Raw genomic sequence first — 57,671 nt, 5'->3', positions numbered from 1 at the left:
TGGCGGGCGCGGTGCTGATGGTGCTGCACCTGTGGTGGTACCGGGGCATCACCTTCGTGAGCTTCGACCGCGTCGGCGCCACCGTGCAGGGGCTGCCGGTGCGGCTGCTGGACACGGTGTTGATGGTGTCCATCGGCATCATGGTGGGCGTGTGCGCGCGGGCCCTGGGCGCCCTGCCCGTCTTCGCGTTCTCCACGCTGTCGGCCATCGCCGCGCTGGTGCTGGACCTGCGGCTGCCGTGGACCTTCTTCACCGCCACCGTGCTGGGCGGCATCGCGGGCGCGGGCGGCTACCTGTTCGCGTACGTCTACGACTTCCCGGTGGGCGGCTCGCAGACCGTCCTGTCCGGGGTGCTGGTGCTGCTGATGATGCTCGTGCGGCTGGTGCGCCTGCCCTTCCAGCGCAAGGCGTGAGCGGCCCCCCCGCCGTCGTCCCGGTTCAGCGGACGGCGGCGGACACCTTCTTGAACTCGGGCGTGCCCGCGCGGCCCAGCATGTCGAACAGGGCCGACTCCACGGTGAGGACGCGCGCCCCCGCGTCGCGGCACAGCTCCAGGCCCACGCGGCGGTCCTCCTCCGTGCGCGACAGCACCGCGTCCGCCAGGAGGCACGGCTCCCGGCCGCCTTCCGCCAGGTCGCGCGCCGTCTGGAAGACGCAGATGTGCGTCTCCATGCCGGTGATCAACACCTGCTTGCGGTCCCCGAGCACGGCGAGCACGTCCGGCGTGGCGGCGGAGAACTCCAGCTTCTCCAGCGGCTTGAACTCCCCCAGCCGCAGCTTCAGGAGCGAGTGCGTGCGGCCCAGCCCCTGCGGGTACTGCTCCGTGACGATGACCGGCAGACCCAGCGCCCGGGCGCCCTCCACCGCGGCGCCGGTGCGCGCGAGCATGCGGTCCAGGGCGTCGCGGTCCATCGCGGCGCACAGGCGCTCCTGGACGTCGACGACGAGCAACGCGGCCTGCTCGGGCTTCAGGCGGAACGAAGGCATGGGGCGGCTCCTTGGAGAGGCCCCCTAGTGACGTGAAGGGCGCGCGTCCGTCAAGCGCGGTGGCGTACGCCCTCAGCCTCCGTGAACGGTCCAGGGCCCTCTCCCACCCCGAGGGACGGGCCCGGTGTCCACCGGCGCATCGGGCACTCTCCGGAGCGCGGCGCGTCCCCTGCACCCGCCGGACGTGAAGCCCCGCGCGCGCTGCAGGCCTGGCAGGTGCGGATCCGCGTCCCGCCACAGGTCCAGCACGGCCTCGAAGTCGCGCGCCGCCTCGGACATGCACGAGCAGGCCACATGGGCCTCCGCGACCAGCAGCATGCTGTGGCCACACCCGGGCCGCTCCCCGGCCCGCTCCAGCGCCAGCTCCAGGGCCTTCTCCTCGCGGCCAAAGCGCAGGCGGATCCGGGCCAACGTTTCACGGGGCGGGCGGCAGAAGAGCGCGGGCCCCACGGGGCGCAGGCGGCGCTCCAGGCGCAGGGCCCGCGTGAGCGCGGCCTCCGCGCGGCCGGAGTCACCCCGGCGCGCATCCAGCGTGCCTCGAAGCTCCTGCGCGGCGACCTCCACCGTGCGCGCCACGTCGCGGGGACACAGGGCGCGGCCCTCGGAGCGGGGCGCCTCCGACAGCGCGGGCACCAGCGCATCCAGCATCAGGCACGCACGCTCCACGTCACCCAGCCGCCCCGTCTCCAGGGCGCAGGCCGCGCGCGCGTACAGGCGCACGGCGTCGCGCAGCCCCTTCTCCGCGACGGTGGCGTTGTCGCCCAGCTCCAGGGGGACCTCCGCCGCCGCGCGGCAGAAGCCAAAGCGCAGGTGCGCGGCCACCAACGTGGTCGCGGCGAAGAGCACCGCCTGGGGCCGGGAGCCCGCGGCGTCCACCCGCTGGCGCAGCTTGCGGGCCCAGACCTGCGCGCCGCGGTACTGCCCCACCTCCGCGCAGCCCTCGCTCAACAGGCGCAGGGCGGGATCCGCGCTCGGCGCGACATCCAAGGGCAGCGACTCACGGGCGACGTAGGCGTCATCCGCCGCGACCGCCGCCTCCAGGCAGCGGTTCGCCTCCAACCCTCGCCCCAGGCGCAGGAGCAGGCGCCCCGAGGCGAGCAGCGCGGGGCTCCCCGCGGGCACGAGCGACGGGAGCAGCTCCGCGCTCTCACGCGCCATCTCCGGCCGGGAGCTGGGCAGCCAGGCCTGGACCCAGGCCATGTGCACCCCGGCGTGGCGCGGGTGCGCGCGCAGCAGGTCCCGCAGGATGAGCTGCGCGTAGGGTTGTCCCTGGCCAGGGCGCCCGTCGGATTCGTAGCCGTCCAGGAGGAAGCCCGCGAGCAACAGGCGGGGCTCGGGCTCCTGGGGGAAGCGGTCGGTGAGGCACTCCATCTCGCGCACGAAGGCCGGTCTGCCATTGGCGGGCCCCTTGTCCGCGAGGAGGCTCGCGGCGACCACCAGCCGCTGCTCCAGGTCGGTGGCGCCCTCCGCCAGGGTGAGCGCCTTGCGGCTGGCCTCCGCGCGGTCCGGCGTGAAGCGCGCGCCCACGCCCCGGGCGAGCGTGAGCCCCCACCACGCCATGGCGAGAGAAGGATCCTGGCGCGCGGCCTCCGCGAAGGCGCGGCGGGCCTCCAGCGCCCAGCCCAGGTGCAGCAGGCGCAGGCCCTGATTGAAGTACGCCTGCGCCAGGGGGACTCGCGTCGTCACTGGCAGCTGGGCGTCTCCCAACCCTTCGCGCAGCGGCGGCGGGGGGAGGGCCTCATCCGGGAGGTCCTCCCACGCGACGTGGGAATGCACGGACGGCGCATCGGCTCGGAACAGGCGTGCCAGCATGATGTCCTCCTCACGCTCCGGTCATCGGAGCGGCGTGGTGTTGCACTCCGGCGTCGGTCGCGCGTACGCGCGCGGCCATCCGCTTCCAGGCGTTCGACAACTCCTCCGCGGGAATGGGTGAGGCCTTGCGACGCGCCGCCAGGCACTCGCGCCGCCAGGCCAGGCCCACGTCGCGGGCCACCCACGCCTCGTACTCCGCGAGCCAGTCCGCCAGCAGCGCGAGCCCCGCCCGCGCCGCCCGGCGCTCCGCCCCGGAGGCCGCGTCCCGCCGAGGGCCCACGTCCTCCGCGCGGAACGCCGTGCCGCATGCCCCCTCCACCCACCGGGGCACGAAGCCATCGCGCGGCACGAAGAAGGCGGCGCCGCACGTGTCACACAGCGCGCCGAAACCCCACAGCGTGAGGCGCCCGCCGTCCGCGAGCCGTCCCTGGTAGGCGCTCTGCCCCTCCACGCCCGGAGGCCGGGGTTCGCGGACCAGGCCGTGACGGAGCAGCACGTTGCCGTCCGGACAGCGCACGTCCTGGCCCAGACACCACATGGCCACGTCGAACAGACGGTCGCCGTCGCGGCGAACGTCGCAGGGGAGCAGGGAACCATCACCGCCAGGGAAGACCTTGGACATGGGGCGCCTCACGGAAGGCCTCGCTAGGAAGCGGTCTTCTTCGCGGTGGGGCCCACGCGCGCGGCCACGTCGCCGAAGAGCGCCCGGGCATCCACGGCCGCGGCGCCGCTCTTCGCGAGCAGCGCGTTGACGGCGCGCACCAGCTTGGCGCGCACGCGAGGGGACAGCGGCTTGTCCTCGCGCGCGGCGGCGAGCTGCTGCGCGCTCAGCCCCCGGCCGCTGCGCGGCTTGCCCAACCCCAGCTCCGCGTACGACTTCTGCTGCTGCTCCTTGTCTCGGCGGCGCGTGGAGCGCTTGCGCTCGAGGACGCGGTCCTCCGACGTCTGGGCTTCGAGCTGCGCCGAGCGACGCAGCAAGAGCGCCGGGGAGATCTTCTGGTGTTCGAGGAACTGCTGGAAGGTACCCATGGGGGGCTCCGTGTGGAGAGAAGCGGAAGGGGTCGGGCTACTCATGGGCGTGGTCGTGAGCGCCCGACTCCTCGATGACGAGCGACACCGAGGAGAGGGTCGAGGGGCCGAAGGTGAGCGTGTGCGTGCCCACCTTGAGGGGCACGACGTGACGGCCTTGGATGTCCGAGCAGAGCGCGGAGCTGTTCGTGCTCTCCTCGAACTCCACCGGCGCGCCGCTGCCGTTGGTGACCTTCACCGGCACCGGGGCGCTGGTGAAGAGGACGTAGTCGGTGGCCTCGGCGACGGCGAAGGACACCGCGCCGCCCTTGCCTCCCGCGACGTCCACGAGCGCGATGTCGTAGCGCGTGTGGTTGTTGCTCACGGACGGGCCCTGGCCCGAGGCCGCCGCGGTGACGTTGACCGCCGGGCCCTTCTGGAGGTGCTCGCAGCCCTCCTCGTCGACGGAGCCTTCGTCTTCGGCGTCGGAACCACAACCCACGGCGAGGAGCGCGGTGGACAGCAACAGGGCGGACAGCAGCTTCTTCTTCATGATGGGAACTCCATGGACAAGGGATGGACTGCGGGAACTCCAGCCTCCGTGGGCGCACGGCGCACACCTCCCCGACAGGGAGGGTCCGCGAGGAACCGGACGGGACTGGAAGGCGGAGCCGCGAGGCGAAGCGCGCGAGGGTGCGTGGCCCGAGGCCTCCGCGTGCGCCCTCTCCGTCAGTGGACGGGAACGCGCACGCCGAAGCCACCGGAGGCCACGACACATCCCGCCCCGCGGAGACACGCCGGGCGGAGACGACGGGCTTCGACGGCGGAGATCAGGCGCGCGGCGGTGATGACTTGGGCGCGAGTCTCAGCAGCGCGACGGGGGCCGCGTGGAAGCGGAACACCGCCAGCGCGGGGCTGGAGCGCGTGGAGACGGCGGCCACGACGGGCGCCGACCCGGCCGGAGGCGGGGCCTCGCGGCGGAAGAAGGCGTGGTGGCAGTGAGCCTCCGCGCCATGGGGCGAAGCCTTCGCCACCGGCGCCCGCGCCACGCGCGCGTCGTCGAAGGAGACCTCCTCCTCCGGCGGGCCTTCGGACGCCGAGGCCTCGCTCACGTGCATCACGTCCCCGTGCTCCAGGCACGTCGTGTGCTGCACGAGCGCGAAGTGGAGCACGCTGCCCACGTACACCAGCACGCACACGAGCACCCACGGCAGCGCCAGCAGGCGCGACGGGGAGCGACTCGCATGGGTCGGGCGTTGAAGGCGGCTCACGTCCACTCAATCTCGAAAAAGCAACTGAGTTGTTTTAAGCGACCTCCCCGTCCGGGCGCAAGCGAGGACCCGGCACCGGGCGATGGGGCCCGCCGAAGCCCGGAGTCGCGGGCGCCGCGCCCGTCCGCCTGGACGCTCCTCGGACGGGACGCGGCGGGGGACCGCCTGGGGAAGCGCCCGGCGAAGCGCGGGTTGTGGACCCACGAGCCCCAGGGGTCGTAGGTTCCGCGCGTGCACGAGCTCATGGATGTCCTGCGCAGGCAGGCACACTATTTTGGACCGGAGCTGGCGAAGACCGCCTACCAGCGCGGCCTCGCGGTGACGAAGCCGGATGGCAGCACCCAGCCCATCCCCATCACCGCCACGCCCGTCATCCTGGACGCGGCGGAGATCCAACGCCGCGCCCTCCTGTCCGCGAAGCTGGCCTCCGCCACGCTGAAGATGGCCCGCGCGGTGCTGGGCGGACCCGACGCCCACACGCTCCTGGGCAGCCTGTCGCCGCTGGAGCGCGCGCTGGCCGAGCGCACGTGGGAGGCGAGCCGCAAGCTCGTCACGACGCGCGTGGACTACTTCGTGTCCGGCGGCCAGCCGTGGGCGCTGGAGGTCAACGCCACCATCCCGGCCATGCAGGGCTATTCGGACATCGCGGCGCGCACCTTCATCGAGGTCGTGGCGCGGCACCTTCGCTACCCGGAGAAGGGGCTCGCGGCGCTGCTCACGCTCAACGGCAACAACGCGCTGGCGCTCTACCGCGCGCTCCTGGACGGCTACGCGGCCGAGCGCGACGGGAAGATGCCGGACACGGTGGCGCTGCTGTGCCGCAAGAACGACGCGCAGGTGACGGAGCTGCGCTGGCTGTGCGAACGCTTCCGCGAGTTCGGCGCGGACGCGGACATCGTGCACCCGGAGGACGTGTCCGGGGAGGACGCCTTCACGGCGAACGGCAAGAAGTACGACCTCGTCTACCGCCACCTGTTCGTGCGCCGTCTGGAGCAGTCCCCCGCTCCGTGGATGGAGGACTTCCTGGGCACGGTCCCCGGGAAGAAGGCCGTGTTCCTCAACCCGCCCGCCTCGCAGGTGGAGGTGAAGACGACGTTCGCGCTGCTGTCGCAGGCGGTGACGGACGCCGCGCTCGCCGAGCGCGCGGGCCTCACGCCGGAGGAGCTGGAGGCGGTGCGCGCGGCGGTGCCGTGGACGCGCCCCTTCCGCCACGGACCCGGCGTGGGTCCCGACGGCGCGCGCGTGGACGACATCGTGGCGCGCGTGGCCCAGGAGCCCGCGCGCTTCGTGCTCAAGCGCGCCTGGGACTACGGCGGCAAGGCGGTGTTCCTGGGCCGCTCGGTGGGCACGGTGCCCTACGAGGAGCGCGTCAAGGGCGCCTACGGTGAATCCAAGACGTGGGCCCAGCTGTGCGAGCACGCCGCCACGGACCCCCAGGGTGGCGGCTTCGTCGTCCAGGAGGTGGTGGACACGCAGCCGGAGGATCACCTGCTGTGCGGGCAGAACAGCGTGCTCCCCACGTCGTTCTTCGTGGACTACTCGGCCTATGCGTCCGTGGGGCTGGCGAAGCAGCCCGCGTGGGGCGGGGTGTGCCGTGGGTCCATGTCGGAGATCGTCAACATCGTGGGCGGCGGAGGCGTGCTGCCCCTCATCACGACGGAAGTCGCCTCGAAGCTTTTGCTGGCCTGGAAGGCGCTTTAAAGCGTCCTCCAGGGGTCCTCGTTAGACAGAGGCCGGGGCTCGGTGGGCCCGGTCCGAAAGGAAACGAAACACATGGCGTGGGAATCTTCGGGTGGGTGGCAGAGCGGCCGGGAGGCCGAGGTGGACTCGGTCCTGGTGCAGGAGTCGCAGCGCGCGTTCATGTCGCGCGTGCACGGCTGGATGTTCGCCGGCCTGGCGCTGACGGGCGTGATGGCGCTGCTGACGGTGACCAACCAGGCGCTGCTCCAGATCGCGTTGGAGTACCGGATGGGCCTCATCCTGGCGGAGCTGGGCCTGGTGATGGCGCTGTCGTTCCTGGCGCCCCGGCTGTCCGGCCCGGTGGCCGCGATGATGTTCCTGGGCTACTCGGCGATGAACGGCGTGACGCTGTCGGTGCTCTTCCTCATCTACACGGCGGGCTCGCTCGCCCAGGTGTTCTTCATCACGTCCGCGGTGTACGGCGCGATGGCCGTCTACGGCACCGTCACCAAGAAGGACCTGAGCGGCTGGGGCACGTTCCTCTTCATGGGCCTCATCGGCATCCTCGTCGCGGGCCTGGTGAACCTGTTCATCCGCAGCGACGCCGTGTCGTTCGTGACCGCCTGCGCGGGCGTGCTCGTGTTCGCCGGCCTCACCGCCTACGACACGCAGAAGCTGCGCGAGTACCACGCGGGCACCGGCTACCAGAGCACGGCGGCGGTGAGCATCGTGGGCGCGCTCACCCTCTACCTGGACTTCATCAACCTGTTCCTGTCGCTCGTGCGCCTGCTGGGCAAGCGCCGCTAAGTCACGGGCTCCAGGCTTCCCGGGGCGGGGCGCGAGGTGGCTCGAGAGCCGCCTTCAGCGCTCCGCCTTCTTGTTGAAGGGCATCAACAGCCGCTCCACGGGGCGGCCCTGCACCAGGTGCTCCTCGACGATGGTGGGCACGTCCTCCACCTTCACGCCGCCGTACCAGGTGCCCTCCGGATAGACGACCACGGAGACGCCGAACGCGCAGGTGTCCACGCAGCCCGCCGCGTTGGCGCGCATCGTGCGCTTGAGCCCGCGCTTGTCGAGCTCCTCCTTGAAGGCCGCCCGGACCTCCTCTCCCCCCTTGGAGGCGCAGCACCCCTTCGGGTTCCCCTCCGGGCGACGGTTGGTGCAGACGAAGACATGGCGTTCAAAGGGAGGCGGCATGGTTCGCCTCCTAACGCGCCCGACCGTCGAAATCGATGCCCCCGTTCAGCGCCCGAGCCGTCAGGCCCCCTCCGCCCGGGCCCCCAGCCGCGCGAGCCAGGGAGTCCCCCTCCGCCCGGTGCACGGACTGACAGCAAACATCCGCGAGTGATCACGAGCGCTTGGCGTCCCCCTCTGGCGGTCCCCGTGGCGATGCAGGGTCATGACCCTACATCGCCAGCCACGGCAGCCGTTGCCACCTGGGAACCGGGTTCCTAGATCAGCCTTGGGTCAGGATCACACCCACTGCGCAGGAGAGCAGCGCCTCAGGGTCTTTCCAGTCCGAAGGCACACAAAATGAAGTGTGTACGTTGAAACCGGACACTAGATATAGGGGAGCCGGGGGATATTGACGGCCCCCCCCGGCGATCATATGGATCCGCCCGCCCGGCGGGTGGGCAGTCAGGCCCGGGCCCGGATTCCAGGGATGCGTCCACTGGTTTCCGCCCGCCCCGAACCATCCCAGCGCCGCCTTTCCTGTGTCCACGCGTGAGCAACGGATCCCCTGGGATCTCGCGGCGTTGGCGTTTCCGCAAACTTTGCATCAGCACTCTCAGTGAATCTGGAGGTGGGCGTCATGGAGAAGGAACTGGGTGGCAAGCCGGTGGTGGGAGGCAAGGAGTCGCGGCGCGGGGGACGGGCGAAGGGGAAGGCCGCGACGACCACGACGGGGCTGAGCCTGGAGCGCTTCTTCACGACGCCGGGAGTGGATCCGGCGGACGAGCTGGCGTGGGAGTCCCGCGGCGCGAGCATCAAGGGCGAGGACGGCAAGGTCGTCTTCGACCAGAAGGACATCGAAGTCCCCAAGTCCTGGTCGATGCTGGCGACGAACGTCGTGGCGTCGAAGTACTTCCGGGGCACGCCTGGGACGCCGGACCGTGAGACGAGCGTGCGCAAGCTGGTGGCGCGCGTGGTGGACACCCTCGCCCGCTGGGGCGAGGACGGGCACTACTTCGCGTCGGAGGCGGACCGCGACACGTTCCACGCGGAGCTGACGCACCTGTTGCTGCGGCAGAAGGCGGCCTTCAATTCGCCCGTCTGGTTCAACGTGGGCGTGGAAGCGCACCCGCAGTGCTCGGCGTGCTTCATCAACAGCGTGGACGACAACATGGAGTCCATCCTGGGGCTGGCGCGCACGGAGGGGATGCTCTTCAAGTACGGCAGCGGCACGGGCTCCAACCTCTCCTCCATCCGCGGGAGCAAGGAGCTGCTGGCGGGCGGCGGCACCGCGTCCGGCCCGGTGTCGTTCATGCGCGGCTTCGACGCGTTCGCGGGCGTCATCAAGAGCGGCGGCAAGACGCGGCGCGCGGCGAAGATGGTCATCCTCAACGCCGAGCACCCGGACATCCTCGAGTTCATCCGCTGCAAGTCGAACGAGGAGAAGAAGGCCTGGGCGCTCATCGAGGCCGGCTACGACCCCTCCTTCAACGGCGAGGCGTACGGGTCCGTGTTCTTCCAGAACTCGAACAACTCCGTGCGCGTCACCGACGACTTCATGAACGCGGTGGTGAATGACGGTCCGTGGCAGACGCGCGCGGTGCGCGACGGCCAGGTGGTGGAGACGTTCAAGGCGCGGGAGCTGTTCCGCGAGATCGCGGAGGCGGCGCACCTGTGCGGCGACCCCGGCCTCCAGTACGACACCACGGTGAACGCGTGGCACACGTGCTCCGGCACGGCGCGCATCAACGCGTCCAACCCCTGCTCCGAGTACATGTTCCTGGATGACTCGGCCTGCAACCTGGCGTCGCTGAACCTGATGCACTTCCGCACGCTGGAGGGCGGCTTCGACGTGGCCGCGTTCAAGCACGCGGTGTCGGTGGTGCTGCTGGCGCAGGAGATCATCGTCGGCTTCAGCCGCTATCCCACCGAGCGCATCGCGAAGAACAGCCACGACTACCGGCCGCTGGGCCTGGGGTACGCGAACCTGGGCGCACTGCTGATGGCGTCGGGCCTGCCGTACGACTCGCCCGCGGGCCGCAACTACGCGGCGGCCATCACGTCGCTGATGTGCGGCGAGGCGTACGCGACGAGCGCGCGCATCGCCCAGAAGCAGGGCGCGTTCGCGGGCTACGGCAACAACGCGGAGCCGATGCTGGGGGTCATCCGCAAGCACCGCAAGGCGGCGTACCAGCTGTCCCAGGACGGCGTGAGCGCGGAGCTGTACGCGGCGCAGAAGGCGTCGTGGGACGACGCGCTGGCGCACGGCACGGAGCACGGCTACCGCAACAGTCAGGTGACGGTGCTGGCCCCCACGGGCACCATCGGCTTCATGATGGACTGCGACACCACCGGCATCGAGCCGGACATCGCGCTCATCAAGTACAAGAAGCTGGTGGGCGGCGGCATGCTGAAGATCGTCAACCAGACGGTGCCGCTGGCCCTGGAGAAGCTGGGCTATGCGCAGACGCAGGCGCAGGACATCGTCGCGTACCTGGACAGGCAGGACACCATCGAGGGCGCGCCGCACCTGAAGCCGGAGCACCTGCCGGTGTTCGACTGCGCCTTCAAGCCGTCCAAGGGACAGCGCAGCATCCACTGGATGGGCCACATCGAGATGATGGCCGCGACGCAGCCGTTCCTCTCTGGCGCCATCTCCAAGACGGTCAACATGCCCAACGACGCCTCGGTGGAGGACATCGAGAAGGCGTACGTGGAGGCGTGGAAGAGCGGCCTGAAGGCCATCGCGGTCTACCGCGACGGGTGCAAGCGCACGCAGCCGCTCAACACGTCGCAGGACAAGGCCCCGGAGGCCCGCCGCGTGGCCGCCGAGCCCGCGCCCGCGGTGATGCCGGAGCCCAAGGCGCGCCGTCGCCGGCTGCCGGACGAGCGGCAGTCCATCACGCACAAGTTCTCCATCGGGGGCCACGAGGGCTACCTGACGGTGGGCATGTACGAGGACGGCGCGCCGGGCGAGCTGTTCGTGGTGATGGCGAAGGAGGGCTCGGTGGTCAGCGGGCTGATGGACAGCTTCGCCACCAGCGTGTCGCTGGCGCTCCAGTACGGCGTGCCGATGCAGGTGCTGGCCGACAAGTTCTGCCACACCCGCTACGAGCCGAGCGGCTTCACGGGCAACCCGGCCATCCCCATCGCCAAGTCCATCACGGACTACATCTTCCGGTGGCTGTCGTTGAAGTTCCTGCCCACCTCGCCGCGCGGCGACGAGGCGGAGGTGACGCCGGTGGAGGAGTCCCCTCCGGAGCCGGTGACGCAAGCGGCGGTGCCGACGCAGGGGACGCTGCAGTTGTCCGCGATGAACTCGCGCAGCACGTACCTGAACCAGGCGGACGCCCCGCCCTGCCACACCTGCGGCGCCATCACCGTGCGCAGTGGCGCCTGCTACAAGTGCGCGAACTGCGGCACGACGAGCGGCTGCAGCTAGGCCGCGGCGGCGCGTTCAGGACGTAAGGAAGGGCTCCGGGGCGCAGGCTCCGGAGCCCTTCGTGCTTCAGGGGAAGCGGTGGAGGCGCGTGCAGATCTCCACCGCGCGCTCCGCGATGCGGCCCAGCTCCTCCAGCAGGGAGACCTCCAGGGGCGCGGGGCCGTGCTCGGCGACGAAGAAGGCCACGGGCTGGCCTCGCGCGTGGAGCGGGAAGACGAGCAGGTGTGACTCGGCTTCGCACAGCGCGGAGAAGATGGCCTCGTCCTGGGGACCCTGAGGGGCGCTGAAGACGCTGGGGCTGGGGCCCGTCAGCGCGGAGGCCAGGAGGGACGGCGCGTCCAGGTCCACCTTGAGCGCCGTGACTTCCGGACGGTCGCTGCCCGGCCCCCAGGCGCGGCCCACGCGCGCGAGCCCGAAGCTGTCGCCCAGCAGGAAGGCCCGGCGGAAGCGGCCCGCGCTGTAGGCCAGCAGCACCTTGCCCACCATGCCCTGGGAGTCCGCGGTGTCCAGCGCGGAGAGGACCTGCTCCGTCGTGACGACGGGGCCGTCCTGCGGAGTGTCCGAGGAGGCGCTGGCGGCGGCGAGCAGGGCCTGCGCGGGGTCGATCCGCGCGACGGCCTGCGGCTGCCACGGGTGCTGCATGAACTCCCACGCGGAGGCCAGGGCCACGCCGTCCTCCGAGGAGGCTGGCGCGGAGGCGGGAACCTCCAGGTCCACGACGCGGTCCACCCAGGTGGTGTCCGCGCTGTGGCCCACGCCGCCCTCCCCTTCCCCGCCGCCCTGCCAGCCCACGAACTCCCACGTGGAGGCGAGCTGCATGGGCTCCTCGGAGGGCGCGGGCAGGTCTTCGAGGGAGATGGGCGTGCGGTCACGGACCGGGGTCGACGGCGCGACCACGAGGCGCGGCTTCGGCGGGACCGGCGGCGCCTCGGCGTGCGGCTGCGCGTCCGTGACGCTGGCGGCGCCCATGGCTTCGGGAGCCGTGGGGAGCGTCGGGTCCGTGGACGGAGCAGCCTTCGCGGCGGGCTCTGGCGCGGCGCCGGAAGCGGGCTCGGAGTCCGAGATCAGCGCGACCTCGAACTCGGGGGGGATTTCGGTTCGCGGCGGTTCGGAAGCCGTCGAGGCCGGTGGTGCATCCGTGGGCTCGGCGGCGGTCTTCGGCGCGGCGGCGACCTGCCAGGCTTCGGAGGCTCCCGTGTCCGTGGACGGCGGAGGCGTGAGCTCTTCGGAGGCCCGGGGCGACTCTCCCACGAGGCTGAATTCGAGCGAGTCGGCTTCGGGGTCCTGCGCGGCGGTGGCGGCAATGACAGACACCGCCGGAACATCCGTGGGGGTCGGTGGATCCGACCGCTCCTGTTCGGAGGAGGACGGGAGAGCCGGGACGACAGGCTTCGCGGCTTCGACGAGCGCAGGCGCTTGCGGAGGTACTTCGAGCGCACTCGCCTTCACTGGCTCATCGTCCCGAGCGACGGCGGCCAACGGTGGTTCGTGACGAGGCGCTTCGGTGACAGGCGTGGCTGTCAGCGGCTCCTGCGGCTCGGCGGATGCCTCCGGCGAGGTGGGCTCGGGAGCAGCATCCCAGACAGGCTCGGCCTCCGGGATCGATGCCGTGGCGCGTAGTTCGTCCGGCAGCACATCCGCGTCGCCGAGGATGTCCGCCACTTCAGAAGCAGGTGACGACGGGGGTTCAGCCGACAGCACATCCAGGTCGCCGAGGATGTCCGCCACTTCGGAGGCAGGTGACGACGGGGGTTCGGCCGACAACACATCCACGGCGACGAGGATGTCCGCCACTTCGGAGGCAGGCGACGACGGGGGTTCGGCCGACAGCACGTCCACGTCATCGAAAAGGTCCGATGCCACGGAGGCCGAGGGCTTGGGCGAATCCGCGGACATCGTGCCCGCATCACCGAGGCTGTCCGGCGCATCAGGCGCAAGGGCCTGATGCGGCTCGGCTGAAAGCACATCCATGTCTTCGAGGACGTCCGACACTTCGGAGGTGGATGCCTTGACCGGATCCGCGGACATCGCATCCACGGCTTCGAGGATGTCGTCGTCGGCGAGATCATCCCCGGTCAGGACCTCGGCCATCTCGGAGGCCTTCGCGGGTGTGACAGGCGGTGCTTCGGGTGTGGCCTCGAATGACTCGGGGCTCAGGATGTCATCGCCCTCGTCGAGAAGCTCGGCGTCCATCACCAGCTCGGACAACGACGGACCCTGCGCCGGGCGTGCAACCCCTTGCGTGGAGGCGACCGATTCGGGGGGGGATCCCGACTCCGCCACGAGACTTGGAGCGATGGGCGCGACCTGACTGGGATTGGATGCAATCGAAACCGCAGGCGTCGTCGTCGAGGGCGTTCGACCCGGAGCGGGGACAGCACCTTGCGCTGCAATCGCCCCCGTGGGCGCGCTGGCGGTTGGCGGGCTCGCCACGGGAGAACTGTTGGCCGGAACAGACGACCCATCCACGGAAGGCGCATCCGTGAACGCGTCCGCCCACTCCCCTCCCAGTTCCGACATGGGTGCGGCGGCTGGGACTTCAGGGGGCGGCTTCGTGCTCGGCCTGCTCTGGGGCGTGGAGGTCGAAGCTCCGGCCGCGACGACGTGAGTCGCAGCGAGCGCGTCGCTGGAGGCCACGGCGGGGACGCCCGAGGAGCCTCCCGTCAGGGCATTCGTCACTCCAGAAGGGCGTCGAGCCGCGACAGGAGGGGTCCCGCCCGGAGGAGGAGCCGTGACGGGGTTTGCCGTGCCCGGAGAAGCAGCTCCAATCGCTGCCTGGGCCACGGACACCGGCGCACCCGCTGAAGGGGGGCTCGCCACGGCATGAGGTGCACCCGGGACCATCCCCGCTGGCATGTTCCCCGGGCTCGCGACGGGGCCTGCCACTCCAGGACGCGACTGAGCGACGGACATCGGGACACCGGCGGGAGGAACGGCGACTCCCGGCCCGGCCACGCCAACAGCCACCGACGGCACGGCCCCAGACGGAGGCCCCTGGCGAGCCGGTGCGCCTGGAGGCGGCGCTCCACCCACCGTGGCGGGCCTTCCCGGCGTGGCATTCGGCGGAGCAGAGCCCGGGGCTCCTGGGGGGCCCACCGGACGCGCGCCGACAGGAGCACCGGCGGCTGGAACGCCCGTCATGGACGGAGGACGCGAGCCCGGAGGAACAGGCCCCGCACCGGTCGGTCCGGCCACCCCAGGTGGCTGTGCGCCCGGAGGAACAGGCCCCGCGCCGGCCGGTGCGGCCACCCCGGGAGGCGGTGTGCCAGGAACGGGCCGAGGCGCCATCCCCGGAGCCATGCCCGGCGGAGGACCCGCACGGACCATCCCCGGTGGCATCGGAGCACCCGGCGGAGGGCCCATCGGACGAGCCGCCGCGGGCCCGGGTCCACCCGGTGCGACAGGCCGCATTCCAGGAGGCGGTGCCTTCGCCACCGCGGGAATCCCCGTCGCCGAAGGCCGAACACCCGGAGGCACCACGGGCCCCGGCCCACCCCGCCCAATCATCCCGGGCGGCTGCGCTCCCGGTGCCCCCGGGGGAGGCATCGCGCGAGGGGGAACCGCAGGGCCAGGAGGAGGTCCCCCCGAAGGCGCACCCGCGACAGCACCTGGAGGCACCGCGCCCACTGGCGAAGGCGCAGCCCCGGAAGGCATCGCGCCGGGAGGCGTGAGCCCACCCGTTGGCGACGGCGCACCTGGAACAACTCCCGGAGGCATCATGCCCGTGGGCGCGACGCCACCCGCGACAGCTCCGGGCGTCACCGCCCCCACTGGCGAAGGAGCACCCGGCGCAGGCCCCGGAGGCACCGCTCCCTGCCGAGCCACCATTCCTGGAGGCTGTGTCGCCATGGGCGCACGAGGCGGCCCCGCGGGAGGAATCCCCGTCGGCCGCGCCACCTCCACGGGAGGCGCGGCCCGCACCACCTCCCCCATCACGATGTCCGGCAGCTCCTCGCCCACGATGGTCGCGTCGGCCAGGTCCGCCTCGGCCTCCTGATCATCCGAGTCATCACTGAGGAACTGTCCCGGCGCGAGCCCCCCGAACATCCCCGCGACCTCCGGCTCCGAGCGCACGGGCGCGGGAGGCGGCGGCACGGGCGGAGGCGGCACGACCACCGGAGCCACCGCGGCCAGGGGGGCCACCGTCGCCACCGACACGGACCGGCGCGCGGGCACGGGGATGGGCGCCTTCAACGGCCGCGTCGGCCGGTCGACGTCGTAGCGCTTCGACAGGTAATGGAACAGCCGCAGCTCCGGCACGACGTACGGCACGATGCGCATGCCGGTGATGAACCCGAGCGCATCCGTCGTCTGGAGGTCCAGCGGGTTCGCCATCGCGACCTTCAGCCGCCGGCCCTCCACCGCGAGCGGGAACGCCTGATGCTTCTCCGCCTGGTCCGCCGTCAGCAGCTTCAGCGTCGCGTCGGTGACGGCGTCGAAGTCCGCCTCCATCGCCACGGGCAGCCGGGTCAGCTCCCCCAGCACCATGCCCACCGTCTCGATGTCCAGGAACCCCAGCTCCACGAGCCGCGAGCCCAGCCGGCCCCCGTGGACGAGCTGCGCGCTCATGCCCTGGTCGAGCTGCGCCTGCGTCAGGAGGCCCTTGCGGACCAGCGTCAATCCCAGCTTGTCGGCCATGTCGCGAGTGAGTCTAGACGGCTTCGCGACGCCAACAGAGGGTGCGCATGAATACGACCTGCGCACCGGTCAGGCCCGCCCCCACCCCGGACTCCCAACCCGGCCCGGGAGCCGCCCGACTCAGTACGCGTTCTTCGACAGGAAGCCCCCCAGCGCGGTGCGCAGGAGGATCTTCAGGTCCATCAGCAGCGACCAGTTCTCGATGTAGTACAGGTCGTACTCGATGCGCTTCTGGATGGACGTCTGGCCGCGCAGGCCGTTGATCTGCGCCCAGCCGGTGATGCCCGCCTTCACCTTGTGGCGCAGGTGGTAGCGCGGAATCTGCCGCTTGAACTCCTCGATGAAGACGGGGCGCTCCGGCCGCGGGCCCACGAGGCTCATGTCGCCCCGGAGCACGTTGAAGAACTGCGGCAGCTCATCCAGCGAGTACTTGCGCAGGAACGTCCCCACCGGGGTGCGCCGCGCGTCCACGGCGCTCGCCATGGTGGCGCCCTGCGACTCGGCGTCCACGCGCATGGTCCGGAACTTGAGGATGGGGAAGGTCCGCCCATCCATGCCCATGCGCTCCTGGCGATAGAGGATGGGGCCCTTGCTGGTCAGCCGCACCAGCAGCGCCGTCACGAGCATCAGCGGCGCGCTCACCCCGATGGCCACCAGCGAGAACAGCACGTCGAACACGCGCTTGGCCACGCGGCTCCAACCGTCCATGGGGTCGCCCTGGAGGCTGATGATGGGCAGACCGCCGAACTCCTCAAGGCCCCCGTACAGGGTGATGTACTGGTACAGGTCCGGCACCACCTTGACGTCCACCGTGCGCAGCGCCAGCTGCTCCATCAGCGGCTTCACCCGCGCCTGATCCTCCAGCGGCACGGCGATGATGACCTGATCGACCGGGTGCGCATCCAGGTACGCCTCGACCCCGGCCACGTGCCCCACGACGCGCACGCCGCCCACCCACTGGCCGACCTTCTCCTCCTTCAGCGCCAGCACGCCCGTCACGCGGAAGCCCAGCTCGCGGTGGCTCTCCACCGTCTCGATGGTGCGCAGGCCCAGGTCCTCCTCGCCGATGACGAGGATGGACTTGAGGTTGTAGCCGCGCCGGCGCACCTCGCTGAGGACGTGCCGGAAGGCCAGTCGCGACAGCGCGATGAGCGTGAACGCGTAGATGACGAAGATGGCCAGCGTGAGGCGCGAATAGCGCTCGCGGATGAAGTACGTCACCGCCACCAGGACGAGCGTCGCGGTGATGGTGGCCTTGAACAGCTCGAACAGCTCCCCCATGTGCGAGCGCGAGCGGTTGGTCGCGTACAGCCGCGCCCGCTGGAACGTCATCGGGAAGATGATCAGCACCATCACCAGGGACACGAACGTCTCGCCCATGGGCGGGACGCCTTCCGTGATGGGCACCAGGCCGCTGAAGCGGGTGAAGTACGCGAGCACGAACGCCACCGCGAGCATCCCCGCGTCGGCGGCGACCTTGATGGACGTGTAGAAGCGTTGCAGGCGACCAAACACCGCGATGACTCCTGACCGGGGGACGAAGACCGTCCGTCGGATGCAAGACACGCACCCTGAGCCCCCGGCCCTCCTACCCGGCCGGGTCCCACCCCCGGCGCGGCGTCCTAGCACGGGTTTTTCCGTGAAACCAAGGGGTTGGCCCAGAGGGCGGCGGATACCCGGAGTGCGGGAAAGCGGGCAGGCCTCGGGAAAGTGGGGAGGGGACGGACAGCGGTGTCACACCCCTGGGGAGGACGGGGGCAGGCGCAGGAGGGCGTCGACCTCGGCCTGGATGGCCTGCTGGAAGCGGGCGCGGCCGAAGCGCTCGGCCTGGGCGCGGGCGTCCTCGGGGCGGAAGGTCCGCTCCCAGGCGTCGAACTGGCGCACGGCGGCGGCGAGGGACGCAGGGGTCTGTTCGGCGAAGAAGAGGCCCGTCTTCGCGGTGACGGTCTCCAGGGCGCCCCCCTTCCCGAAGGCGATGACGGGGCGGCCCGTGGCCTGGGACTCCAGGGGGGTGATGCCGAAGTCCTCCTCGGGGGTGAAGAGGAGCGCGCGGGCGTCGCGGTAGAGCGCGGGGAGCGCGGCGTCCGGGACGTTGCCGAGGAAGCGGATGTGGGGCGGCAGCGGTCCGGAGGTGAGGCGCGCGGCCTCCTGGCCCGTGCCCACGACCCACAGGGGGGCCTCCAGGGTGCGGAAGGCCTCCAGCGCGACGTCCAGGCGCTTGTACGGAGCGAAGGCGCCCAGCCACAGGAAGTAGCCGCCCTTCCCTCCTCCTTCGAGCGGCAGTTGGGTGAAGCGGTCCAGCTCCACGGGGGGCGGGACGACGGAGGCCTCGCGGCCCCAGAAGCGGCGGATCTTCCCTGCGATGTGCTGGCTGTTGGCGACGATGCGGTGCACGCCGTCGGTGGAGGCGCGATCCCAGCGCTGGAGGTAGGGGCGCACGGCGAGGGCGGCGGCGCGCACGGGACGGCTCGCGCGGCCAGGGCCGAAGTACTCGTCGAACAGGTCCCACATGTACCGCATGGGCGCGTGGACGTAGCTCAGATGGGGGACCCCGGGCGGGGCGTGGATGCCCTTGGCGACGCAGTGGCTGGAGGACAGGACGAGGTCGTAATCGCCGGTGATGCGCAGGGCTTCGATGGCGCGGGGGAACAGCGGCAGGAAGTGCCGGTAGCGCGCGTGGATGCCGGGGATGTGCTGGAGGAACGACGTGGTGATGCGCCGGTTCTCGATGCGGGGGGGCTGGCTGCCCGGCTGGTGGATGAGGGTGTAGAGGTCCGCGTCGGGGTACAGTTCGCAGAGGGCGTCGAGGACGCGTTCTCCACCGCGGTGGGTGACAAGCCAGTCGTGGACGAGGGCGACCTTCACGGGGAGCGCCTTGTAGCACTGGCGGAGCAGCGGTGCCGGAGGAAGGCCGCGTGTGCTAGGCCAGGGAGCGTGCCCTCTGTCCTCCTCGACCTGAGAATGGTGCGCGGTCAGCTCCACGGCATCGCGAGGTACGCGCTGGAGCTGGCGCGCCGTCTGCCCGCGCTGGCCCCGGACCTGGAGTTCTCCGCCCTCGTGCCCGCGAAGGGGTTGCCGGACGACCTGGGCGACCTGACGCCGAGGATTCCGCTGCACCGCTCCCGGGCGGGCTACCTGTCCCCGACGGAGCAACCGCTGCTGGCGTATGAGCTGGCGAAGCTGAAGCCGGACCTGTTCCACGCGACGTCGTTCTCGTTGCCGCTGTTCTGGCCGGGGCGGTTGGTGGCGACGCTGCACGACGCGAACCATCTGGCGCTGGCGGACCAATACACGCCGGTGCAGGCAATCTATTACAAGGCCGTTGTGGGACCGCGGGCGCGATTGGCGTCGGCGCTGATCACGGTGTCTGACTTCTCCCGGGAGGAGCTGGGGAAGTATCTGAAGATGTCGCCGTACCGGTTCCAGGTGATTCACAACGGCGTGGACCCACGCTTCGAACCGCCGACCGCGAGCGAGGCCAAGGCGTTCCGCGAGCGCCATGAGTTGCCGGAGCGGTACGTCGCGGTCGTGGGCAACGCGAAGCCGTTCAAGAACCTGGCGATGCTGGGGAAGTTCGCGGCGGACCTTCCGGTGCCGCTGGTGCTGCTCGCGGGCAAGGGCGCGGTGGCGCATGACCTGGGCCTGCACGAGAACGTCCTCGACCTGGAGCAGCTGTCCGAGGCGGAGATGCCGCTGTTTTACGGAGCGGCGGCGGCGCTGCTGCTGCCGTCGAAGTACGAAGGGTTTGGATTGCCGGCCCTGGAGGCGATGGCCTCGGGTTGCCCGGTGATCGCGGCGGACACGACCGCCATTCCGGAGGTCGTGGGCAATGCCGCGATGCGACTGCCTCCCGATGATTGGGCCGCGTGGCGCGAAGCCACGCTGCGAATCCTGAGGGACGACAACCTGCGTCGCGAGTTGACGGAGCTGGGCCGTGAGCGGACGGGACGCTTCACGTGGGACGCATGCGCGCTCCGGACGCTGGGCGTCTACCGCCGCGTGCTCACGCCCCCCTGAATCCCCTCAACACAGCGGCTCCGAGATCTCGATCAGGTTCAGATCCGGATCGCGGACGTAGACCGAGCGGAGCTTCTGGGTCGCGCCCGTGCGCTCCACCGGCCCTTCGACGATGGGCCAGCCCCGTGCGTTCAGATGCGCGATGACCTGCTCGAGCGGCACCGTGGCGATGAAGCACAGGTCCAGCGCACCGGGCACGGGCAGATGCGCATGCGGCGGGAACTCATGCCCGCGCACATGCACGTTGAGCTTCTGGTTTCCGAAGCAGAACGCGATGCGGCCCGCCCCGAAGGTTTCAAGGCGCAGCTGAAGCACTTCCGTATAGAACCGCCGGGTGGCTTCGACGTCGACACACGTCAGGACGAGGTGATCCAGGTGATCGATGAGAGACATGTCCGCTTCCTCCCGCTCCGGGAGCCCCTTGAGCGGCAGATGCCGCCCCCTCCATTCTCGCCGCTCCCGGGAGTTCTCCGGAGCAGCGAGCCGCGGTCGATGTCCAGTCGTGTGACCTCACGGGGTCGCGGCCCGTGGCCCCAGGTCCTCGCCTGTGTCCTGGTGCTCATCACTTCACAGGCCAGCGCGCAGGCTTCCGCCCCCACCCAGCCCGTGCCCCCGACGGCCGCGTCGCTCACGGTGAGCGGAGGCGTGTCCCTGGGGACCTACGAGGCGGGGCTCCTGTACTACGCGACGACGTCTTCCCAGGGCGCGCGCACCCTGGATCTCCGGCTGGTGACAGGCGCATCCGCGGGAAGCCTCAACGCCCTGCTGACAGTGATGTCGGCCTGTGGCGTGAATGCTCCCAGCCCTGCCCAATCCCTGTTCTGGGACATCTGGATCCCCATTGGATTCAACGACCTCTTCATTCCAGCCTCGACGACGGCGCTGGGTGTCTTCTCCCGGGATCAGCTCGAACGCCGCGCCGCCCATATTGAACAGGCCTGGAATCGCGGCCTCGACTCCACGTGCGACGTGGTGCTCGGAGTCTCGACGACGCGCACGGCGCCCCGGGTGCTCCAGGTCGCGAACGGACGGCTCGACCTGCCGCGCCTCGAAGAGAAGTTCGCCATCCGCATCCAGGGCCGAGGACCCGGACAGCCGCCGCGCGCGACCAACTACACCACGCCCGAGAGTCGCCGCCTGGAGCTGATGCTTGAAACAGACGCGCACGGGGAGATCCCCTTCGCGAACCTGCGCCGACTCCTGCTCGCGTCCATGTCCTTCCCCATCGCGTTCGCGCCCCAGATGCTGCGCACCTGCGCGTCGAACGCCTCCGCCACTCCGGGGGTGTGCCTGCCAACGGAGGCGCGGAGCGATCTCTTCATCGACGGCGGCGTCTTCGACAACACCCCGCTTCGCCTCGCGGTGGGGCTTGCTCGCGATGGCCTGCGCGAAGCACCGAATGGACGGCTGGAGTGGCGCCCGGTCCCCAGGCCAGACGTGCACACGACGCCCGGGGGCATCACGTTCGCGTTCATCGATCCAGACGCCACCGAGTATCCGGTCGCGCCCCCGGCCCCAACCGGGACGGCTCCCGAGTCCTTGCCAGCGATCCTCGCGGAGGTCCTGGCCGCCTTCGTGGATACAGCGCGGTCCAAGGAGCTGGCCCTGCTCCTCGAGGAGGAGCCGGAGATCGCCCGGCGGCTCACCCTTCCCCGCCGGCACTTCCCCGCCGCCGGTGCGCCCCTCTTCGCGTTCCTCGGCTTCTTCGAGACCGGCTTCCGTGTCTTTGATTTCTACCTCGGCATGTATGACGCCCGCCGGATGTTGGATGACGCGTTCCGGGAGGAATGGAAGCCCTCCGAAAGGCTGCTCGCGAACGCCGCGAAAGGTCTTGGGGGATGGCAGCCCTTCACATGCATGAGCGCCGTCTATGACTCCTCACCCAACGCGGCCCAGGCGTGTCAGGGCGAAGGGCTCGAGGACTTCCGGGCGCTGTTGCAGATGTCGTTGGATCAGCTCTACGACGCGTGCAGCAAGTCCGCGGGGACAACGCCCCCTGCCTCCTGGCGAAACGCGCACTGCGACCGCGCCATCGCGGGGCAGCCACCGCCCAGGGTCCCCGGCCTCCATCCCTCCGAATGGCCCGACTGGAAGCGGAGCGACAAGGAGACAGAGCTGGCGTATTCCATGCGGCTGCTGGGGGCCTATGGCTTCCAGTTTCGCGATCTGGGCGTGCCGAGGGGCCGAGGCGATCTCGCCGTCCTGCGGATCCGCCATGCGCTCGGGAGCGCCGCAAGCCGGCTGGCGGCGGTGCAGCCCGGGGCCGACAAGCCCACGGTGCGCTTCGCGGGCAAGCTCGCGGTGGACAGCATCAGCTACGAATCCCAGCGCCTGGTGTTCCACGCCACGCTGGGCCCCACCGAGAGCGAAGCAGGGCTGAGCGTCGCGGCCTCCGAGCTCCCGCTCCCCTCCGGACTCCGGTTCGCGAGCGCGCTTGGGTTCCGGGGACTCGAGGATGTCCTCTCCGCGGGAAGCAGCAGCGCCCCGTTCGGTGTCGCCCTCGTGGGAGGGCTCGAGTTCCAGCCACGCTCGAGGCAGTCCGTTCTCTCCCAGAGCCGGTTCGCGATTCGCGCGGGGTGGCTGTTCAGCGCCAATGACAGCTACGGGACGGAGCCATGCCTGGACCGAGGCGCCAGCCATGTGACCGCGTGCTCACGGCCAGTCGTCCAGGCGCTCGTGGGGATCACGCTCGTGGAGCGCCTCCGGGCGCAGCTCGTGGGCGAGTGGTACCCGGGAACCCGCACCCGCAAGACGCTCTGGTCCGTGGCGCCGGGCATTGGCTTGGAGCTGGGGCTCTAACGCCGAGGGCCATCCATCATCATTCAGGAGCCGGACAACGGCCGCACCACGCCCTCGCGCTCACACAGCCCGAGTCCCCACACGAGCATGAAGGACAGATGCACGCTGGAGTGGAACGGCAGGTAGTGCACCAACCCCAGGACGTGGAAGCCCACGAAGGACAACAACGCGCCGGTGGCCGGAATGGAACCCGCCCGGTGCCTCCGCACCAGCGCCCTCGCCAGCAGCACGTGCATCGCCGCCAGCAGCGCCAGCCCCAGGAGCCCGGTCTCCGCCCACGCCGTCAGCCAGAGGTTGTGTGAGTCCGTGGCCAGCAGGTCCGTGATGCCCGTCTCCGCCTGCGTCGCCAGCGCCGCGGGCTTGTGGTTCCCGAAGCCCACGCCCACCCAGGGGTGCTCACGCACCAGGCGCCAGCCCACGGACATCGCCAACGACCGCTCCCCCCCGCCGAACAGGTTGTCCACCGCCTTGCCAAAGCGCTCCCGCCACGCGGGCGTCAGCAACACGAGGACGACCAGCGCCACCGCCACCCCGAGCCCCGCCTTCCTCGCCGTCCCCCGCAACAACAGCAACAACGCCAGCACGCACACGCCCAACGCCGCGCCCAGCGCCGCCCTCGCGAACGAACCGTAGATGGACAGCAGCAACGCCAGCACCACCGCCCCCGCCAACACCCGCTGCCGCGTCACCTTCGACCGGCCGAGCACCGCCAGCGCGGGCCCCAGCACCGCGATGGCCCCATGCGCGAAGCGCAGCCGGTGGAAGAAGAACCCTCCCGCCGCGTACCTCGGCTGCTCCTCCGTGCCGAAGTTCTCGTGCAGACGCGACAGGTTCAGCTTCAGGAACCGGGGCGGCTCCCACGGCCACATCACCCGGTGCTGGAAGAAGCCCAGCGCCGCCGCCAGCAGCCATCCTCCCGCGACGAGGCCTCCCAGCATCACCCACGGCACGCCCAGCGTCCCGATGCACGCCACCGCCGCTCCCGCCACCGAGTCCAGCGCCTGGCCGTACCTCGCGCCCCTCGGCCACTTCGCCGCCGCTCCCGTCATCAGAGCCACCGCGGGTGACACGAGCTGCCACCCGCACAGCGCGACGCTCGCGAGCACGAACGCCCGGACGTCCTGCTCCAGTCGCAGGCGCTTCGTCGCCACCAGCGCCAGCGCCAACGCGAGCGCCAGGATGGCGCCGGCCTGGAGCACCGCCTCCGCCAGCACCAGCCCTACCGCGTAGAGCCCCAGCACCCCGGCGACCGCCGTCCTCCAACGTCCCGCCTCGCTCGTTTTCGAATCCGTGACCATGCGTGCGCCTCGAACCCACGAGGCCGCCGGACCCTACCCCACCTGGACGCCCCCTCCACCGCCGACCTTCCAGAGTGGGCCTGGAATTCCCAACGATTGCACCCCCAAGCGGGATTCACGTGCTTGACGTTGGCGACGCGGACAGGCACGCGTTACCCAGGGGCCTTTCCCCGGGCCTGAACCTTCCGACATGCGCACCACCCACCGACCCTTCACCACCCTGGCTCTCGCGCTGTGCCTCTTCATCGCCGCGCTGGAGATGACCGTCGTCTCCACCGCCATGCCCACGGTGGTCAGCGACCTGGGCGGCATCCAGCACTACGCGTGGGTCTTCACCGCGTACATGCTGTCCTCCACCATCACCGTGCCCATCTACGGGAAGCTCGCGGACCTCTACGGCCGCAAGCCCATCCTCCTCTTCGGCACCAGCCTCTTCCTCGTCGCGTCCATCGCGTGTGGCCTCTCCACGTCGATGAACATGCTGATCGTCTTCCGCGTCCTCCAGGGCCTGGGCGCCGGGGCCATGCAGCCCATCGCGCTCACCATCATCGGGGACATCTACACGCTGGAGCAGCGCGGGAAGGTCCAGGGCGCGTTCAGCGCCGTGTGGGGCATCGCCGGCCTCGCGGGACCGCTCACCGGCGGCCTCATCGTGAAGTACCTGACCTGGCACTGGGTCTTCTTCATCAACATCCCCATCGGCGTGGGCTCCATGGTCCTGCTCGTCGTGTTCTTCCATGAGCAGCTCCAGCGCAAGGCTCGCGCCCGGCTCGACTACGCGGGCGCGGCGCTCCTGTCCTCCGGCGTGGTGGCCCTCCTGTTCGGCGTGCAGGGCACCGGCCGTACGCTCCTCGCCCTGCCCGTCGCCGCGGTGCTCCTCATCGCGTTCGTGCTCGTGGAGCTGCGCGCCGCGGAGCCCATCATCCCGATGAGCATCTTCAAGATTCCCACCATCGCCATCTCGTCCGTGGCGGGCGCCCTCTTCTCCGCCGCCCAGTTCGGCGCCACCACCTACGTGCCCCTGTACGTGCAGGGCGTCCTCGGTGGCTCGGCCACCATGGCGGGAGGGATGATCACCCCGATGATCGTCGGCTGGCCGCTGGCGAGCCTCATCGGCGGCAAGGTGATGGTGCGCACGGGCTTCCGGCCGCTCATCGTCGGGGGCCTGGGCCTCGCGTCCATTGGCACCGTGCTCATGGCGCTGCTGCTCAAGCCGGGCGCGTCCATGCTCGTGCCGGAGATCGCCATGGGCTTGTTCGGCCTGGGCCTGGGCTTCGCCGCCATGGCCACGATGGTCGCGGTCCAGACGAGCGTCGGCTGGGAGCTTCGCGGCGTGGCCACCGCCAGCAGCATGTTCTTCCGCACCATCGGCGGGTCGCTGGGGGTGGGCGTGATGGGCGGCGTGCTGGTCTCGCAGCTCATGAAGGATCCGAACGTCCCCGTGAGCGCGGCCGCGGAGCTGCTCGGACCGGAGCACGGACACGGGCTGGCCCCCTCCATTCTCGAGGCGCTCGGCGGTGCGCTCGACACCGGCCTGTCCATCAACTTCTGGATCATGTGCTCGGCGATGCTCGCCGCGTTCGCCGCCGGCCTGTTCTTCCCCAAGGTGAAGCGCGCCACCACGCCGGTGAACCTGGCCGACGTGCCCTCGTCCCATTGAAGCCGCCGTGCGGCGCGATGCTTCGCGGGCCATGCCCAGGTCCGCGAAGCCGCCCGCCCCCAGGAAGCCGCGCCCCGCGCACCGGAAGCTGGGCGGCCTGACCGCCGGCGCCACGTCATGCGTCTGACCTTGCGCTGACGTCCGCCAGGGGAGCCGGGTTCAAGCAAGGGCGGCCATGCTGTCGGGAAGCCGACGCGCCCGCCATTTCCCATCACGGATTTCACCCGTCACGGCGCGGTTGGAGTCTGGTGCCCCGGGATGCGCGATGTCCGCATGGGGAGATGACAGATGGCCGGTCCACTGAGTGACGAGGAACTGGAGAAGATCGACGCCTACTGGCGCGCGGCGAACTACCTGTCCGTCGGGCAGATCTACCTCAAGGACAACCCGCTGCTGGAGCGGCCCCTCACGCGGGAGGACATCAAGCCACGGCTCCTGGGGCACTTCGGCACCACGCCGGGCCTCAACTTCATCTACGTGCACCTGAACCGCATCATCCGGAACCACCGGGCCAACATGATGTATCTCATTGGCCCCGGCCACGGCGCTCCCGGCATCATCGCCAACACGTTCCTGGAAGGCTCCTACACGGAGCTGTATCCCAACATCGAACGCAACCGCGACGGCATGAAGCGCCTGTTCCGCCAGTTCTCCTGGCCCTACGGCGTCCCCAGCCACGACGCGCCGGAGGTCCCCGGCTCCATCAGCGAGGGCGGCGAGCTGGGCTACTCCCTGCTCCACGCGTACGGCGCCGTGCTGGACAACCCGGACCTCATCGTCCCCTGCGTCGTCGGCGACGGAGAGGCGGAGACGGGCGCGCTCGCCGCGAGCTGGCACTCCAACAAGTTCATCAACCCCATCACCGATGGCGCCGTGCTGCCCATCCTGCATCTCAACGGGTACAAGATCGCCAACCCCACGGTGCTCGCCCGCATCGACGCCGACGAGTTGGAAGCCCTCTTCCGCGGCTACGGCTACCGGCCCCACTTCCTGGAGGGAGACGACCCGAAGACGATGCACCAGCGGATGGCGGAGGTGCTCGACACCCTCTACGCCGAGATCCGCCGCATCCAGCGCCACGCCCGCGAGAACAAGGACCCCACCCGCCCCCGTTGGCCCATGCTCGTGCTGCGGACCCCCAAGGGGTGGACCGGCCCGAAGGTGGTGGATGGCAAGCCGGTGGAGGGCACGTGGCGGGCCCATCAGGTACCGCTGGAGTCCGTGCGCTCCAACCCCGAGCACCTGAAGATCCTCGAAGCATGGCTGCTGAGCTACCGCCCCCGCGAGCTCTTCGACGCGCACGGCACCTTCCGCGAGGAGCTGGCGGACATCGCGCCCAAGGGCCGGCTGCGCATGGGCGTCAACGTCCACGCCAACGGCGGCCAGCTGCTGGTGCCGCTCGCGCTGCCGGGCTTCCGCGACTACGCCGTCGACCCGGGCACGCCCGGCTCCAAGCACGTCAGCGCCACGAAGGTGCTGGGCGGCTACCTGCGGGACGTCATGCGCGACAACCTGGCCACGCGCAACTTCCGCATGTTCGCGCCCGACGAGAACGCCTCCAACCGGCTCCAGGATGTCTACGCGGTCAGCGGCAAGCGCTGGGACGCGAAGGTGGAGTCCACGGACGAACACCTCTCCGTGGACGGGCGCGTGATGGAGGTCCTGAGCGAGCACCTCTGCCAGGGCTGGCTGGAGGGCTACCTGCTCACCGGACGCCACGGCTTCTTCTCCTGCTACGAGGCGTTCATCCACATCATCGATTCGATGTTCAACCAGCACGCCAAGTGGATCAAATCCGCGCGGGAGCTGCCCTGGCGCAAGCCCATCGCGTCGCTGAACTACCTGCTCAGCTCGCACGTCTGGCGGCAGGACCACAACGGGTTCTCCCACCAGGACCCGGGCTTCATCGACCACGTGGCCAACAAGAAGGCGGACACGGTGCGCATCTACCTGCCGCCGGATGCGAACACGCTCCTGTCGGTGGCGGACCACTGCCTGCGTTCGAAGAACTACGTGAACCTCATCATCGCGGGGAAGCAGCCGGCCCCGGTGTGGCTGGGCATGGAGGACGCCGTGCGCCACTGCTCGGAGGGCATCGGCGCGTGGGACTGGGCCGGCAACGAGGACGGCGACCCGGACGTGGTGATGGCCTGCGCGGGCGACGTGCCCACCCTGGAGACGCTGGCGGCGGTGACGCTGCTGCGCGCGTGGGCCCCGGAGCTCAAGGTGCGCGTCGTCAACGTCGTGGATGTGTTCAAGCTCGCGCCGGTGAGCGTCCATCCGCACGGGCTGAACGACGAGGACTTCAATCGCCTGTTCACCAAGGACAAGCCCGTGGTGTTCGCGTTCCATGGCTACCCGACGCTCGTGCACAAGCTCACGTACAACCGGCTCAACCACGAGAACATCCACGTGCACGGCTACAAGGAAGAGGGCACGACGACGACCCCGTTCGACATGACGGTGCTCAACGACATGGACCGCTTCACCCTCGCGCTGGTGGCCATCCGGCACTCGCGCGCCGCGCGCCACCGGTTGGACGCCGCGGAGCAGCGGTTCTCGGAGGTGCGCCAGCAGCACAAGCTCCATGTGTCGGAGCACGGTGAGGACATGCCCGAGGTGGCCGACTGGAAGTGGACGGCACGATGAGCGACGCCGGCGCGGTGCTGGTCATCAACAGCGGCTCGTCGTCGCTGAAGTTCGGCCTCTACGTCGAACAGGGCCGCCAGGAGGCGGTGCGCTTCAAGGGCAGCGCGAAGCCTATCGGCGCGGAGCACGGCCAGCTCGTCGTGAAGGATGGCACGGGGAAGCAGGTGCGCGCGGTGGACGTGCGGCATCCGTCACAGGAGGACGCCTTCCGCGAGGCCGTGCGGCACCTGGAGGAGCTGGGCGGCGCGAGGCCCCAGGCCATCGGGCACCGCGTGGTGCATGGCGGGCCCCACCTCCGCGAGCATCAGGCCCTGACGCCGGAGGTGATGAAGGCGCTGGAGGACGCGACGCACTTCGCGCCGCTCCACATTCCTCCGGCGCTCAGGCTCATCCGGGCCACTCAGCAGCGCTACCCGGGGGTGCCGCAGTTCGTCTGCTTCGACACGGCCTTCCACGTCACCCTGCCCGCTGTCGCCTCGACGCTCCCCCTGCCCCGCGCCGTTCGCGACCAGGGCGTCCAGCGGTATGGCTTCCATGGGCTGTCCTACGAGTCCATCGTCGCGAGGCTCGAGCCCACCGTGCCAGCCCGCACCGTGGTGGCCCACCTGGGCAACGGCGCGAGCCTCGCGGCGCTCGAACACGGACGTTCGGTGGACACGTCGATGGGCTTCACGCCCACGGGCGGAATTCCCATGGGCACGCGCACGGGCGACCTGGATCCAGGCGTGCTCCTGTACCTGCTGCGCACGGGCGGGTTGGACGCGGATGCGCTCGAAGCGCTGGTGAACCACGACGCCGGGCTCCGGGGACTGTCGGAGGCCACGAGCGACATGCAGGCCCTCACCCGCGACGCGGCGGCGGGCCACGCCGGGGCGGCGCTGGCGGTGGACGTCTTCACGCGAAGCATCACGAAGACGGTGGGTGCCTACGCGGCGGTGCTTGGGGGCCTGGACCTGCTCGTGTTCACGGGCGGCATCGGCGAGAACAGCGCCCCGGTGCGCCAGCGCGTCTGCGGGATGCTGGGACACCTGGGCATCACCCTGGATGCGCGAAGGAACGAAGCGAACGCGGAGCTCATCAGCTCCGACGCGTCCGCGCACCCGGTGCGGGTGCTGCCCAGCGACGAGGAGGCGCAGTTGGCCCGCCACACGCGGCGGCTCCTTCGCGGCTGAGCCCCCGAACGACGCCCCGGGCCCACGTCCCAGGCGCGGCTCACACCGGCCGCGTCGCGCTCCGACGTGGGAGGTACAGCAGCCCTTCGCGGCGCAGCCACAGCGCCACCGCCACCACGGTCAGCAGCGTCGTGGGCATCCAGGCCGCCACCGCGGGCGCCAGACGCTCGGTGAGCACCAGCGTGCGCGACACCACCATCAGGCCCCACATGGCCACGGCGATGAGCAACCCCTCCACCACCGCCGCCGTCAGGTGTCCGCGCCGGTTCGTGCGCAGCGCCAGCCCCACGGCCAGCAGCGCCGCGGGCAGCCCCGCCAGCGGATACGCGAAGCGGTTGTGCCACGCGAGCTGGAAGCCCCGCGTCGCCAGCCCCACCTCCGCGCGCGCGACGATCTGCTCGCTCAGCTCCGCCAGGCGCATCTGCTCCGGGCGGCCCGGCCGGATGCGGAAGGTCGTCGCCCCCACGCCCAGCTCGTACTCCGCGGCGGGCTGCTGCTTCACCGCCGTGCCGCCGTCCTCCGCGAACGTGCGCTCCACCACGTCCGTGAGCTCCCAGCGCGTCCCCTCCAGCGCGCGCATGCGCCCCGCGTCCACCCGCCGCCGCAGCTTGAACTCCGGCGTCAGCGTGAAGATGGAGACGTTCTCGAAGCCCTCCTGCGCGTCGCCCCCCCGGAGGAAGAAGATGGAGTCGCCCCGCCGGAACCACTGCTTCGGCGTGTAATAGAGGCGCCAGTCGCTCCACCGGTTGAAGCGCTGCGTGGTGATTTCATCCACGCGCCGGCCCGCCCGCGCGGCGACCGTCTCGTCGAACGCCACGAGCCCCACGCACCCCACCAGCGCGCACAACCCCACCGGCAGGTAGAGCGCCGCCGGGCCGAAGGTGAGCGCCCGGAGCGCCGTCACCTCGCCCTTCTTGCGCAGCGCCGACACCGTGGTGCCCGCCGCCAAGAGCAGCGCCGCCGGCCCCAGCTGCTGCACCGTCACCAGGGCCTTGTAGCCATAGAGCTTGAGCACATCGAGCACCCAGCCCTCGCCCCCGTAGGCCTTCGCGCGGTCGACGAAGTCCACCACCAGGAACACCGCCACCACGCCCGCGAGGATGCCCAGCGTGTAGCGGACATACGCGCGCACCACGTAGCCGAAGAGGGTCCGCCTCATCGCAGCGTCCCCGAGCGCGTCACGCGGTACAGCGCGAACGCGCCCACCGCCATGAAGAGCACGTTCGCGAGCTGCCCGGCGACCAGCACCGGAAGCTGCCCGCGCTGCCCCATCTGCTCGAAGGCGCGGCTCAGGAGGTAGTAGAGGACGTAGCCGCCCAGCGTCAGCAGGTAGCCCCACGCCCGGCCCGCCTGCCTCCGGCCAATCGCCAGCGGCGTGGCCAGGAGCGCGAACGCCACCGGCGCCACCGCGTTGCCCAGCCGGCTGTGCAGCGCCATCAGGAACGGGAGCGGATCCTCCCGCCGCTCCTCCGCGTCCTTCGCCGCGGCCAGCAGCTCCACCGGCGTCAGCTCCTCCTTGGGCGAGCGGAACCGGTTGCGCCGCGACAGCGAGCCCCCCAGCCCCACGTTGATCTCCGCCTTCTCGAAGGCCACCACGCTCGCGTCCACCGAGGAGCGGTTGGCGCGGTGCACCTCCCCCTCCATCAGCTCGATCCGCAGCGCCTCGCCCCGGTCCGACGTGCCCACGCGGCCCTTGTGCGCCAGCACCAGCAGCGGCGAGCTGGGGTCGCGGTCGTCGTGCAGCAGCACGTTCGTCCACCCGCCGTCCTTGGGCGCCACCTTCTGCGCGTACAGCGTGAGGTCGCTCAGGTCCTCGTAGAAGACGCCGGACTTCACGTCGCCCGCGACGTTCTTCTGGATGACCTCGCCCACCAGGTCCTTCACGCCCGTGAGGCCCCACGGCTCCACCGTGGACGTGAGCAGCACCATGAACGCGCTCAGCGCGAGCCCCACGCCCAGGGGCGCCGCCAGCAGCTGGAGGGGGCTGATGCCCAGCGCCTGCAACGACGTGAGCTCCCGGTCCTCCCCCAGCCGCCCCAGTCCCAGCAGGATGGCCAGCAGGAACGCGATGGGCAGCGCCATCACCAGGAAGTGCGGCGCCAGGTAGGCGATGAGCCGGCCCAGGTCGCTCAGCGTCACCGCCGAGCCCAACAGCACGTCCGTGCCGCGCAGGAACTGCATCACGAACAGCAGCAGGAACATGAACGCCACCCAGACGCACAGGGGGACGAGCAGTTCCTTGAGCAGGTAGCGCGCCAGCAGCTTCACGGCCGCGTCCGCAGCCCCCGCGCCCCGATGTCCCGGCGGAAGTGCTTGCCCTCGAAGCGCACGGTCTCCGCCGCCGCCAGGGCCCGCTCACGCGCCGTCGACAGGTCCGCGCCGCGCGCGCACACCGTCAGCACCCGGCCCCCGGCCGTCACCAGCGCGCCGTCCTGCTTCGCCACGCCCGCCAGGAACACCGGCGCGTTCGACGGCACCGCGTCCAGGCCCTCAATGCGCTGGCCCTTCTTCGGCGCGTCCGGATAGCCCTCCGCCGCCAGCACCACGCCCACCGAGGCGCCCGGATGCAGCGTCAGCGTCCGGGGCTCCAGGGTCCCCTTCGCGCACGCGTCCAGGAGCGGCAGCAGGTCCTCTTCCACCTGCATCATCAGGACCTGCGTCTCCGGGTCCCCGAAGCGCGCGTTGAACTCCAGCACCTTCGGGCCCGACGCCGTGAGCATCAGCCCCGCGTACAGCACCCCGCGCAGCGGCGTGCCTCGCCGGGCCAGCACCGCGAGCGTCGGCGCGATGACCTGCTCGCCCACCTTCGCCAGCTCCGTCGGCGTGAGGAACGGCGCCGGGCAGTACGCGCCCATGCCGCCGGTGTTGGGGCCCGTGTCGCCCTCGCCCACCCGCTTGTGGTCCTGAGACAGCGGCAGCAGCACGTAGCGCTCGCCGTCGCACAGGGCCATGAGCGACACCTCCTCGCCCTCGAGCAGCTCCTCCAGCACCATCCGCTGGCCCGCCTGCCCCATCGCCGCCACGGCGCGCACCGCTTCGCGCGCGGCGTCCGCGTCCGGCGCGACGATGACGCCCTTGCCCGCCGCCAGCCCGTCCGCCTTCACCACGATGCGGCCCTGTTCGACGGCGTACGCCTCCGCCTGGGCCGCGTCGGTGAAGACGCGGAAGGCCGCCGTGGGCACGCCCGCCTCCGCCATGATCTCCTTGGCGAAGGCCTTGGACCCTTCGATGCGCGCGGCCGCCGCGACGGGGCCGAAGCACGGGATGTCCACCTGCGCCAGCGCGTCCGCCACGCCCGCGACGAGCGGCGCCTCCGGCCCCACCACCACCAGGTCCACGCCCTCGCGGCGCGCCAGCGACACCACCGCCTCCGGCGAGTCCGCCTGGAGGGGCACGTTGGTGCCCCACCGCGCCGTGCCCGGGTTGCCCGGGCCACAGAGGAGCCGCGAGAGACGGGGACTCTGGGCCAGCTTCCACGCGAGCGCGTGCTCACGGCCGCCCGCCCCCAGCAACAAGACCTTCACGTCAACCTCGCTCGTCCAGCTTGTAGAGCAGCTTCTTGGCCGGGAAGTAGGAGGGGTCCAACCCCACCACCTTCTCCAGCACCGCGCGCGCTTCCTTCGGCTGCGTGGCCACCTGGAGCTCCGCCAGCTTCGTCTGCGCGGACAGCATCTTCGGCGCCACATCCAGCGCGGACTGCAACGTCCGCTTGGCCACCTCCACGTCCCCGGAGGCCGCCTGCGCGAGCCCCAGCGACAGGCGGGCCACCGGCAGGCCCCGCTCGACGCCGACCGCCCGCTCCGCGAAGCCCCGGGCCTGCGGCGACTTCGCGTCCAGCGCGATGAGCGCGCGGTAGGCCTGCGCGCCACCGCTGTTCGCGTTCGCATCCACCACGGTGTGCAGCAGGCGCTCCGCGTTCTGCCGGTCCCCCTGGTGGAAGCGGACCAGGGCCTCGTACAGCAGCGGCTGCACGTCCTCGGCACGCTCGCTCAAGGCCTTCACCCCGTTCTCCACGCCCGTCAGCGTGTCGCCGGGCCGCAGCCAGAAGCGCGTCAGCGCGGGCCTGGGCGCGAGCCGCAGCGGATCCCACTCCCGCGCCTCCAGCACCGGATAGAACAGGCGGAAGGACTCGTCGCGCTTCTTCGCGACCGCCGCCGCCACGCCTTCCAAAAGCCGCGCGTCCATGCGGCGGTCGTCCTGCCGCACCGCCTTCTGGAAGCGCTCCTGGGCCCCGGCCGTGTCGCCCTCCAGCAGCAGCACGCGGCCCTCCAGCACGGTCTCCAGCGCGGCGTCGTCCAGCCGGCCCTGGAAGCCCTTCAGGTGCTCACGCGCCGCGGCCGCGTCCTTCTGCGACAGCGCCACCATGAACCACTGCAGGTGGGCCTCCGGCAACACCGGCACCACCTTCAGGGCCTCCGTCGCGGCCTTCACCGCGCCCGCGTCATTGCCCGCGGTGCGCTCCGCCGCCGCCAGGTGGCTCCAGATCTCCGACGCGTCCCGAGGCCCATAGCGGGACGCGTTCTTCGCCAGGTCCTTCAGGGCGCGCACCGCCTCGCGAGCGTTGCCCTCCGCCTGGTAGCGAAGCACCGCCAGCGACAGCAGGGCGCGCATGTCGCCCGCCTTCGTCTTCAGCCGGTCCTCGTACAGCTTGCGCGCGAGGCCCGTCTCCCCGACCTCCACGTAGATGCGCGCGGAGGCCTCCAGGCTGTCCCAGTCCTGCGGATCCAGTTCCAGCCGGCGCGACAGCTGCTTCAGCGCCAGCCCGTACTGGCCGGCCTGCTCGTGGGCGAGCGCGCTGTAGTAGTCCACGCGCTTGAGGCCCGGCGCCAGCTTGCGCGCGTCGTCGAACTCCTGGTTCGCCAGCTCGCGCGACGTGGACACCCGCGCGCGGCCCAGCACCAGGTGCGCCTCCGCCTTCTGCGTGTCACTGGCCTTCGGTTGAGCCAGCACCGCCGTCGCCAGCCGGGCCGCCTCCTCCAGGCTGCCGGCCTGACGCGAGCGCGCCAGGAGCAGGTTCGCGTGCGCGACGAGCAGTCCGGGCGTCCGCCCGGCCATGTCCTCCGCGGCCTTGACGAGCTCGCGCGCCTCCTGGAACGAGTTGTCGTCCATGCCCGGACCGCGGCCCAGCGCCAGCGCCTGCACATAGCCGGAGATGGCGTCCGCGCTGCGCGGGTCCAACAGCAGCGCCTGCTGGAACGACTCCTCCGCCTCCGAATACGCGACGCGCTGATCCATCGCGAGCTGCTTCTGGCCCGCGGCGAGGTGGGCCGCGCTGGTGCCCTCCAGCTCCAGGAACTGGAGCTTCCACCGGCCCACCGCGGCCAGCACTTCCGGAGGCACCGCGGACGGAGGCGTCGGCCGGGCCTCCCGGACCGCCCGCTCCTGCCCAGGCTTGTAGACGAGGAAGTAGCCCGCCGCGCCGCCGCCCCCGAGGAGCGCCAGGACGAGCAGCCCGATGAGCGCCGGCCGGCGTCCGCCGCCCCCCGCGACATCGCGCTGGGCGCTGCGCACGGGCGCCGCCGTCAGGTGCGAGGTGCGCGCGGGCTTCACCTGGCTCACGCGCGACGGGTCGGGCGACAGCGCCGTGGCCCCCTCGGTGCGGGGCTCGCCGGACGACTCCGCGGAGGGGTCCAGGCCGCTCATCATCGGCAGCTCCAGGTCGCCCCTGGAGGGCGGAGCCGTCACCTCGGGAGCCACCACCACCGACGCCGAGGCATCCCGGGAGGAGCCTGTCTCGCGCTGCTTGCAGTCGTCACAGCTGCCGATGGCTTGATCGAAGGGATCCGTCAGCACCTTGCCGCACGAACGGCAGTTCGCGTGCGCCTCCGCCTTCGCGGCGGCCTGCGCGGAAGCGCGGACGGACATGCGGCCCAGCGACACGGCCCCGGAGGGGGGCGCGGAGGAGGCCCGGGCCGGCGCCGGCGAAGGTGCGCCGTCCGGCTCCAGGCCCCCGGGCGGTGGCCCGAGGAAGTCGAGCAGCGCGTCCGCGGGAGGCGCGGCGCGGGGAGGCGCGGCGGCGACCGGCGGACCGGGCTTCGCCAACGACGCGGCCTTCGGAGCCTCCGCGAGCGGCGGGCCGAGGTCCGCGAACGGGTCCCCTTGAGGACTTGCGGGCGCGGGCGCGCGGGACGCGGGAGGTCCCAGGTCCGCGAATGGATCCACGCTCCCGGGGGGCCCCAGCTCCGGCATCTCCCCGAAGTCTCCGAAGAGGTCCGACGCCGGGGCGGCCTTCGCCGGGGCGGCAGGTGGGGGCCTCGCCGCGGCGGGAGCGGCACGCGGCGCCGCCGGATTGCTCCGGGGCTCGCGCGCCACAGGGGGAGCCGCCGGCGCGGAGGGAGCACTCTTCGGCTCGGCGGCGACGGCGGGCGCGGCCCCTTCAGCGGGGGCCGTCACGGACGCGGCGGACGCCTCCCGCTTCACGAGCTGGAGGTGACGGCAGCGGGGACACTGCGCGCGGACGCCCTTGGTCGTGATCAACCGGTCGTCGATCGCGTAGGCCGCCGCGCATTTCTGGCAGACGATGCGCATGAAGTTAGTGCCGGAAGTGTCGCACTCCCGTCACCACCATGGCCATCCCATGTTCGTCCGCCGCGGCGATCACCTCCGCGTCCCGGACAGAACCGCCCGGCTGGATGACCGCCGTCGCCCCCGCCCGGGCTGCCTCGTCCAGCCCGTCCCGGAAGGGGAAGAAGGCGTCCGAGGCCACGGCGCTGCCCTTGAGGGCTTCGCCACCACGCGTCATGGCGATGCGCACGGAGTCCACCCGGTTCGTCTGGCCGCCGCCCTGAGCCAGCAGCTGGGCCGGCGCCGCGAACACGATGGCGTTGCTCTTCACGTGCTTGCACACCTTCCAGGCGAAGCGCAGCGCCCGCTCCTCCTCCGGGGTGGGGGCGCGCTTGGACACCACCTTCCACTCCAGGGGCGGCTCCACCGCGTCGCGGTCCATCAGCAGCAGGCCGCCGGACACGCTCCGGGCATCCACCTGCGCACGCGGCCGGGCGGTCGCGGACGCCAGCGCCGGGCCCGCCTCCAGCAGGCGCAGGTTCTTCTTGCCCGCCAGCACCTGGAGCGCCGCGGCCGAGTACGACGGCGCGATGACCGCCTCCAGGAACGTCTCCGCCATGGCCTTGGCCACGGCCTCGTCCACCTCCCGGTTGAAGGCGACGATGCCGCCGAAGGCGCTGACCTCATCCACCGCGCGGGCGGTGCGGTAGGCCTTCTCCAGCACGTCGTCCACCGCCACGCCGCACGGGGTGTTGTGCTTGATGACCACCGCGCAGGGCTTCTCCGGGAACTCCAGGACCAGCCCCAGGGCCGCGTCCAGGTCCAGGATGTTGTTGTACGAGAGCTCCTTGCCCTGGAGCACCTTCGCGAACGCCACCGACGGCTCGTTCGGCGTCTGGAACTCGCGGTAGAAGGCGCCGCGCTGGTGCGGGTTCTCCCCGTAGCGCAGCCCCTGCACCTTCTGGAACGCCAGCGACAGCTCCTCCGGGAAGGGCTCCTGGGCCTCGCCGGACAGCCACCCGGAGATGGACGCGTCGTAGGCCGCCGTGTGCGCGAACGCCTTGCGCATCAACCGGCGCCGCGTGGCCTCGCCCACGGCCTTCTGGCCTTCGATCTCCGCCAGCACCGCCGGGTAGTCGTCCGGATCCACCACCACGGCCACGTGCTTGAAGTTCTTCGCGGACGCGCGGACCATCGCCGGCCCGCCGATGTCGATGTTCTCGATGACGTCCTCCTCCCCCGTGCCGGACGCCACCGTCTTGCGGAAGGGGTAGAGGTTCACCACCACCAGCGAGATGGGCTCGATGTGGTTCGCGGCCATCTCCGCCCGGTCACTCGCCAGGTCGGGCCGGCCGAGGATGCCGCCGTGGATGCGGGGGTGGAGCGTCTTCACGCGGCCGCCGAGGATTTCGGGGCTCTGCGTGTGCTCGGACACCTGGGTGGCGGGGATGCTGGCGGCCTTCAGGGCCTCCAGGGTGCCGCCGGTGGAGAGCAGTCGGTAGCCCAGCCGGACAAGGCCCTGGGCAAAGGGGACCAGACCGCGCTTGTCGGAAACGCTCAGGAGAGCCAGCACGTTTGCGCCTCGGGATGGGTGGGGGGTGGCGCGGGTCCTAGCAACCACCCCCTGGGGTGTCAACGCAACACGTCACCCCAGGCCCGGCGCGAAACAGTGCCCTGCACTCAGGGCTTGCGAGCGGACACGGGCGGCTCGGCCTCCGTGGCCTCGCGCAGCTTCATCAGACCGCGGGTCTCCACCTGACGGATGCGCTCGCGGGTGAGGTTCATGATCTCCCCCACCTCCTCCAGCGTGATGCCGCCCTTCTCCGCCACGTCCAGGGCGCAGGTGTGCTCCAGCTCGGTGATTTCCTTGTCCGGGAAGTTGAGCTTGATGGAGCCCGTCTCCGGGTTCACATCCAGGTACAGGTTGTGCTTGCAGGACACGAAGAGACACGGGCGCGGGCCGTTGATGCAGTCGGCGCGGGTGCGCGGCCGCTGCTCGTCCACGAGCTTGAGGGTCTCCGCCTCTTCGGGGTCCAGCTGACCGGCGAGCCTGCGCCGGCGCAGGTCGCGCGCCATCTCCTTGCGCGACATGGTCTTGGAGCGCCGGCGTTCCGCGGGCTGCTCCTCCTCATTCCCCCCCTCGCCCTCCTGCAGCTGCTTCACTTCCGACATGATTCCTCCAGATGCGTGGAGTCTATCCGGTTCAACAGGACCCTGGGGGGCATCCTATTGCGGCCGGAGCGTTTCGTCTTCGCGCGCCGTGACGGCGCTGCCCAACCGGGCGACATCCCGGACCAGATCCTGCGCCCGTTGCCTGAGCGTTGCCAACTGGGCTTCGAGTGACCTCCTGCGTTCTCCTCCCAGGGGCCGCCCTCCCAGCTCCTCCTGGAACCCGTCCAGCACCTCCGCCAGGTCCCTCTGGAGCTGGTCGATGTGGTTGCGGTGGAAGACAAAGGAGCGGCGGATGTCCTCCAGGGTGTGTCCTTCAGCCATCATCTTCTTGATGACATTGATGCGCCGGACCGCTTCCACCGGGTAGAGGCCCAGGCTGCCCTGGTGCTTGCCCTTGCGGCCCACGCGGCGGCTGCGCGGCAGGAGCCCCGCCTGGACGTACTTCCGGAACGTCGCCTCCGAGAGCCTCACGCCCCGGGGCCGGAAGATTTCCAGGATCGCGTTCGCGGGCAGTCCCCCCGCGTTTTCACGCTCGATGCGCTCGAGTTCCTCGGGCGCAAGCAGGTCCATCGATTCCATTGAATAGAGGCTACTGAATGGCTGCCATAGGTGCCAGATTCGCGCGTCATTCGTCAAGAACGACGAGCGGACGGACGTCACCCGTCCGACGTTCGGGTCGGCGGGTCAGCGGGCGGTGAAGGAAGAGGGACGGCGGAGGTTCAGCGGCCGCGAGGCGCGCGGAACTCCTGGGTCGCGGTGCCGTTGGCGGGCACGACGACGGTGAACGTCTTCGCGCCGGACGGGTGCTGGAAGGTCAGGGTGTAGGTCCCGGCCGGGACCTTGTAGGTCGCGCGGCCCTGCACGTCTCCGAGCCGCTTCGCGCCCAGGTAGACCGTGGCGTAGGGGTTGGCCTTCACCTGGAGCGAGCCCATGGCCTTCGCCGCTTCCGCGGGCGGAGGGACGGCGGTGTCGCCCGTGGGACTTGGGGCGGGCGCGGGCTGACCACCCGAAGGGGGCGTGGCCAGGGCGGCTTCCCTCCGCTGCCCGTCGAGCTCCGCGTCGATGGCCTCCCCGGCCGGCTCGCGCGCGGAGGGGGTCGCCTCCGGAGGAGCCGCGGGCTTCTCCGTCGTCGCGGCGGTGGGGGGCGTGACCGGCGCGGAGACCGCGGCCGACGGGGTGCTCCCCTGCCCCAGGGCTTCGGCTCCGGACGAGTACCGGGCCACGGCGAGGACGCTGGCGAGGCCCGCGAGGCCCAGCACGGCGGCGCCGGTCCACAAGGCGCGCTTGCGGTTCGACGCCGCGGGGGGGCCGGGCTCGGTGGCGGAGACGGTCTCGATCTCCCGGTCGTCGTGCGCGCCGGCGGTGTCGTCACCGGAGGCCGCGCCGCTTCGCGCGGAGGTGTTGCCGCCAACCACGGCCCCGTTCACGGAGACGCCGCCGGACCTGCTCCGGGCCCCGGACTGACTCACGGAGGAGGCACCGCTGGACCTGGCCTGGAGCCCGGCGGCGCTGTCGTCCGCGCCCCCGGAGGGGTGGGCCTGACTGGAGGAGGACTCGCCGTCCTCGACGAGCGGCGCGCCCGTCCTCGCCCCTTCGCGCGACTCGGTGCGCCCGAGCGGTTCGCGCGCGCCCCGCTCCAGGGCTCGCACCGGCATCAGCAGCGTGGGCTGCGGGGGGCGGCCGTCCGCGGAGTCGCTGGCGCGCTCGTCGCGGGACAGAACCAGCGTCGTCCCGTGAAGGTCCTCATCCTGCGAGGCGCGCCCCTTCGCCCCCGAGGCATGCTCGCGCGACGGCATCACCGCCGTGGGCTCGCGGGGCGGTGGCTCGGAACCAGCTCCGGGCACCGGGAGCGCGCCATCCTCCAGGGCCGTGCGCTCCGCGAGCGCGGGCAACGCCTGCTGGCTGGCGGCCACCGGGAAGAGCCTGCGCACGAACGCGCCCACGTCCGTTTCGTCCACGGAGCGGGCGTGGTTGAGCACGCACTGAGCCAGCGCGCGCTCCAGCTCCCCGGCCGTCTGGAAGCGCTTCGACAGGTCGCGCTCCAGCGCGCGGCGGATGACCTCATCCAGGTCCGGCGGCACGTCCGGGTTGAGGCGCGCGGGCGGCACGATGGTGCTCTCCTGCACCGCGCGCAGGACGGCGATCTCCGAATCCCCCTGGAACAGCCGTCCGCCGGTGAGCAACTCCCACAGCACCACGCCCAGCGCGAACACGTCGGTCCGCACGTCCACGCTCTCGCCCCGGGCCTGCTCGGGGGACATGTACGCGAACTTGCCCTTGAGCACGCCGGGGTTGGTCAGCTTGTTGCCCGCCTTCGCGATGCCGAAGTCGGTGAGCTTCACCGCGCCGTCGTACGACACGAGCACGTTGTGGGGCGTGACGTCCCGGTGCACCAGGTTCAGCAGCTCGCCATTCACCCGCAGGCGGTGGGCGTAGTGCAGGCCGCGCGCGACCTCCGCGCCGATGTGCGCCACCAGCACGGGCGGCATCGGCGTCATCGACTCCCGGGCCCGCTTGCGCAGCTCCCACAACGAGCAGCCCCGCACGTACTCCATCGCCAGGTAGTAGGTGTCCTCGTGCTTGTCGAAGTCGAAGATCTGCACCACGTTGGCGTGGTTGAGCCGCGAGGCCAGCCGCGCCTCGGCGATGAACATCTGCACGAAGTCCGGGTCGCTCGCGAGGAACGCCCTCACGCGCTTGATGACGACTTCCTTCTCGAAGCCCTCGGGCCCGCGCGCGGTGCACAGGAAGATCTCCGCCATGCCCCCTTCGGCGAGCTTGCGGCGCACGAGGTACTTGCCGACGTGGGTTCCAGCCTCGAGCGTCACGGAAGGGTCCAAGGGGCCACGCCTACTCGAACTTGACCGTCACCACGTTGAGGTCGATGGGGCGCACCTCGATGCGGCGGCTGAGGGTGCGCTTCAGTTCGGGGTTGGTGAACTTGCAGTCATAGGTGCCGACGCGCAGCTCGACGGGCTGGAAGGGCGTCTCCCCCAGCTTGCGCCCGTTGCAGGTCACCTCCGCCCACGGCGTCACCACGAAGCTCACCGACGCGGCGCGCTCCGCCGCCCGGGGAGCCTCACGCACCTCCGCCGTTGGCACCACCGGGGTGGCCACGGCGCCCGGAGGCGCCTGGACGACCTGGGCGGGTGCCTCGGCGCGCGGCGCGGCCGGGGGCGGCTTCGTCTCCACCGGCGCGACTTCCGGTGCATGGGGGGCCGCCACGCCCGAGGGGCCACCCGCGGGCGCCGGCGCCGGTGCCGGCGGCTCCGTGGCGGGCCGTCCACCTGGTGCCGTGGGCACGAGCTTCAGCGGCCCCACGTCGAGCTGCCCGTTCGGCGGGATGACGATCTGCGTGCGCAGTTCGCGGTAGCCGTCCTTCACCAGCACGAGCCAGTACCGCCCGGGCTTCACCGTCGGGAGCGTCAACGGCGTTCGCTCCGGGAGCACGCGATCCTCGAACACCACGCGCGCGCCGCTGGGCTCGGATGCCACGCGCACGCCGCCCGCGCCCATCTCCAGGCTCCAGAGGAATCCGCCCACCGCGAGGAGCACGAACAGCGCCACTCCGGCCCAGATGAACCCGCGGCGCTTCGGCGGCGCCACGGCCGCATGTTCGGTGACAGTGCCGGTGCGGGCCGGTGGCGCCCAGGCGTTCGGATTGGACACGCGGGACACCGGGCGCGGCACGGTGGACGCGGTCATCTCCTCGACCGTCGGATGCGGCGCGGGCAGAGGGAGCCGGGAGTGACGGTGCTCTCCGGAGGCCGTCGCCGGGCCCACGCGGGAGCCGGGCACCTCCGAGCGCGGCACGGCGCGCATGTCCTGCGTGGGGCCTTCATCCACGTCCGCGTGGGAGACGGAGCGCATGTCCAGGGTCGCGTCGTCCTCATCCTCCGAGGCCTGTGCCGCGAGCAGGCGCTGATCCAGCGTGGGCCCGTCCTCCTCCACCTGGAAGCCACCGGACAGCTTGCCCAGCGGGTCCATCATCGCGAGCGTGGGCGCGTCCTCTTCCACCTGGAAGCCGCCGGTCAGCTTGCCCAGCGGATCCATCATCGCGAGCGTGGGGCCCTCTTCCGCCGTCACCGTCGGGATGGACGGCTCCTCCAGGCGCACGGGCCGGGTGCCCCGCGACGGCGGCGACTCCACGGCACGCCGGGCCCCCGTTGTCGCACGGGGCTCGGGGCGGCCGTCCACGTTGCGGATCTCGGAACGGGGCTCGGGGCGGCCGTCCACGTTGCGGATCTCGGAACGGGGCTCCGCGCGCCCCTCGGAGCGCGCATCGGCGCGGAGATCGGCGGAGCGGCCTTCCATGCGCCCCTCCGCGTTGCGTCCCTCCGAGCGCGCATCGGCGTTCCGGCCGTCTCCGCGCGCATCCGCGTTGCGGCTTTCGGCACGGCCCTCCGCGTTGCGCCCCTCCGAGCGCCCTTCCGCGTTGCGGCTTTCCGCACGGGCCTCCGAGTTGCGGCTGTCCGCGCGGGCCTCCGCGTTGCGCCCCTCCGAGCGCCCTTCCGCGTTGCGGCTTTCGGCGCGGGCCTCCGCGTTGCGGCTTTCGGCGCGGGCTTCCGCGCTGCGACCTTCCGAGTTGCGGCTTTCCGCGCGGGCCTCCGCGCTGCGCCCCTCCGAGCGCGGATCGGCGTTCCGGCCCTCGGCACGCGGATCGGCGCTGCGGCCCTCCGAGCGCGCATCCCCACGCGGATCGGCACCACGGCTCTCGGACCGCGCTTCCGCACGGGCATCCCCACGCGGATCGGCGCCGCGGCCCTCCGAACGGGGTTCGGCGTGGCGGCCCTCCGCGTTGCGCCCCTCCGGACGCGTCTCTGCCGCCCGGACCTCCGAGCGCGGCTCCGCATCCAGCTCCTCGCGGCGCGACTCCACCTTCCCACTCGGCCGGTTCGCCCGGTTCGGGCGCAGCGTCGTGGTGGGCTCGTGCTCCGTGCGCCCCACCATCCCCGCGGGCCGCATCACGGACCGGCGCGGCGCAGGCGGCGGCTCCGAGCGCGGAGACACGCCGGCCTCCTCGTCCGTCACCTGCACCTCGCCCGACCGCGCCTCCTCCGACAGGCGGTCCGCGAACAGCTCCTTCATGAAGCCGGCCAGGTCCGCCGTCGTCCCGCACGGCTGCGGCTGCGAGGCCAGCCACCCTTCCAAGGCCAGCTGCAGGTCCTGCGCGTGCTGGTAGCGCGCGTCCGGCTCCTTCGCGAGCGCCTTGAGCACGATGGTATCCAGCTCCACCGGGACCCGGGGCGCCACCTGCGACGGCACCGGCACATGGCACTCCGCCACCGCCGACAACGTCAGCATGTCGCTGGGGCGCTTGAACAGGCGCCCCCCCGTCAGCAGCTCATGCAGCACCACGCCCAGCGCGAACACGTCCGAGCGCCGGTCCACGCGCTGCCCGGCGGCCTGCTCCGGCGACATGTACGAATACTTGCCCTTGAGCACCCCGGAGCGCGTCACGGTGGCCTGGTCCGCCGCCTTCGCGATGCCGAAGTCCACCACCTTCACGCCACCGTCGAACGTCACCAGGATGTTCTGCGGCGACACGTCCCGGTGCACGATGTCCAGCGGGCGCCCCGTCGCGTCCGGCTTCTTGTGCGCGTAGTCCAGCCCCGCGCATGCCTCCAACAGGATGCGGCACACCAACGGCACCGGCAGCGGACGGCCCGCCGTCTCCGAGCGCTTCCAGAGCCGGCGCGCGTCCACGCCATGGATGTACTCCATGGCGATGAAGAACGTGTCCCCCTCCGCCCCCAGGTCGTAGATCTGCACCACGTTGGGGTGCGCGAGCCGGGCCGCGATCCGCGCCTCGTCCAGGAACATCCGGACGAACTCGTCGTTCTCCGACAGGTGCGGGAGGATGCGCTTGAGCACCAGCAGCTTGTCCGGAGCATCCGAACCCGGCCGGCGCGCGAGGTAGATCTGCGCCATGCCGCCCGTGGCGAGGCGCTTCAGGAGCTGGTAGCTGCCGTAGGTTTCGATGGACACGGCCGGGACGCGTGGAGGCGAACCCCAAGCGTAAGCCCGCCGGCCAGGGGAATCAAACATCGAATCCCCCTGGGTTTTTTCCTGCTCCCCCCGGACCTGCGCCCTAGCGCCGGACCGCCCGGACCTCGCGGGTCTCCCGCATCAGGGCTTCCAGTTCGTCCAGGTGCCGCTTGAGCACCGGCATCAGCACCGGCGCCGTGTCCACCCGGTCGAACAGGTCCAGCACCCGGTCCACCTTGCGCTCGATTTCCTGGGCTCTCAGCGGGCTGATGCGGCGGAGCAGCAGGTCCGCCCCGGCCTCCATCAGCACCCGCGCCACCGCGTCGCGGGACGCCAGCGGCTCCTGCTGCCGGCGCTGCCCCTCCCCACGGATGACCCGCAGCCCCGGCGCACCGGCGCGCGGAGAGGACTTCATGGGCTCGTCGGGGATCCAGGTGCTCACAGCGCGCCTCCCAAGGCAACAGCGTGCAGACGCTCCGCAGGGTACACACCGAGGGAGCGCCTCCAATTTTCTGGTCATCCGCACAGGCAGATGCAGCGCTGTAGCACCGGGGTCTGACACCCCCGTTCGAGGCCGGATGCCCGGCCCGTCACGGGGTCCACACCGCTCCGGGTTCCACCGTTCAGTGGTTGGCGCAGGCGCGGCGGTAGGTGATGGCCACCTTCGCGCCCGGCGGCGGCACCGTGGTGAACACCACGCTGTTGGAGGCCGCGTCATAGGTCCACCCGTTCGTCACCGGGGTGCCGTTGACTGCCACCACCAGCGTGCCCACGTCCGGCGCCTCGCTCAGCGGGAAGCGGTCCTGCGCGCTGAACGCCTTGTTGGCCACCTGCCGCAGGAGCGGCGAGTAGTCCCCCGCGCACACGTTCAACACCGCGCCGCCGGTCTGGAGGGCCGCGTCCGCGTAGCGGGTGCCCGTGCCGCCCGCCGTGGGGCAGGTCGTCGTCGTGGGCGCGATGGCGAAGAACGTGGCCCGCTGCGGCTGGTTCTCCCCCTTGCGCTGCTGCGCCCACTGCACGTACGTGGCCACCGCGTCCGGCGAGTGGTCGTCCTCGTCGCCCACGAACACCACCACCAGCGCCGCGGAGTCTCGCAGGAAGCCCAGGTTGCCGTCGTTGGGCAGCGGCGTGCGCGGATCATCCGCGTTGTTCACCAGCGGCGCGGTGAGCGCGCGGCGCATCGCCTCCAAGCCCTGCTCCACCTGGGCGCACTGGCCCACCTGCACGTTCTGCTGCAGCAGCTTCGTCACGTTGGGCGTCGCCAGCGTGAGGATGCGCGGGCGGCTGTTGTCCGCCGGGAAGAAGCGCCCGGCCTCCCCGCCCAGCGCGCCGCCCGGGCACGCGCCGGACACCGCGGTGATGCCCGTCGTCGTCACCGCGATGTTCACGTCCACCGCCTTGCTGCGCGCGGTGTCCACGAAGGCCGGGATGGCGGACACGAGCCTCGGGTGCTCCTCCACCATGGACGCCGTGTTGTCCACGACGAACAGCACGTCCACCTTGCTCACGTCCTGCTGCACGAAGCTGTCCGTCTTGTCCGTCTTCTTCGAGGACTCGCCGATGAGCGGCACCATCAGCGGGATGGGCAGGTCGCTGGAGTCCACGAACAGGGGCGACAGGTTCATCCCCGTCACCTGCGCCAGGTAGTCCACGCCCACGGTGAAGGACTCGCCCGGCTGGAGCTCGAACGCGGGCGGCGCCGGGTGATACAACAGCTCGAACTCCGAGTCCGTGGTGCCCGGCCCGATGAAGACGTTGGACACCGTGACGGGCGTGGTGCACGCGTTGAGGTAGTTCACCTCGCGCGGCTTCGGCCGGCAGTCCTTGCGGCCCACCCCGAAGTCCACGAACCAGGGGGACGCCACCAGGCACGCCTGCTGCGAGTTCGCCAGCAGCGGCACCCGCAAGACCGGCACCGTCGGGTTGTGCTGCTCCACCTGCACCTCCCCCGCGAAGCTGCCGCCGGTGAAGGGCGCCGTGAAGGACACCTGGAAGCTGAACCAGTCGCCCGGGTAGATGATGCCGCCGAACAGCTCCCCGCCCGGCATGCGGAACACGCCGCCGCCGTCGTTGGCCACGCGGATGTTCTTCACCGGGCACAGGTCCGTGCCCTTGTTCTCCACCTTCACGCCCAGCACCGCGCCGCGTCCGGGCGGGATGGTGCCGAAGTCCACCGCCTGCGGCGTCACCGCCAGGTCGCACGGCGCATGCGCCGTCGCGCTGCCGAAGAAGTCCAGCTGCACGGTGGCCGCGGAGAACGCGCTGGTCGCCATCACCAGCGCGCCGGAGGAGGAGCCTTCACGCGAGGGCTCGAAGAAGATCTCCAGGTTCACTTCGCCGTTGGCCGGCAGCGTGACCGGCAGGGCCAGCGGCTTGTGGTTGAACTGGAGGGCGCCCGCCGGGTCCGGCGTCCAGTCCAGCGAGTTGATGGTGAGCGGCCCCGCGTTGTCCGTGCCGCAGTTCTTCACGTTCACGACGACGCGCGACTTGGAGCCCAGCGGCTGGTCGCCAAAGTCATACATCAGGGGTGAGACGCACAGCTCCGACGCGCCGCCGAAGCCGCGCAGGAGCACGGGCACCGTGGGATGGCGCCGGCTCACCACGGAGTAGACGGCGCGGTCCATTGCCGGGCCCATGTGGCCGGGGCTGTAGTGGATCTCGAAGGCGCGCACCTCCCCGGGCTGGAGCACCAGCGGCAGGCTGGTGTTGGCCTGGCTGAAGGACGCGTCCGTGCCGTCCAGGATGAGCGACGTCACCGACACCGGCTCCGTGCTCACGTTGCGCAGGCTGGACGCCTTGATGACGTCGCGGTCCATCGGCACCGCGCCGAAGTCCACCACCGCCGGCTCCGCCACCACCGCGCGCTCCAGCGCCTCCGCGGTCACCTGCACCGTCACGTCCGCGCACCAGTGACAGGGGGTGATGGCCAGCGCGATCTGCTTGCGGCCCACGCGCACCGGGTTGAACGTGATGGGCAGCTCCGCGCGCTCGCCCGGGTTGAGCGTCACGACCGGCGCGACGAATTCGTCCTTGTCCGCGCCCACCAACCGGGGCGTCACCGTCACGGGCAGCTCCGACGGGTTGTCCAGCGTCACCCCCAGCGTCTTGGTGGAGTCCGCCTCGATGCGCCCGAAGTCCAGCGCGCGCGGCGTCAGCCGCGCCCACGCGTCCACGCCGGCGCCGTTCAGCGGAATGCGCATCAGGGGTTCGCTGCGCGTGTCCGTGCGCACCACCAGCACCGCGGGCAGGCCGCCCCGCACCTGCGGCTCGAAGCGCACCTTCAGCGTGCACTCACCGCCGGGCGCCAGGGTGTGCGGCCCTTCGTCGGTGAACTCCGCCTGGTAGGCGCCCTGCGGCCCCTCCACCCAGGCCTCGCCCACCGTGATGCGCGCGCGGCCCACGTTGCGCAGCGTCACCGTGGATTCCCGCGCGTCGAAGATGGCGACCTGAGAGAAGTCCACCCCGCCCGGCGTGGCCGTCAGCCGTCCGTCCGCGAGCGACGAGCGCTCCCGGTCCGCGCAGCCTGACAACAACCCCACCACCACCAACCCCAGCAGGCCCCAGCGCGCAGTCATCGCACCCACCCCTTCCCTCCCGCCTCACCCAGAAGCTCGATACCGCAACGAGTTCCACACGAAGGTGGCTCCCGCGGATCAGGGGGCGAAACTAGGCACCCACCCCGGGACTGCCAACCGCCCCACCCTGGGAAAAACAGGGGAACTGTCCTCCAGGACGTCCACTGGAAGGCACCTCCTCGTTCAGGGCGGCCGAAGCCTTCAGAATTTCGGGATGCGCAACGTCTTGCTGATCATCGCGCTGCCGCTGGCGACGTAGAGCAGGGCCAGCGGATGGAGCTGGAGCGGGCCCAGGTTCCAGACCCCTCCCCAGAGCGCGTCGCCCATCCGTCCCTGCCAGGTGGCCACCGCCAACACCATCACCAGCAGGAGGCTGGTCGGGATGGGAGTGCCCTCGAAGTACTTCACCTTGCCGGTGCCGTCGGACAGCTCCGCGGAGGTGACGTTGAAGCGCGCCAGCCGGCTGATGCCACACGCGACGAAGTAGAGCAGCGCCGCCACGTCCAGCGAGCCGCGCAGGCCCACCGCGAACGCCAGCGCCGCGGGCGCCATCCCAAAGGAGATGACGTCCGCCAGCGAGTCCAGGTCCGCGCCCAGCGGCGACTTGCGGAAGCGCCACCGCGCGATGCGCCCGTCCGCCACGTCCATCACCAGCGCCACCGGCATCAGGAAGAACGCCACCCACAACCAGCGCGGATTGCCCGTCGCCAGCGACTGCATGGCCGCCAGGATGGCGCCCGCGCCAGCGAAGCCGTTGCCGAGCGTGACGAAGTCCGCCAGCACGAAGGTGCGAATCATCGAGAAGTGGCGGCGCGGGCGACGGGCCGCGGGCCGCGAGGGCTCGTGCGTCATGCCCCCCGTGTAACACACACCGACTTCCGGGCTTTCCCAAACCCACGACGCGATGCATCGAGCACGTTCACCCCGGAGCGAAAGTCAAATCCCAGAAACATTGACCGGCGAATCGCCACCTTCCTAGTCTCCGGCCCGCCATGCACGAGCACACCCCCGATACGTCTCCTTCTCGCGGCGGGTCCCGGTCTCTCCGGGCCCGCCGTTGGTCTTTCTCCCTGTTCGCGTCGCTGGCGCTGCTGGCCACCGCCGGCTGTGACGACGACGAAACGGAAACCCCGCCGCCGCCGCCGGCCGCCCCGAAGTACACGGCGAACATCAAGCGCACCTCGTACGGCATCCCGCACATCACCGCGAACGACTACGGCAGCCTGGGCTTCGGCCAGGGCTATGCCTTCGCGCAGGACCACGTCTGTACGCTGGCGGACCAGATCCTCAAGGTGCGCAGCGAGCGCGCGCGCTTCCTGGGCCAGGGGCCGGGCAACACCTACGTGGCGTCGGACCTGGCGTACCTGTCCATGGGCCTGCTGGACCGCGCCGCGGCCGCCTTCCCCACGGTGTCGGAGGAGATGCAGGCGATGCTCACCGGCTACGCGGCCGGCTACAACAAGTACCTGGCGGACACGGCCCCGGCGGCCCGTCCCGCCGAGTGCGCCAACGCGCCCTGGGTGCGGCCCATCACCCCGGTGGAGCTGCTGGCGTACAACACGGACCTGACGCTCATCGCCGGCGTCAACGCGCTGGCGCTCACCATCGCCGCGGCGATGCCCCCCACCGTGGGCGCGCAGTCCTTTGATGCGAAGCAGGCCGCGCTGCGTCCCCAGATGCCCACCCTGGAAGACCTCCAGCGGCTGCGCCGGGCGGACTTCGGCAGCAACGGCTGGGCCATTGGCGCCGAGCGCACCGACAACGGCAAGGGCATGGTGATGGCCAACCCGCACTTCCCCTGGGAAGGCGAGCTGCGCCTGTGGGAGAGCCAGCTGACCGTGCCCGGCCAGCTGAACGTCTACGGCGTGGGCCTGATGGGCGTGCCGGCGGTGCTCATCGGCTTCAATGAGAACGTCGCGTGGACGCACACGTTCTCCTCCGGTCAGCGCATGACCATGTACCAGCTGCAGCTCGTGCCCGGAAAGCCGACCGTCTACAAGTACGGCAACGAAGAGCGCGCCATGACCTCCAAGACCTTCACCATCCTGGTGAAGCTGGCGGAGGGCTCGGTCACCAACTACACGCAGACGATGTACTTCAGCCACTACGGCCCCATCATCGCCATCCCGGACTCGGCGGCGCCGGGCTTCCCCGCGGGCACGCTGGGCTGGAACACGCAGACGGTGCTCACCCTGCGCGATGGCAACATCGACAACACCAAGTTCCTGGACCAGTTCCACGGCATGAACAAGGCCAAGAACCTGGCGGAGTTCAAGGACGTCTACGCCACCCAGCAGGGCCTGCCCTGGGTGAACACCATGTACGCCGACAAGGAGGGCAAGGCTTGGTACACGGACGCCACGCCCACGCCCAACCTCACCAAGGACGCGTACACGAAGTGGCTCACCGAGGCGACCACGGGCACCAACCCCATCGCCTACGGCATCTACTCCGCGCTGGGCTTCGTGCTGCTCAACGGCAGCGACCCGGCCAACGAGTGGCAGGTGGAGCCGGGCTCGCGCAGCCCCGGCCTCGTGCCCTTCGCCAAGGTGCCGAAGCTGGACCGCAATGACTTCGTCTTCAACGCGAACGACAGCTACTGGCTGTCCAACCCGGAGGCCCCGCTGACGGGCTTCTCCCCGCTGCACGGCCTGGAGAAGGTGCCCCAGTCGCCGCGCACGCGCATGAACGTCATCACCCTCACCGAGTCCGGCCCCAACGCCGCCTCCGGCCCCGACCACAAGTTCAGCCTGGACGAGCTGAAGACGGCCGTGTTCAGCAACCGCAGCAGCATGGAGGAGCTCGTGCGCGCGAGCGTCGTCGAGCGCTGCGCCGGCAAGACGACGATCACCTACCAGAACACCGCGGTGGACATCAGCCAGGCCTGCACGCTGCTCAAGGACTGGAACGGCCGCTACGACACCGGCGCCAAGGGCGCCTTCGTGTTCCGTGAGTTCCTGGGCGCCTACTCCGGCCCCAACCTGCTCAACGCGGGCCAGCTGTTCGCCACCCCGTTCGACCCGGCCAACCCCATCGCCACGCCCAACACCCTGGTGCCCGCCCCCGCGCAGGGCGACGACCCGGTGCTCGTGAAGCTGGCGCAGGCCGTGTACACCATCAACCGCTCCGGCGTCGCGCTGGACAAGACGCTGGGCGAGGTGCAGTTCACCGCGCGCGCCGGCGCCAACATCCCGCTCCAGGGCGGCATGGGCCGCGAGGGCATCACCAACGTCGTCTCCTACGGCGTCGCCCGCACGACCCTGTTCGACTACGCCGAGCCGCACCTGCCGACCTACAACGCCACCACCCTGCTCAGCCGCACGGGCTACCCCATCAACAACGGCAGCAGCTTCGTCATGGCCATGCAGTTCACCGACGCGGGCCCCACCGGCAACGCCGTGCTGACCTACGGCCAGTCCGGCGACCCGACCTCCGCTCACTACGCGGACCAGACGCGGCTGTTCTCCCAGAAGCAGTGGCGCCCCATCCTCTTCACCGCCGCGCAGATCTCCGGCGACGCCAACCTCGTGGAGACCAACGTCTCCGGCGGGTAGCGCTCACCGCCTGACGGGCTGAAGCCTCACCGAAGGCCCCGGGAGCCACCGTGCTCCCGGGGCCTTCTTGTTTTCAGGGGGAGTCGTCATTGAAAGATGTCACAGCCAGCGGAATGCCCAGACATGAAGGGTTGCCCCGGCGTCTGGGTTTAGAATCCGCCAGCGAACATCCACAAAGACCGCGAGGCGAGAACACAGTCCGTGGCGCTGTCAGTGATGAGGGGATGTGTCGTCTCAGCAATGTCAGCCTTCGGGGCTAGTTTCTTGACCGCGGCTGAAGAGCAGGATGACCCCCAAGCACGAGGAAGAAAGCCCGGTCGGGGTGGACCGGGACGGTCCCTGGGCCCCCGTCACGAAGGAGTCGCGAACGCCATGGCACTTCCGGTCTACAAGACAGACGTCATTGACAAAGTGTTCTTCCTGCGTTGGGACGCGCCACCGACGCCGGATGAGATTCAAGCGGTGTACCTGAAGATGCAGACCGCCTATCAACAACACCAGCAGCCCATGGTGCTGGTGACCATCGCGGGGGCGAAGTCGGCGGTGCCCAACAGCGAGCAGCGCCGGCACCTGTCCAACATGCTGTCGGACGCGCGGGCGCTGTTCTCGGAGATCCACGTCATCATCGAGGGCAACGAGCTGCAGCACAACCTCCAGCGCGTCATCGTGTCGGGGATGCTCATCGTCACGCGGACGTATGACGACCAGTTCATCCGGGTGCACAAGAGCGCGGACGGCGCCGCGGGCTTCATCGCGCGACGGCTGGGCGTGGACGGCACCCAGGTGGTCAATGAAGCGCGGTCGCGAGGCGTGGTGATGTAACAACCGGGGGGATTCGGGGGCCCGGAAGGGGGCCCCCGGCCCCTGGAGGCCCGGCGGTCAGCCCCGGGCGTCCTGGCTCAGCGACCGGACAGGACGCGGGGCGGGACGGGCGGCGCCGACGGAGCCCCGCACGTAGCGGTGGTCGAAGAGGTCCACGTAGAGGTACTCGGGCCAGGACACCATCGCGCGAGGCCCCAGCATCACGCCGCGCATGATTTCACTCACCATCAGGCCGGCGGCGGTGGTGGCGCCAATCACGCACGTGGGGGCGTGGCCCCGCCCCTGGTAGCAGGCGTCCATGTACTCCTGGAGCATGTAGCTGCCCAGGTGGGGGATGATCTTCGGCAGGTCGATGCGGCCGTCCTGCAGGATGAAGAGCTCTTCGTAGAGCGGCGCGTCTGGCTGGAAGACATGGAGCGCGGCGCCGAAGCCCAGCATCAGCCCGGTCATGATGGGGATGCCCTGCTCGCGGCACGTCTGGTGGAGCGACTCCTTGGCCCTCGCCCCCGCGATGTCGATGACCTCCACCACGTAGTCCACCGGCGGCAGGCCGCCCTGCCCCTGGAGCACGTGCGCCACGTTGGTGTCGGTGATGCCCTCGTGCACCTTGTGCACGCGCAGGTCCGGGTGGATGTCGCGACACATCCCCTCCACCACGTCCACCTTGCGCTGGCCCAGGGTGCTTTCGAAGCAGCCGATCTGCCGGTTGATGTTGTGGCGTTCGTAGACGTCGAAGTCCGCGAGCGTCAGGCAGCCAAAGCCCAGCCGCGCCAGGTCCACCGCGCACTGGCCGCCGGCGCCTCCCACGCCGGCCACGAGCACGTGGGTGCCGGCGAGCTTGTCCATGGTCTGGGGGTGGAGGACGCCCAGGTTGCGTTGAAAACGGGGGTTCACGTTCGTCATGGAAGGGGCTCCCTACTTGCGCATGCAGACGTAGAAGTTCTCGCCGTAGTAGTCGTCACCGTCGGCCACCAGCGCCTCGGTGAAGCCCACCTTCTCCAGCAGGCGCACCGCCTGGTCCGTGTCCAGGAAGGTGACCATCTCGTTCGGGTCGGTGGTGAGCCGCTGGGCGCAGGTGCGGTGGTGGTTCACCGCGCGCTGGAGGGCTTCGGTCCAACGCCCCTGGGACTCCCATTCCTGGATGGAGTTCGTCAGCACCTTCTCCAGGTTCGGCCGGGGGCGCTTGTTGCTCGTCATGCACAGCACGCCGCCGGGCTTCAGGTGCGTCCACGCCTCGCGCAGCACGGCCTCCGGGTCGCGCACGTAGAAGAGGACGTTGTTCATCACCACCGCGTCCGCGCCGCCCTCCACCTCCAGGGGGAAGGTCGTCACGTCACCGGGCAGGATCGTCCAGCGCGTGCGCACCGCCTCCGGCTCGCGGTCGCGGCGGCGCACCGCCAGGGCCAGCATGGCCTGGTTGTTGTCAAAGCCGATGACGCGCTGACCCCGGCGCACCAGCGGTTCGCTCACGAGCCCCGTGCCACACCCCGCGTCGATGACATAGGCGCGATCCCGGGTGTCGCGGAGGAGCTTCTCCCGCTGCCGCTGGTAGCACGGCAGTTCGGGGATCATCTGATCATAGCTGTGCGCGAAGTCGTTCCAGATGTTGTCGACGAAGACGGTCTCGGGCATGGGTCCTCCCCCTCGCGGGGAGTCAGGGTGAGACCCGCTGTTGTCGCCCGTCCCCCTCCCCCGCGCGATCACCCCGCCGTCTTCCCCTTTCATCCAGGACTTGCCTGTTTCATATGTATGTGTTGGATTGAATGAACATCCACACCCTGGTGGGCAGGACGGGGGCGCTCCAGGTCCGGAGAGCTCCGCGCCATCCATGGTCCGCATGTCTCAGCGCTGAAGCACCGCGGCTGGCGGCGTTTTTCACTCTGAGCGCGGCCGGAGCGGGCCCCTGTAGCATTCAGGAGTGAAGCCGGCCCCACGGGGCAGGATCAACAAAATCAATACGTTGGGTCCTGGCGCGGAAGGTGCTCTTGGGGGCACTCGCGGCGGGAGCGCTGGATGTCAGTCCCATGCGCTTCTCTGCGTGGGGAACCCTCATGCGAGTCGAGGTCGGTATGCGTAGGACGTTGTGCCTGTGGGTGATGCTGGCGTTGTTCGTGGGCGCGCGCTCGGAGGCGGGGGAAGCGCGCGAGACCACGGTGGGGCTGGAGCAGCTGTCGCGGTCGCTGGTGGCGGCGGGACTCAACGCCGTGAGCACGCAGCGGGAGCCCCTGGGGGGCGGACTGGCGCACTACACCTGGAAGGTGCGGGTGGGGACGGGCCGGTACGACGCCATCACCCTGCACCGCGTGGTGCGTGAGGTCCTGCCGTTCGTCCCCGCGCGCACGGGGCGGGCGGTGTTCATGGTGCACGGGGACCTGTGGGCCTTCGTGCCCGCGTTCCTCACGAACACGCGCGTGTCCACGATGCCGCAGGACGAGTCCCTGGCGGGGTTCCTGGCGGGCCGCGACGTGGATGTGTGGGGCATCGACCTGCGCTGGGTGGGGGTGCCGGAGACGGAGAAGAACTTCCAGTTCATGGCGGACTGGCACCTGGACACGCACGTGAAGGACCTGGGCACGGGGCTGGCGTGGGCGGACACCGTGCGGCGGCTGTCCGGCGCCACCGGGGGCAACGACAAGATGTTCCTGATGGGCTGGAGCCGGGGCGCGACGATTGGCTATGCGTACCTGGACGGGGAGGTCCAGCTGCCGCGCTCGCTGCGCCGGGTGGACGGCTTCGTGCCCATGGACATGGTGCTGCGCTTCGGGCCGGAGGCGGCGGAACAGCGGGCCTGGGCCTGCGCCCGGTACGAGGCGCTCCGGACGGCCCGCCGCGCGGGGCGCACCGAAGGGGGGCTGCTGGGACCCGCGCCGGGGACGCCGGTGCGGCTCATCGGGCAGCTGGCGCATGACGCGCCCAACGAGCCCTCCCCGCTCGCGGCGCCGGGGCTCGCGGGGCTGCCCCCGCCCACCAACCGGCAGTTCGCGGTCATCGCCGCCGGGGCCACCGCGGCCCTCTTCGCGCCGCTCCAGCCGCTGACGCCGGGCTACCACCTGAACGGCAGCCTCCCGGACACCACCGGCCTGCCCTACCAGACGGCCTTCACGCCGGAGCCCACCCTCTTCGACTACCTCCAGCTCGCGGTGCCCTACCAGAGCCTCAACGAGGTGGTGGAGACGGAGGCGCAGCTGTGCGGCCTGGACGTGCCCTATGACGACCACCTGAAGGACGTGAAGGTGCCGGTGCTCTACGTGGGCGCGGGGGGCGGCGTGGGCCGCTTCGGCGAGTACTCCACGCGCCTGCTGGGCAGCACGGACGTGACCCACCTCATCGTGCGCAACCGCCCGGAGGCGGAGCGCGCGCTGGACTACGGGCACGCGGACCTGTTCCTCGCCCGGGACGCGCGCGCCCGCGTGTGGACGCCCATCCTCCAGTGGATGCAGGCGCGCTGAAGGGGCCCCGCGTCAGTCCGGCTTCCACAGCCCGTGGCGCCGGGCGCGGCGGCCCAGCGTCACGGGGTCCATGCCCAGCGCCACCGCCGCCCGCCGCAGGACGCCGCCGTGGCGCTCCAGGGCCTCGCGGATGAGCTCGCGCTCCACCTGGTGGAGCCGGGCCCGCAGGGAGCCGTCCCCGGTGGGGTCCGCGCGGGGCACGGTGTTGTTGATGAGGGCGGGCGGCAGCAGGCGCCGGGTGAGCATCTCCCCCGGGCGCGACAGGAGCACCGCCCGCTCCACCACGTTGCGCAGCTCTCGCACGTTGCCGGGCCAGCCGTAGCCGTGCAGCACCTCGTCCGCGTCCGGCGCCACCCCCGTGGCGGAGCGCTTGAGGGTGCGGTTGAACTGCTCCACGAAGGCCCGCGCCAGCTCCGGGATGTCCTCCGGGCGCTCGCGCAGGGGCGGGATGTCGATGGTGAAGCTGTTGAGCCGGTAGAAGAGGTCCGCGCGGAAGCGGCCGCCCCGCACCTCCTCCCCCAGGTCCCGGTTGCTGGCGGCCACCACGCGCACGTCCACGTGGCGCACCTGGGTGCCGCCCACCGGACGGACGTCGCCCGTCTCCAGCACGCGCAGCAGCTTCGCCTGGAGGTTGGGCGTCGTGTTCTCGATTTCGTCCAGGAAGATGGTGCCGCCGTTGGCGAGCACGAAGAGGCCCGGGTGGTCCGACACCGCGCCCGTGAAGGCCCCCTTCACGTGGCCGAAGAGCTCGCTCTCCAGCAGCGTCTCCGTGAGCGCGCCGCAGTCCTGCACGACGAGCGGCAGGTCCCCCCTGCCGCTCAGCCGGTGGAGGATGCGCGCCAGCACCTCCTTGCCGGTGCCCGTCTCGCCCTGCAGCAGCACCGCCACGCGGTGGGGCGCGACCAGGCGCACCATCTCCATCACGCGCTGCATCGCGGGGCTGCGGAAGCCCACGTCCTCCGCGTGGCGCCCCGGGCCGCCCGCGGGGCCCTGCGCCAGGGCGCGCTCGCGCAGCAGGTTGCGCTCCAGCTCCAGCGCCATGCGCCACTGCTCGGTGCGAAAGCCATGCTCGCGCCCCGCCTGGAGCACCGCCTGCCGCACGACGTCCGGCGCCGGCCAGGCCCCCAGCGCGCGGTAGATGCGCCCGCTGTTGAAGAGCGCCACCAGCCGGTCCGGCGCGGCGGGGGCGCAATAGACGATGCGGGAGGCCAGGTCGCTGGGCGGCCCCGCCCCCGTGGGGTCCACCTCCGCGCGCAGCTCCGCCAGGGACTCCACCAGCGCGAGCGCGCGCGCCTCATCCTGGCCGCACACCAGCAGCGCCGCCATGTCCCCGCGGGACAGCAGCGCGTGCACGTCCTCCGCGCTGGCGGCGAAGTGCGGCGTGGCCGCGCCGTCCAGGGCCTGGCGCACCGCGCGCGACTCGTCGTCACTGGCGAAGGCCGCCACCACCTGGAGGTGTGACGTGGAGAGGTAGCGCGCCAGCTTCACGCCGTCCGCCGCGTCGAAGGCGCCGAAGCTCACCCCCAGCGCGGCGACGGTGCCGCCGCCGCCCGCGGTGTCGTGGCGCCAGCGCACCGTGCCATGCACGCGCACGTGGGCGCCCGTGTCCGGCAGCGAGAAGGCCAGCTCCACCGCCTCGTTCTCGTGCGGGCCCTCCGACGGCCGGCGCGGCGTGGCGATGAGCCCGATGCCCGTCTCGCTGATGTTCACGGACCAGCAGCCGTGCAGCGCCGGCTGGGTCACCACCTTCACGTACAGCGGCTTGCGCTCGCTCCGAGGCACCTGCTCGGACGCGGGGCGCGACATGGCGTGCGTCACTCGTCCGGCCTCATGGCCGCGGCGCGGCGGGCTTCCTGGAAATCCACGGGCATTTCAGGAGGGGTTCTGCCTGATTCTCCCGTCATCGCAAGTCGGCGGCAAAGGGGTGTGTCCCAGGGCTCGACACAACTGGACACGGGTCCTAAATGCCCTGCCCCAACCCCGGCGCGCGCGTCCCCACAC

The 57,671-nt window shown here is 71.0% G+C and carries 39 protein-coding genes (1 of these 39 running past the window's edge); 12 read left to right on the top strand and 27 right to left on the bottom strand.

All coding sequences use genetic code 11. The annotated features are described in order from the left end of the window. Window positions 1-413 carry the 3' end of a metal ABC transporter permease gene (locus GTY96_RS18160; RefSeq protein ID WP_143901556.1) on the top strand. Its footprint begins 460 nt before the window's first position, so the window shows 413 of its 873 coding nt (coding positions 461-873); its start codon lies off the left edge, out of view; it ends in the stop codon at window positions 411-413. Window positions 414-438: 25 nt separating this feature from the next. On the opposite strand, the gene GTY96_RS18155 is transcribed toward GTY96_RS18160, so the two are convergent. The 6 genes from GTY96_RS18155 to GTY96_RS18130 form a co-directional block, all read right to left on the bottom strand. Then, complete coding sequence (locus GTY96_RS18155) at window positions 439-987, bottom strand: isochorismatase family protein (protein ID WP_143901557.1); 549 nt, start codon at window positions 985-987, stop codon at window positions 439-441. A 72-nt stretch (window positions 988-1,059) separates the two neighbouring features. Beyond that, the gene (locus GTY96_RS18150; RefSeq protein WP_161665365.1) at window positions 1,060-2,799 is read right to left on the bottom strand and encodes a hypothetical protein; all 1,740 of its coding nucleotides are present in this window, start codon (window positions 2,797-2,799) and stop codon (window positions 1,060-1,062) included. A 10-nt stretch (window positions 2,800-2,809) separates the two neighbouring features. Further along, window positions 2,810-3,421, bottom strand: a complete 612-nt coding sequence (locus tag GTY96_RS18145) for a hypothetical protein (protein WP_161665364.1) — start codon at window positions 3,419-3,421, stop codon at window positions 2,810-2,812. 23 nt (window positions 3,422-3,444) lie between these two features. Beyond that, complete coding sequence (locus tag GTY96_RS18140) at window positions 3,445-3,828, bottom strand: hypothetical protein (RefSeq protein ID WP_161665363.1); 384 nt, start codon at window positions 3,826-3,828, stop codon at window positions 3,445-3,447. Between the two features lie 37 nt (window positions 3,829-3,865). Beyond that, window positions 3,866-4,360, bottom strand: coding sequence for a hypothetical protein (locus tag GTY96_RS18135; protein ID WP_161665362.1), 495 nt, complete (start codon window positions 4,358-4,360; stop codon window positions 3,866-3,868). A gap of 277 nt (window positions 4,361-4,637) precedes the next feature. Next, on the bottom strand, window positions 4,638-5,078 hold the full coding sequence (locus GTY96_RS18130) for a hypothetical protein (protein ID WP_161665361.1): 441 nt from the start codon (window positions 5,076-5,078) through the stop codon (window positions 4,638-4,640). A gap of 243 nt (window positions 5,079-5,321) precedes the next feature. On the opposite strand from GTY96_RS18130, the gene GTY96_RS18125 reads away from it, so the two are divergent. Further along, entirely contained in the window at window positions 5,322-6,779 is a 1,458-nt protein-coding gene (locus GTY96_RS18125) for a hypothetical protein (RefSeq protein ID WP_201756199.1), read from the top strand. Between the two features lie 72 nt (window positions 6,780-6,851). Next, window positions 6,852-7,565 carry a Bax inhibitor-1/YccA family protein gene (locus tag GTY96_RS18120; protein ID WP_143901571.1) on the top strand — a complete coding sequence of 238 codons (714 nt, stop codon included), beginning with the start codon at window positions 6,852-6,854 and terminating at the stop codon, window positions 7,563-7,565. A 54-nt stretch (window positions 7,566-7,619) separates the two neighbouring features. Here the strand turns inward: GTY96_RS18120 and GTY96_RS18115 are convergent, their stop codons facing one another. Continuing rightward, a complete protein-coding gene (locus GTY96_RS18115) occupies window positions 7,620-7,955 on the bottom strand; it encodes a (2Fe-2S) ferredoxin domain-containing protein (protein WP_143901573.1) in 336 nt (111 codons plus the stop codon). Between the two features lie 616 nt (window positions 7,956-8,571). On the opposite strand from GTY96_RS18115, the gene GTY96_RS18110 reads away from it, so the two are divergent. Then, window positions 8,572-11,373, top strand: coding sequence for a vitamin B12-dependent ribonucleotide reductase (locus GTY96_RS18110; protein ID WP_161665359.1), 2,802 nt, complete (start codon window positions 8,572-8,574; stop codon window positions 11,371-11,373). A gap of 66 nt (window positions 11,374-11,439) precedes the next feature. On the opposite strand, the gene GTY96_RS18105 is transcribed toward GTY96_RS18110, so the two are convergent. The 3 genes from GTY96_RS18105 to GTY96_RS18095 all read right to left on the bottom strand — a co-directional run bounded on the left by GTY96_RS18105 (window position 11,440) and on the right by GTY96_RS18095 (window position 18,876). Continuing rightward, entirely contained in the window at window positions 11,440-16,011 is a 4,572-nt protein-coding gene (locus GTY96_RS18105; RefSeq protein ID WP_161665358.1) for a GspE/PulE/PilB domain-containing protein, read from the bottom strand. A 120-nt stretch (window positions 16,012-16,131) separates the two neighbouring features. Then, on the bottom strand, window positions 16,132-17,526 hold the full coding sequence (locus GTY96_RS18100; RefSeq protein WP_143901579.1) for an undecaprenyl-phosphate glucose phosphotransferase: 1,395 nt from the start codon (window positions 17,524-17,526) through the stop codon (window positions 16,132-16,134). 219 nt (window positions 17,527-17,745) lie between these two features. Continuing rightward, the gene (locus tag GTY96_RS18095; protein WP_161665357.1) at window positions 17,746-18,876 is read right to left on the bottom strand and encodes a glycosyltransferase; all 1,131 of its coding nucleotides are present in this window, start codon (window positions 18,874-18,876) and stop codon (window positions 17,746-17,748) included. A 96-nt stretch (window positions 18,877-18,972) separates the two neighbouring features. Between GTY96_RS18095 and GTY96_RS18090 the strand changes: the two genes are divergently transcribed. Beyond that, window positions 18,973-20,028: a glycosyltransferase family 4 protein gene (locus tag GTY96_RS18090; RefSeq protein ID WP_161665428.1), complete on the top strand. Its 1,056-nt coding sequence runs from the start codon at window positions 18,973-18,975 to the stop codon at window positions 20,026-20,028. 6 nt (window positions 20,029-20,034) lie between these two features. Here GTY96_RS18090 and GTY96_RS18085 read toward each other — a convergent pair whose 3' ends face one another. After that, window positions 20,035-20,421 carry a VOC family protein gene (locus GTY96_RS18085; RefSeq protein WP_161665356.1) on the bottom strand — a complete coding sequence of 129 codons (387 nt, stop codon included), beginning with the start codon at window positions 20,419-20,421 and terminating at the stop codon, window positions 20,035-20,037. Window positions 20,422-20,583: 162 nt separating this feature from the next. Between GTY96_RS18085 and GTY96_RS18080 the strand changes: the two genes are divergently transcribed. Next, the gene (locus tag GTY96_RS18080; protein ID WP_328700927.1) at window positions 20,584-22,827 is read left to right on the top strand and encodes a patatin-like phospholipase family protein; all 2,244 of its coding nucleotides are present in this window, start codon (window positions 20,584-20,586) and stop codon (window positions 22,825-22,827) included. A 23-nt stretch (window positions 22,828-22,850) separates the two neighbouring features. On the opposite strand, the gene GTY96_RS18075 is transcribed toward GTY96_RS18080, so the two are convergent. Then, window positions 22,851-24,125, bottom strand: coding sequence for an O-antigen ligase family protein (locus GTY96_RS18075; RefSeq protein WP_161665354.1), 1,275 nt, complete (start codon window positions 24,123-24,125; stop codon window positions 22,851-22,853). 190 nt (window positions 24,126-24,315) lie between these two features. Here GTY96_RS18075 and GTY96_RS18070 point away from each other — a divergent pair, with 190 nt between their 5' ends. From GTY96_RS18070 to GTY96_RS18060, 3 genes are all read left to right on the top strand, one after another. Then, window positions 24,316-25,785 carry an MDR family MFS transporter gene (locus tag GTY96_RS18070; RefSeq protein WP_143901589.1) on the top strand — a complete coding sequence of 490 codons (1,470 nt, stop codon included), beginning with the start codon at window positions 24,316-24,318 and terminating at the stop codon, window positions 25,783-25,785. Between the two features lie 288 nt (window positions 25,786-26,073). Further along, complete coding sequence (locus GTY96_RS18065; protein WP_161665353.1) at window positions 26,074-28,434, top strand: phosphoketolase family protein; 2,361 nt, start codon at window positions 26,074-26,076, stop codon at window positions 28,432-28,434. Beyond that, window positions 28,431-29,606 carry an acetate/propionate family kinase gene (locus GTY96_RS18060; RefSeq protein WP_161665352.1) on the top strand — a complete coding sequence of 392 codons (1,176 nt, stop codon included), beginning with the start codon at window positions 28,431-28,433 and terminating at the stop codon, window positions 29,604-29,606. The genes GTY96_RS18065 and GTY96_RS18060 overlap by 4 nt, the downstream gene beginning before the upstream one ends. Before the next feature lie 40 nt (window positions 29,607-29,646). Here the strand turns inward: GTY96_RS18060 and GTY96_RS18055 are convergent, their stop codons facing one another. The 12 genes from GTY96_RS18055 to GTY96_RS18000 all read right to left on the bottom strand — a co-directional run bounded on the left by GTY96_RS18055 (window position 29,647) and on the right by GTY96_RS18000 (window position 48,697). After that, window positions 29,647-30,765 carry an LptF/LptG family permease gene (locus tag GTY96_RS18055; RefSeq protein ID WP_161665351.1) on the bottom strand — a complete coding sequence of 373 codons (1,119 nt, stop codon included), beginning with the start codon at window positions 30,763-30,765 and terminating at the stop codon, window positions 29,647-29,649. Further along, the gene (locus tag GTY96_RS18050; protein ID WP_161665350.1) at window positions 30,762-31,874 is read right to left on the bottom strand and encodes an LptF/LptG family permease; all 1,113 of its coding nucleotides are present in this window, start codon (window positions 31,872-31,874) and stop codon (window positions 30,762-30,764) included. Before GTY96_RS18050 ends, GTY96_RS18055 begins: the two co-directional genes overlap by 4 nt. Continuing rightward, the gene (purD, locus tag GTY96_RS18045; protein WP_161665349.1) at window positions 31,871-33,130 is read right to left on the bottom strand and encodes a phosphoribosylamine--glycine ligase; all 1,260 of its coding nucleotides are present in this window, start codon (window positions 33,128-33,130) and stop codon (window positions 31,871-31,873) included. Before purD ends, GTY96_RS18050 begins: the two co-directional genes overlap by 4 nt. 1 nt (window position 33,131) lies before the next feature. Beyond that, window positions 33,132-36,134, bottom strand: a complete 3,003-nt coding sequence (locus GTY96_RS18040) for a zinc-ribbon domain-containing protein (RefSeq protein WP_161665348.1) — start codon at window positions 36,132-36,134, stop codon at window positions 33,132-33,134. A gap of 4 nt (window positions 36,135-36,138) precedes the next feature. Beyond that, a complete protein-coding gene (purH, locus tag GTY96_RS18035) occupies window positions 36,139-37,683 on the bottom strand; it encodes a bifunctional phosphoribosylaminoimidazolecarboxamide formyltransferase/IMP cyclohydrolase (protein WP_161665347.1) in 1,545 nt (514 codons plus the stop codon). Between the two features lie 107 nt (window positions 37,684-37,790). Further along, window positions 37,791-38,282, bottom strand: a complete 492-nt coding sequence (locus tag GTY96_RS18030; protein ID WP_014397952.1) for a sigma factor-like helix-turn-helix DNA-binding protein — start codon at window positions 38,280-38,282, stop codon at window positions 37,791-37,793. A gap of 54 nt (window positions 38,283-38,336) precedes the next feature. After that, the gene (locus GTY96_RS18025; protein ID WP_143902167.1) at window positions 38,337-38,861 is read right to left on the bottom strand and encodes a MerR family transcriptional regulator; all 525 of its coding nucleotides are present in this window, start codon (window positions 38,859-38,861) and stop codon (window positions 38,337-38,339) included. A 140-nt stretch (window positions 38,862-39,001) separates the two neighbouring features. After that, window positions 39,002-41,122, bottom strand: a complete 2,121-nt coding sequence (locus tag GTY96_RS18020) for a serine/threonine-protein kinase (protein ID WP_235685682.1) — start codon at window positions 41,120-41,122, stop codon at window positions 39,002-39,004. Between the two features lie 10 nt (window positions 41,123-41,132). Then, entirely contained in the window at window positions 41,133-44,213 is a 3,081-nt protein-coding gene (locus GTY96_RS18015) for a protein kinase domain-containing protein (RefSeq protein WP_235685704.1), read from the bottom strand. Between the two features lie 160 nt (window positions 44,214-44,373). After that, window positions 44,374-44,685 carry a hypothetical protein gene (locus GTY96_RS18010; RefSeq protein WP_143902171.1) on the bottom strand — a complete coding sequence of 104 codons (312 nt, stop codon included), beginning with the start codon at window positions 44,683-44,685 and terminating at the stop codon, window positions 44,374-44,376. A 208-nt stretch (window positions 44,686-44,893) separates the two neighbouring features. Next, complete coding sequence (locus GTY96_RS18005; protein WP_143901608.1) at window positions 44,894-47,845, bottom strand: choice-of-anchor D domain-containing protein; 2,952 nt, start codon at window positions 47,843-47,845, stop codon at window positions 44,894-44,896. Between the two features lie 201 nt (window positions 47,846-48,046). Continuing rightward, the gene (locus tag GTY96_RS18000; RefSeq protein WP_143901610.1) at window positions 48,047-48,697 is read right to left on the bottom strand and encodes a CDP-alcohol phosphatidyltransferase family protein; all 651 of its coding nucleotides are present in this window, start codon (window positions 48,695-48,697) and stop codon (window positions 48,047-48,049) included. Window positions 48,698-48,837: 140 nt separating this feature from the next. Between GTY96_RS18000 and GTY96_RS17995 the strand changes: the two genes are divergently transcribed. After that, window positions 48,838-51,399, top strand: coding sequence for a penicillin acylase family protein (locus GTY96_RS17995; protein WP_161665345.1), 2,562 nt, complete (start codon window positions 48,838-48,840; stop codon window positions 51,397-51,399). A 372-nt stretch (window positions 51,400-51,771) separates the two neighbouring features. Then, the gene (locus tag GTY96_RS17990; protein ID WP_143901614.1) at window positions 51,772-52,221 is read left to right on the top strand and encodes a DofA protein; all 450 of its coding nucleotides are present in this window, start codon (window positions 51,772-51,774) and stop codon (window positions 52,219-52,221) included. Between the two features lie 57 nt (window positions 52,222-52,278). Here the strand turns inward: GTY96_RS17990 and GTY96_RS17985 are convergent, their stop codons facing one another. Next, window positions 52,279-53,124, bottom strand: a complete 846-nt coding sequence (locus GTY96_RS17985; protein WP_143901616.1) for a ThiF family adenylyltransferase — start codon at window positions 53,122-53,124, stop codon at window positions 52,279-52,281. A gap of 12 nt (window positions 53,125-53,136) precedes the next feature. Beyond that, window positions 53,137-53,853 carry a class I SAM-dependent methyltransferase gene (locus GTY96_RS17980; RefSeq protein ID WP_143901618.1) on the bottom strand — a complete coding sequence of 239 codons (717 nt, stop codon included), beginning with the start codon at window positions 53,851-53,853 and terminating at the stop codon, window positions 53,137-53,139. A 437-nt stretch (window positions 53,854-54,290) separates the two neighbouring features. Here GTY96_RS17980 and GTY96_RS17975 point away from each other — a divergent pair, with 437 nt between their 5' ends. Beyond that, on the top strand, window positions 54,291-55,670 hold the full coding sequence (locus tag GTY96_RS17975) for an alpha/beta fold hydrolase (protein ID WP_143901620.1): 1,380 nt from the start codon (window positions 54,291-54,293) through the stop codon (window positions 55,668-55,670). 12 nt (window positions 55,671-55,682) lie between these two features. Here GTY96_RS17975 and GTY96_RS17970 read toward each other — a convergent pair whose 3' ends face one another. Then, window positions 55,683-57,476: a sigma 54-interacting transcriptional regulator gene (locus GTY96_RS17970; protein ID WP_143901622.1), complete on the bottom strand. Its 1,794-nt coding sequence runs from the start codon at window positions 57,474-57,476 to the stop codon at window positions 55,683-55,685. Window positions 57,477-57,671 lie beyond the last annotated feature (195 nt).

Source organism: Corallococcus silvisoli, assembly GCF_009909145.1.
Lineage (GTDB): Bacteria > Myxococcota > Myxococcia > Myxococcales > Myxococcaceae > Corallococcus > Corallococcus silvisoli.
Note: the sequence above shows the minus strand (reverse complement) of the source record. Positions and strands in the feature narration are given on the sequence as shown.

What these genes read in the sequence shown, in the direction of transcription:
- GTY96_RS18155 (WP_143901557.1), bottom strand. Translation starts at nt 987, where the DNA reads ATGCCTTCGTTCCGCCTGAAGCCCGAGCAGGCCGCGTTGCTCGTCGTC.
- GTY96_RS18150 (WP_161665365.1), bottom strand. Translation starts at nt 2,799, where the DNA reads ATGCTGGCACGCCTGTTCCGAGCCGATGCGCCGTCCGTGCATTCCCAC.
- GTY96_RS18145 (WP_161665364.1), bottom strand. Translation starts at nt 3,421, where the DNA reads ATGTCCAAGGTCTTCCCTGGCGGTGATGGTTCCCTGCTCCCCTGCGAC.
- GTY96_RS18140 (WP_161665363.1), bottom strand. Translation starts at nt 3,828, where the DNA reads ATGGGTACCTTCCAGCAGTTCCTCGAACACCAGAAGATCTCCCCGGCG.
- GTY96_RS18135 (WP_161665362.1), bottom strand. Translation starts at nt 4,360, where the DNA reads ATGAAGAAGAAGCTGCTGTCCGCCCTGTTGCTGTCCACCGCGCTCCTC.
- GTY96_RS18125 (WP_201756199.1), top strand. Translation starts at nt 5,322, where the DNA reads ATGGATGTCCTGCGCAGGCAGGCACACTATTTTGGACCGGAGCTGGCG.
- GTY96_RS18120 (WP_143901571.1), top strand. Translation starts at nt 6,852, where the DNA reads ATGGCGTGGGAATCTTCGGGTGGGTGGCAGAGCGGCCGGGAGGCCGAG.
- GTY96_RS18115 (WP_143901573.1), bottom strand. Translation starts at nt 7,955, where the DNA reads ATGCCGCCTCCCTTTGAACGCCATGTCTTCGTCTGCACCAACCGTCGC.
- GTY96_RS18110 (WP_161665359.1), top strand. Translation starts at nt 8,572, where the DNA reads ATGGAGAAGGAACTGGGTGGCAAGCCGGTGGTGGGAGGCAAGGAGTCG.
- GTY96_RS18105 (WP_161665358.1), bottom strand. Translation starts at nt 16,011, where the DNA reads ATGGCCGACAAGCTGGGATTGACGCTGGTCCGCAAGGGCCTCCTGACG.
- GTY96_RS18090 (WP_161665428.1), top strand. Translation starts at nt 18,973, where the DNA reads ATGGTGCGCGGTCAGCTCCACGGCATCGCGAGGTACGCGCTGGAGCTG.
- GTY96_RS18085 (WP_161665356.1), bottom strand. Translation starts at nt 20,421, where the DNA reads ATGTCTCTCATCGATCACCTGGATCACCTCGTCCTGACGTGTGTCGAC.
- GTY96_RS18075 (WP_161665354.1), bottom strand. Translation starts at nt 24,125, where the DNA reads ATGGTCACGGATTCGAAAACGAGCGAGGCGGGACGTTGGAGGACGGCG.
- GTY96_RS18070 (WP_143901589.1), top strand. Translation starts at nt 24,316, where the DNA reads ATGCGCACCACCCACCGACCCTTCACCACCCTGGCTCTCGCGCTGTGC.
- GTY96_RS18065 (WP_161665353.1), top strand. Translation starts at nt 26,074, where the DNA reads ATGGCCGGTCCACTGAGTGACGAGGAACTGGAGAAGATCGACGCCTAC.
- GTY96_RS18060 (WP_161665352.1), top strand. Translation starts at nt 28,431, where the DNA reads ATGAGCGACGCCGGCGCGGTGCTGGTCATCAACAGCGGCTCGTCGTCG.
- GTY96_RS18055 (WP_161665351.1), bottom strand. Translation starts at nt 30,765, where the DNA reads ATGAGGCGGACCCTCTTCGGCTACGTGGTGCGCGCGTATGTCCGCTAC.
- GTY96_RS18040 (WP_161665348.1), bottom strand. Translation starts at nt 36,134, where the DNA reads ATGCGCATCGTCTGCCAGAAATGCGCGGCGGCCTACGCGATCGACGAC.
- GTY96_RS18030 (WP_014397952.1), bottom strand. Translation starts at nt 38,282, where the DNA reads ATGTCGGAAGTGAAGCAGCTGCAGGAGGGCGAGGGGGGGAATGAGGAG.
- GTY96_RS18025 (WP_143902167.1), bottom strand. Translation starts at nt 38,861, where the DNA reads ATGGAATCGATGGACCTGCTTGCGCCCGAGGAACTCGAGCGCATCGAG.
- GTY96_RS18015 (WP_235685704.1), bottom strand. Translation starts at nt 44,213, where the DNA reads ATGGCGCAGATCTACCTCGCGCGCCGGCCGGGTTCGGATGCTCCGGAC.
- GTY96_RS18010 (WP_143902171.1), bottom strand. Translation starts at nt 44,685, where the DNA reads ATGAAGTCCTCTCCGCGCGCCGGTGCGCCGGGGCTGCGGGTCATCCGT.
- GTY96_RS18005 (WP_143901608.1), bottom strand. Translation starts at nt 47,845, where the DNA reads ATGACTGCGCGCTGGGGCCTGCTGGGGTTGGTGGTGGTGGGGTTGTTG.
- GTY96_RS18000 (WP_143901610.1), bottom strand. Translation starts at nt 48,697, where the DNA reads ATGACGCACGAGCCCTCGCGGCCCGCGGCCCGTCGCCCGCGCCGCCAC.
- GTY96_RS17995 (WP_161665345.1), top strand. Translation starts at nt 48,838, where the DNA reads ATGCACGAGCACACCCCCGATACGTCTCCTTCTCGCGGCGGGTCCCGG.
- GTY96_RS17990 (WP_143901614.1), top strand. Translation starts at nt 51,772, where the DNA reads ATGGCACTTCCGGTCTACAAGACAGACGTCATTGACAAAGTGTTCTTC.
- GTY96_RS17985 (WP_143901616.1), bottom strand. Translation starts at nt 53,124, where the DNA reads ATGACGAACGTGAACCCCCGTTTTCAACGCAACCTGGGCGTCCTCCAC.
- GTY96_RS17980 (WP_143901618.1), bottom strand. Translation starts at nt 53,853, where the DNA reads ATGCCCGAGACCGTCTTCGTCGACAACATCTGGAACGACTTCGCGCAC.
- GTY96_RS17975 (WP_143901620.1), top strand. Translation starts at nt 54,291, where the DNA reads ATGCGTAGGACGTTGTGCCTGTGGGTGATGCTGGCGTTGTTCGTGGGC.
- GTY96_RS17970 (WP_143901622.1), bottom strand. Translation starts at nt 57,476, where the DNA reads ATGTCGCGCCCCGCGTCCGAGCAGGTGCCTCGGAGCGAGCGCAAGCCG.